Annotated in this window: 52 protein-coding genes and 1 pseudogene (1 of these 53 running past the window's edge); 26 read left to right on the forward strand and 27 right to left on the reverse strand. The window is 72.7% G+C overall.

What is annotated here, in order from left to right:
* Positions 1–145 precede the first annotated feature (145 nt).
* Both IEZ05_RS30455 and IEZ05_RS30460 read right to left on the reverse strand, forming a co-directional pair.
* Positions 146–1084 carry an anti-sigma factor RsbA family regulatory protein gene (locus IEZ05_RS30455; protein WP_189233512.1) on the reverse strand — a complete coding sequence of 313 codons (939 nt, stop codon included), beginning with the start codon at positions 1082–1084 and terminating at the stop codon, positions 146–148.
* Positions 1081–1434, reverse strand: a complete 354-nt coding sequence (locus IEZ05_RS30460; RefSeq protein WP_189233513.1) for an STAS domain-containing protein — start codon at positions 1432–1434, stop codon at positions 1081–1083. Before IEZ05_RS30460 ends, IEZ05_RS30455 begins: the two co-directional genes overlap by 4 nt.
* 236 nt (positions 1435–1670) lie before the next feature.
* Here IEZ05_RS30460 and IEZ05_RS30465 point away from each other — a divergent pair, with 236 nt between their 5' ends.
* Both IEZ05_RS30465 and IEZ05_RS30470 read left to right on the forward strand, forming a co-directional pair.
* Positions 1671–2027 carry a PRC-barrel domain-containing protein gene (locus IEZ05_RS30465; protein ID WP_189233514.1) on the forward strand — a complete coding sequence of 119 codons (357 nt, stop codon included), beginning with the start codon at positions 1671–1673 and terminating at the stop codon, positions 2025–2027.
* A gap of 34 nt (positions 2028–2061) precedes the next feature.
* Entirely contained in the window at positions 2062–2226 is a 165-nt protein-coding gene (locus IEZ05_RS30470; protein ID WP_189233515.1) for a hypothetical protein, read from the forward strand.
* Positions 2227–2276: 50 nt separating this feature from the next.
* Here IEZ05_RS30470 and IEZ05_RS30475 read toward each other — a convergent pair whose 3' ends face one another.
* The 3 genes and pseudogenes from IEZ05_RS30475 to IEZ05_RS36585 form a co-directional block, all read right to left on the reverse strand.
* Positions 2277–2852, reverse strand: coding sequence for a Dps family protein (locus IEZ05_RS30475; protein ID WP_189233516.1), 576 nt, complete (start codon positions 2850–2852; stop codon positions 2277–2279).
* Positions 2853–2967: 115 nt separating this feature from the next.
* A complete protein-coding gene (locus IEZ05_RS30480) occupies positions 2968–3573 on the reverse strand; it encodes a flavodoxin family protein (protein ID WP_189233517.1) in 606 nt (201 codons plus the stop codon).
* A gap of 96 nt (positions 3574–3669) precedes the next feature.
* Positions 3670–3771, reverse strand: a pseudogene (locus IEZ05_RS36585) (thioesterase family protein); the annotation flags it as partial.
* 142 nt (positions 3772–3913) lie between these two features.
* Here IEZ05_RS36585 and IEZ05_RS30485 point away from each other — a divergent pair.
* Together IEZ05_RS30485 and IEZ05_RS30490 are read left to right on the forward strand one after the other, a co-directional pair.
* The gene (locus tag IEZ05_RS30485) at positions 3914–4720 is read left to right on the forward strand and encodes an alpha/beta fold hydrolase (protein ID WP_189233518.1); all 807 of its coding nucleotides are present in this window, start codon (positions 3914–3916) and stop codon (positions 4718–4720) included.
* A 144-nt stretch (positions 4721–4864) separates the two neighbouring features.
* A complete protein-coding gene (locus tag IEZ05_RS30490) occupies positions 4865–5587 on the forward strand; it encodes an FAD binding domain-containing protein (RefSeq protein WP_189233519.1) in 723 nt (240 codons plus the stop codon).
* Positions 5588–5620: 33 nt separating this feature from the next.
* Here IEZ05_RS30490 and IEZ05_RS30495 read toward each other — a convergent pair whose 3' ends face one another.
* The 3 genes from IEZ05_RS30495 to IEZ05_RS30505 form a co-directional block, all read right to left on the reverse strand.
* Positions 5621–6457, reverse strand: coding sequence for a lysozyme (locus tag IEZ05_RS30495; protein WP_189233520.1), 837 nt, complete (start codon positions 6455–6457; stop codon positions 5621–5623).
* A 170-nt stretch (positions 6458–6627) separates the two neighbouring features.
* Entirely contained in the window at positions 6628–7353 is a 726-nt protein-coding gene (gene pepE, locus IEZ05_RS30500) for a dipeptidase PepE (RefSeq protein ID WP_189233521.1), read from the reverse strand.
* Positions 7354–7393: 40 nt separating this feature from the next.
* On the reverse strand, positions 7394–8215 hold the full coding sequence (locus IEZ05_RS30505) for an IclR family transcriptional regulator (protein ID WP_189233522.1): 822 nt from the start codon (positions 8213–8215) through the stop codon (positions 7394–7396).
* A gap of 175 nt (positions 8216–8390) precedes the next feature.
* On the opposite strand from IEZ05_RS30505, the gene IEZ05_RS30510 reads away from it, so the two are divergent.
* From IEZ05_RS30510 to IEZ05_RS30540, 7 genes are all read left to right on the forward strand, one after another.
* Positions 8391–9344, forward strand: a complete 954-nt coding sequence (locus IEZ05_RS30510; RefSeq protein ID WP_189233523.1) for a DUF1177 domain-containing protein — start codon at positions 8391–8393, stop codon at positions 9342–9344.
* A 2-nt stretch (positions 9345–9346) separates the two neighbouring features.
* Entirely contained in the window at positions 9347–10753 is a 1407-nt protein-coding gene (locus tag IEZ05_RS30515) for a cytosine permease (protein ID WP_189233524.1), read from the forward strand.
* Complete coding sequence (locus IEZ05_RS30520; protein ID WP_189233525.1) at positions 10750–12066, forward strand: M20/M25/M40 family metallo-hydrolase; 1317 nt, start codon at positions 10750–10752, stop codon at positions 12064–12066. The genes IEZ05_RS30515 and IEZ05_RS30520 overlap by 4 nt, the downstream gene beginning before the upstream one ends.
* Positions 12067–12326: 260 nt before the next feature.
* Complete coding sequence (locus tag IEZ05_RS30525) at positions 12327–13403, forward strand: polyprenyl synthetase family protein (RefSeq protein ID WP_189233526.1); 1077 nt, start codon at positions 12327–12329, stop codon at positions 13401–13403.
* A gap of 169 nt (positions 13404–13572) precedes the next feature.
* Positions 13573–13857 carry a polyprenyl synthetase gene (locus tag IEZ05_RS30530; protein ID WP_189233527.1) on the forward strand — a complete coding sequence of 95 codons (285 nt, stop codon included), beginning with the start codon at positions 13573–13575 and terminating at the stop codon, positions 13855–13857.
* Positions 13850–14926, forward strand: a complete 1077-nt coding sequence (locus IEZ05_RS30535; RefSeq protein ID WP_189233528.1) for a polyprenyl synthetase family protein — start codon at positions 13850–13852, stop codon at positions 14924–14926. The genes IEZ05_RS30530 and IEZ05_RS30535 overlap by 8 nt, the downstream gene beginning before the upstream one ends.
* Before the next feature lie 81 nt (positions 14927–15007).
* Entirely contained in the window at positions 15008–16165 is a 1158-nt protein-coding gene (locus IEZ05_RS30540) for an oxygenase MpaB family protein (protein WP_189233529.1), read from the forward strand.
* A gap of 12 nt (positions 16166–16177) precedes the next feature.
* On the opposite strand, the gene IEZ05_RS30545 is transcribed toward IEZ05_RS30540, so the two are convergent.
* The gene (locus IEZ05_RS30545; RefSeq protein WP_189233530.1) at positions 16178–16600 is read right to left on the reverse strand and encodes a DUF350 domain-containing protein; all 423 of its coding nucleotides are present in this window, start codon (positions 16598–16600) and stop codon (positions 16178–16180) included.
* A gap of 121 nt (positions 16601–16721) precedes the next feature.
* A complete protein-coding gene (locus tag IEZ05_RS30550) occupies positions 16722–17822 on the reverse strand; it encodes a DUF475 domain-containing protein (RefSeq protein ID WP_189233531.1) in 1101 nt (366 codons plus the stop codon).
* A 301-nt stretch (positions 17823–18123) separates the two neighbouring features.
* Between IEZ05_RS30550 and IEZ05_RS30555 the strand changes: the two genes are divergently transcribed.
* From IEZ05_RS30555 to IEZ05_RS30565, 3 genes are all read left to right on the forward strand, one after another.
* Positions 18124–18570: a Fur family transcriptional regulator gene (locus IEZ05_RS30555; protein WP_189233532.1), complete on the forward strand. Its 447-nt coding sequence runs from the start codon at positions 18124–18126 to the stop codon at positions 18568–18570.
* Between the two features lie 23 nt (positions 18571–18593).
* A complete protein-coding gene (katG, locus tag IEZ05_RS30560) occupies positions 18594–20810 on the forward strand; it encodes a catalase/peroxidase HPI (RefSeq protein ID WP_189233533.1) in 2217 nt (738 codons plus the stop codon).
* An 88-nt stretch (positions 20811–20898) separates the two neighbouring features.
* Positions 20899–21165, forward strand: coding sequence for a hypothetical protein (locus tag IEZ05_RS30565; protein ID WP_189233534.1), 267 nt, complete (start codon positions 20899–20901; stop codon positions 21163–21165).
* A gap of 24 nt (positions 21166–21189) precedes the next feature.
* Here IEZ05_RS30565 and IEZ05_RS30570 read toward each other — a convergent pair whose 3' ends face one another.
* Positions 21190–22137, reverse strand: coding sequence for a helix-turn-helix domain-containing protein (locus IEZ05_RS30570; protein WP_189233535.1), 948 nt, complete (start codon positions 22135–22137; stop codon positions 21190–21192).
* A 91-nt stretch (positions 22138–22228) separates the two neighbouring features.
* Here IEZ05_RS30570 and IEZ05_RS30575 point away from each other — a divergent pair, with 91 nt between their 5' ends.
* Both IEZ05_RS30575 and IEZ05_RS30580 read left to right on the forward strand, forming a co-directional pair.
* A complete protein-coding gene (locus IEZ05_RS30575; protein ID WP_189233536.1) occupies positions 22229–23779 on the forward strand; it encodes an alpha/beta hydrolase in 1551 nt (516 codons plus the stop codon).
* 182 nt (positions 23780–23961) lie between these two features.
* Positions 23962–25629 carry a cellulase family glycosylhydrolase gene (locus IEZ05_RS30580; RefSeq protein WP_189233537.1) on the forward strand — a complete coding sequence of 556 codons (1668 nt, stop codon included), beginning with the start codon at positions 23962–23964 and terminating at the stop codon, positions 25627–25629.
* 67 nt (positions 25630–25696) lie between these two features.
* On the opposite strand, the gene IEZ05_RS36590 is transcribed toward IEZ05_RS30580, so the two are convergent.
* Entirely contained in the window at positions 25697–26272 is a 576-nt protein-coding gene (locus IEZ05_RS36590) for a hypothetical protein (protein WP_229869931.1), read from the reverse strand.
* A 36-nt stretch (positions 26273–26308) separates the two neighbouring features.
* Between IEZ05_RS36590 and IEZ05_RS30590 the strand changes: the two genes are divergently transcribed.
* The gene (locus IEZ05_RS30590; protein WP_189233538.1) at positions 26309–26998 is read left to right on the forward strand and encodes a response regulator transcription factor; all 690 of its coding nucleotides are present in this window, start codon (positions 26309–26311) and stop codon (positions 26996–26998) included.
* A complete protein-coding gene (locus IEZ05_RS30595; protein ID WP_189233539.1) occupies positions 26995–28302 on the forward strand; it encodes a sensor histidine kinase in 1308 nt (435 codons plus the stop codon). Before IEZ05_RS30590 ends, IEZ05_RS30595 begins: the two co-directional genes overlap by 4 nt.
* Positions 28303–28308: 6 nt before the next feature.
* On the opposite strand, the gene IEZ05_RS30600 is transcribed toward IEZ05_RS30595, so the two are convergent.
* Positions 28309–29196, reverse strand: a complete 888-nt coding sequence (locus IEZ05_RS30600; protein ID WP_189233540.1) for a CAP domain-containing protein — start codon at positions 29194–29196, stop codon at positions 28309–28311.
* A gap of 249 nt (positions 29197–29445) precedes the next feature.
* Here IEZ05_RS30600 and IEZ05_RS30605 point away from each other — a divergent pair, with 249 nt between their 5' ends.
* Together IEZ05_RS30605 and IEZ05_RS30610 are read left to right on the forward strand one after the other, a co-directional pair.
* Positions 29446–29763 carry a hypothetical protein gene (locus IEZ05_RS30605; protein WP_189233541.1) on the forward strand — a complete coding sequence of 106 codons (318 nt, stop codon included), beginning with the start codon at positions 29446–29448 and terminating at the stop codon, positions 29761–29763.
* 116 nt (positions 29764–29879) lie between these two features.
* On the forward strand, positions 29880–33254 hold the full coding sequence (locus tag IEZ05_RS30610; RefSeq protein ID WP_189233542.1) for a pyruvate carboxylase: 3375 nt from the start codon (positions 29880–29882) through the stop codon (positions 33252–33254).
* Between the two features lie 90 nt (positions 33255–33344).
* Here IEZ05_RS30610 and IEZ05_RS30615 read toward each other — a convergent pair whose 3' ends face one another.
* From IEZ05_RS30615 to IEZ05_RS30675, 13 genes are all read right to left on the reverse strand, one after another.
* Entirely contained in the window at positions 33345–34079 is a 735-nt protein-coding gene (locus IEZ05_RS30615; RefSeq protein ID WP_189233543.1) for a dienelactone hydrolase family protein, read from the reverse strand.
* Positions 34080–34403: 324 nt separating this feature from the next.
* Positions 34404–34733 carry an antibiotic biosynthesis monooxygenase family protein gene (locus IEZ05_RS30620; protein WP_189233544.1) on the reverse strand — a complete coding sequence of 110 codons (330 nt, stop codon included), beginning with the start codon at positions 34731–34733 and terminating at the stop codon, positions 34404–34406.
* 25 nt (positions 34734–34758) lie between these two features.
* Positions 34759–35568 (reverse strand): endo alpha-1,4 polygalactosaminidase, encoded by an 810-nt coding sequence (locus IEZ05_RS30625; RefSeq protein ID WP_189233545.1) that lies wholly within the window; start codon positions 35566–35568, stop codon positions 34759–34761.
* Complete coding sequence (locus tag IEZ05_RS30630) at positions 35565–36227, reverse strand: spherulation-specific family 4 protein (protein WP_189233546.1); 663 nt, start codon at positions 36225–36227, stop codon at positions 35565–35567. Before IEZ05_RS30630 ends, IEZ05_RS30625 begins: the two co-directional genes overlap by 4 nt.
* Entirely contained in the window at positions 36224–37150 is a 927-nt protein-coding gene (locus IEZ05_RS30635) for an NAD-dependent epimerase/dehydratase family protein (protein WP_189233547.1), read from the reverse strand. The genes IEZ05_RS30630 and IEZ05_RS30635 overlap by 4 nt, the downstream gene beginning before the upstream one ends.
* Before the next feature lie 7 nt (positions 37151–37157).
* Positions 37158–37871, reverse strand: a complete 714-nt coding sequence (locus IEZ05_RS30640; protein ID WP_189233548.1) for a nucleotidyltransferase family protein — start codon at positions 37869–37871, stop codon at positions 37158–37160.
* A 33-nt stretch (positions 37872–37904) separates the two neighbouring features.
* The gene (locus IEZ05_RS30645; protein WP_189233549.1) at positions 37905–38906 is read right to left on the reverse strand and encodes an SDR family NAD(P)-dependent oxidoreductase; all 1002 of its coding nucleotides are present in this window, start codon (positions 38904–38906) and stop codon (positions 37905–37907) included.
* 90 nt (positions 38907–38996) lie between these two features.
* Positions 38997–40403 (reverse strand): hypothetical protein, encoded by a 1407-nt coding sequence (locus tag IEZ05_RS30650; protein ID WP_189233550.1) that lies wholly within the window; start codon positions 40401–40403, stop codon positions 38997–38999.
* Positions 40400–41923, reverse strand: a complete 1524-nt coding sequence (pelF, locus tag IEZ05_RS30655; protein WP_189233551.1) for a GT4 family glycosyltransferase PelF — start codon at positions 41921–41923, stop codon at positions 40400–40402. Before pelF ends, IEZ05_RS30650 begins: the two co-directional genes overlap by 4 nt.
* Positions 41924–41973: 50 nt before the next feature.
* Positions 41974–44112: a hypothetical protein gene (locus IEZ05_RS30660; RefSeq protein ID WP_189233552.1), complete on the reverse strand. Its 2139-nt coding sequence runs from the start codon at positions 44110–44112 to the stop codon at positions 41974–41976.
* Between the two features lie 449 nt (positions 44113–44561).
* Positions 44562–45089, reverse strand: a complete 528-nt coding sequence (locus IEZ05_RS30665) for a COG1361 family protein (protein WP_189233553.1) — start codon at positions 45087–45089, stop codon at positions 44562–44564.
* Between the two features lie 303 nt (positions 45090–45392).
* Positions 45393–47936: a discoidin domain-containing protein gene (locus IEZ05_RS30670; RefSeq protein WP_189233554.1), complete on the reverse strand. Its 2544-nt coding sequence runs from the start codon at positions 47934–47936 to the stop codon at positions 45393–45395.
* A gap of 205 nt (positions 47937–48141) precedes the next feature.
* Positions 48142–48762 (reverse strand): TetR/AcrR family transcriptional regulator, encoded by a 621-nt coding sequence (locus IEZ05_RS30675; protein ID WP_189233555.1) that lies wholly within the window; start codon positions 48760–48762, stop codon positions 48142–48144.
* Positions 48763–48891: 129 nt separating this feature from the next.
* On the opposite strand from IEZ05_RS30675, the gene IEZ05_RS30680 reads away from it, so the two are divergent.
* The 3 genes from IEZ05_RS30680 (at position 48892) to IEZ05_RS30690 (ending at position 52038) form a co-directional block, all read left to right on the forward strand.
* On the forward strand, positions 48892–49962 hold the full coding sequence (locus tag IEZ05_RS30680; RefSeq protein ID WP_189233556.1) for an aldo/keto reductase: 1071 nt from the start codon (positions 48892–48894) through the stop codon (positions 49960–49962).
* 128 nt (positions 49963–50090) lie between these two features.
* Positions 50091–50525 (forward strand): hypothetical protein, encoded by a 435-nt coding sequence (locus tag IEZ05_RS30685; RefSeq protein WP_189233557.1) that lies wholly within the window; start codon positions 50091–50093, stop codon positions 50523–50525.
* Between the two features lie 169 nt (positions 50526–50694).
* Entirely contained in the window at positions 50695–52038 is a 1344-nt protein-coding gene (locus tag IEZ05_RS30690; protein ID WP_229869932.1) for an MFS transporter, read from the forward strand.
* A 92-nt stretch (positions 52039–52130) separates the two neighbouring features.
* Here IEZ05_RS30690 and IEZ05_RS30695 read toward each other — a convergent pair whose 3' ends face one another.
* The gene (locus IEZ05_RS30695; protein ID WP_189233558.1) at positions 52131–52727 is read right to left on the reverse strand and encodes a TetR/AcrR family transcriptional regulator; all 597 of its coding nucleotides are present in this window, start codon (positions 52725–52727) and stop codon (positions 52131–52133) included.
* A gap of 195 nt (positions 52728–52922) precedes the next feature.
* On the opposite strand from IEZ05_RS30695, the gene IEZ05_RS30700 reads away from it, so the two are divergent.
* The 3 genes in view from IEZ05_RS30700 to IEZ05_RS30710 are tightly spaced (at most 49 nt apart) and all read left to right on the forward strand, a layout consistent with a single transcriptional unit that may run on beyond the window.
* Positions 52923–54497, forward strand: a complete 1575-nt coding sequence (locus IEZ05_RS30700; protein ID WP_189233559.1) for a class I adenylate-forming enzyme family protein — start codon at positions 52923–52925, stop codon at positions 54495–54497.
* Between the two features lie 29 nt (positions 54498–54526).
* A complete protein-coding gene (locus IEZ05_RS30705; RefSeq protein ID WP_189233560.1) occupies positions 54527–55702 on the forward strand; it encodes an acyl-CoA dehydrogenase family protein in 1176 nt (391 codons plus the stop codon).
* Between the two features lie 49 nt (positions 55703–55751).
* A protein-coding gene (locus IEZ05_RS30710) for an alkyl/aryl-sulfatase (protein ID WP_189233561.1) crosses the window boundary here: on the forward strand, positions 55752–56441 show its 5' end (the start). Its footprint extends 1191 nt past the window's final position; 690 of the gene's 1881 nt are visible here — the first part of the coding sequence; it begins with the start codon at positions 55752–55754; its stop codon lies beyond the right edge, outside the window.

The following is a 56441-nucleotide window of genomic DNA, read 5'->3' on the forward strand; positions in this document are numbered from 1 at the left end:
TCCGGCACGCCGGTGAGGTGGTGCTCGGTAGCCCGCGCGATCGTGGTCGCCATGATGTGCCCTCCCTGTCGGTCGGCCCTGTCACTGTCCCTTATCGGCCGACGACAGGGCGCATACCCCGGTCCCCGGCTCGCACACCTGCGCCTTACGTGTGCGGCAACCCGAGGTGGAAGCGGACCGCCGTGCCGTCGTCCGTCGTGTGCGTCCGCACCAGATCGGCGACGTAGTGGACGAGCAGCAGTCCGCGTCCGCCGATCTGCCCCCGCTCCGGCGGCCGGCGGCCGGCGAGCGGATCGGTGAGCCGACCCCTGTCACGGACTTCGCACACCACCTGCCCCGCCTCGGCCCAGACGGCGAGAGTCCCGTGGCCGCCGCCGTGCACCACGCTGTTGGTGGTCAGTTCGGCCACGGCCAGCTCCAGGTCCGGCAGCCGCCGCTCGGCCAGCCCCAGCGACGTGGCACGCTCCACGGCGAAGCCGCGGGCGGCGGGCAGCTCCCCGGCGCCGAACGCGAACACGGCGGCATCCGGCGGGGCCGTCAGCGGCTCGTTGTAGCGGGCGACGACCGAGGGCCAGTCGTAGGCCTCGCTGGCCGCCTCACGGCCGTCGGCGATGACCGTCGGATGCGTGCGCAACGCGTCGGCCAGGACGTCCGGGGCCAGCCGGGACTCGTCGTACGGACACAGGATCGTCGCGGAGCGGCCGGTGAAGGCCGCGTTGATCAGCGCCTCGTGCTGGGCGCACGCCGGGTACTCCGCGCTGCTGCGCCCGGCCCAGATCGGCTCGCCGATGATGCGCACCCGTGTCCCCGCGTGCTCGTCGGCGAACGCCCTGAGGACCCTGGGGATGATCCGCCCCGGATTGCGTCCGGCGTCCGTCATGTCCAGAAACAGGACGCTCCGGGCCCGCGTTCCCAGGCCCGCCCTGATCAGCTCCAGGTTGGGTCCGGGAACGGCCACCGCCACCGGTTCGCCGGCTTCCAGCCCCTCGCGGACGAACGACACCGTGTGGTCGGTGTACTCCCGCTCCGAGCGGTAGAAGAGCGCCGGGTGCGCGAACAACTCGTCCGTGGTCACCGTGCTCATCGGGCGGCCACCTCGATCCCGCGCAGCGACGGCCAGAACATCTCCAGCACGCGTGGCAGCTGGGGCGGGGGCTGCTCCACCACGACCCGGCCGCCGGGCAGGTTCATGGCCGTGACGGCGAGCGCCGCCACCCCGGCCACGTCGACGAAGCGCACCCCCGACAGCTCCACGTAGGAGACGTCCGCGTGCCGCCGGGACAGCTCGGCGAGGGCCTCTTCCCAGGACGAGCGGGTGATCACGTTGATCTCTCCGCGGGCGCGGATGCCGGGGCGTCCGGACAACGGTCCCACCTCCAGCACGGCTCCGTCCCTCGACCGGGCGGGACGGCCCCTGTCGTGAGTGCCATCCACACTCGATCTCCTTCGGAAAACCGCCGGGCCCAATTCGCCGCCCCCCTCGACACGGGCCGGAGGGAGGCTCAGACCAGGCAGCCTAGCGCGAGCGGCGACCTGGTCCGGCCGTGCGGGGCCCAGGCCCGGGGCACCGGCGCGCCGGTCGCTACGCCGGAGTGGGGACAAACCATGCGACTGGGGCACGAAGCGGGGAACAAGACAGGGGAGTGTGTCCTGGGAAGGGAAGACGAGCCATGTTCGAGGCTGACAACATTCGTGACTGGCGTGGCCAAGACGTCGTCGACAGCGGCGGCCACAGGATCGGGAGTCTGGAGTCCATCTACGTCGACACCGCCACCGACCGGCCCGCGTTCGCCGCGGTCACCATCGGCCTCCCGACCCGCCGCCGGCTGGTGTTCGTCCCGCTGGAGAAGGCCACGGTCGGTCCGGACTACCTGAAGGTGACCTACGACAAGGGGCTGGTCAAGTCCGCGCCGGGGATCGACCCGGACGGTGAACTGGCGGCAGATGCGGAAAGCGCGGTCTTCGCCCACTACGACCTGCCCTACGAGCAGGGCAGCCGCGGCGAACGCCGGCTGGCCCGGCGCTGAGCCGTCGCGAGAACCCGCCCGAGGGGAGTCGACCGTGAGCCTGTTCCTCCTGCTGTTGCTGGTGGCGCTCGTCCTGGGAGTGATCGGAGTGGCCGCCGAGGGACTGTTCTACTTGTTCGTCATCGGGGTCGCCGTCCTGATCGTCGACCTGATCCTGGTCGGGGTGCGCCTCGGACGCCGGGGCGGGCCCGCACGCTGAGCACCCGGGGCCCGGCCGTGTCTCCACGAGGCGGCCGGGCCCTCGGCGGGTCACCGCCCGCTCTGGCCGAGCTCCGAGCCCCGCGCGGCGCCCTCCGCCTCGGACTCCGCGCCGCCCGTCGCCAGGGTGCCCCCGGCCGTCTCCAGGTGGGCCCGCACGAACCACTGGAACTGCTCCAGGTCGCGCAGCTGCCCGATCAGCAGGTCCTCCGTGGCGGGGTCGATCTCACCGGCCTCCTTGACCGCGGCGCGCACCCCCTCGATCACACCGGTGTACACCACGTCGAGCGCGCCCAGGTGGGCGATGGCGTCCGCCCGGCCGATGGAGTAGTCGTCCCAGTTCCGCTCAGCCACCAGGGCCCCGGGCGTCCCCTGCGCCACGCCGCCGAGCGCGGCGATGCGCTCCGCGACGTCGTCCGCCATCTCGCGCACCTGGTCGACCTGCGGGTCGATCATCTCGTGCACGGCGATGAAGTGCGGACCCACGACGTTCCAGTGGACGTGCTTGAGCGTGAGGTGCAGGTCGTTGAGCGCGTGCAGGCGCAGGCGCAGCACGCCGATCAGCCGCCCGGCGGCCTCGCGCTCGATGCCGGGGACCGTGTACTTCGGGGTCAGGTCGTGCGTCATGGCGGGCTTCAGCTCCTGATCTGTCGTGTACGGCATTGCACCTGCACGAATGCCCCGCTTCGGCGACGGCAGACATAACCGGACGTCTCCCTTCACCGGCTCGCGCGGCGGCCGGTCAGGACGGTGGAGCGGGCAGGGGCGTCGCGGCGAGCGCGCGGGCCGCGTGGACGAGGTTGGACGCCATGGCCCTGCCCGTGGAGGTCGACCAGTCGTGACCGCGATCGTCGTCCAGGTAGTCGGGCCCGGGTCCGGGGCCGAGGTGCCAGTACGTCCAGGCCTGGCCGGGGACGGTGAAGCCGATGTCGCCGAGCGCGCCGTTGATCTCGCTGATGACGTGGTGGGCGCCGTCCTCGTTGCCGGTGACCAGGACACCGGCGACACGGTTGTAGGCGACGGGTCGCCCTTCGGCGTCGGTCTCGCCGAGCATCGCGTCCATGCGCTCGAGGACGCGCTGGGCGACCGAGGAGGGGCGGCCGAGCCACGTCGGCGACGCCATGATCAGGATCTGCGCCGCCAGCAGCTTCTCGTGCACGCCCGGCCAGTCGTCGCCGTCGCCCATGTCGGTCGCCACGCCCGGCTTCAGATGCAGGTCGACGGCCCGCACGACGTCCACCTCCACCCCGTGCCCCTTCAGGGACGCGATGACCGTGGCGGCCAGGGCCTCGGTGTTCGACGGCTGGGGCGACGGCTTGAGGGTGCAGTTGATGACGAGTGCGCGCATGAGTCCCTCCCTTCCCCGGGCGGCGGGGCCGGGCGACGCACCGGCCCGGCCCTTCACCCGCCTGCCCCACCCCGGGGCACCGCCGTGGTGTTCCCCTCAGGTGCCGTCGGCGGCCGGCAGGGGGCGGACGGTGAGGATCTGCTGGGCGTGTCCGACCGGACCCGTGAGGTCGTGCAGCACGGTGCTGGTGATGCCCTGGGGTACGTGCCAGGGCCACCCACCTGGCCGGGGGCTGCCCCGCCGGGGTGTGAGAGGGCGCGGCAGCGACCTGGGTGTGGGGTCGTCACCGGGGCGCCGTAATCGCTTCGTCCGTCTGCGGCACGGGAGTTAGGGTCCCGGCATGAACTCCGCAACCGTGCGCGGCACCACGATCGGCTACGACGACGTCGGTCCCTCGACCGGACTCCCCGTCCTCCTGATCCACGGGCACCCCTTCGACCGCACCCTGTGGGCGCCCCAGGTCACGGCGCTGACGGAGGCGGGTCACCGCGTCGTCACGCCCGACCTCCGCGGCTACGGCCGCAGCGGTGTGACCCCCGGCAAGGTCCTCCTCGCCGACTTCGCCGACGACCTCGCCGCGCTGCTGGACCACCTCGACATCGAGCGGGCGGTCGTCGGCGGCGTCTCCATGGGCGGCCAGATCACCATGGAGTTCCAGCTGCGCCACCCGGAGCGCCTGCGGGCCCTCGTCCTCTCCGACACCTCCGCGCCCGCGGAGACCGCCGAGGGCAGGCTGTTCCGCAACCGGCTGGCCGACAGGCTGCTCGCCGAGGGCATGGACGGCTACGCGCACGAGGTCATCGGCAAGATGCTCGCCGACTACAACGTCACCGCGATGCCGGACGTGGCCGCACGGGTCCTCGAGATGATGTGCGCCACCGATCCACGCGGTGCCGCGGCGGCCCTGCGCGGGCGGGCCGAGCGCCCCGACTACCGGGACGTCCTGGCCGGCGTGGAGGTACCGGTGCTGATCGTCGTCGGCGCGGACGACGTCTACACCCCGGTCGCGGAGGCCGAGGCCATCCGGCGCCTCGTCCCGCACGCCACCCTGGCCGTCATCGAGAAGGCAGGCCATCTCCCCGGCGCCGAGCAGCCCGACCGCTTCAACGCCGTCCTGCTGGACTTCCTCGCCGAGAGGGTGGGCTGACCGGCCGGGCCGCCTTCCCGAGCGGGAGGCGCTCCGGCGCGCGAGAGGCGCACACCGACCGGGCATGAGCCCTGTACGCGCCCCTGTGGCCGTGCGGACAATACGACAGGACCGCCGACTCCCCGGGAAAGCAGGTCGATCGCCGTGCTGTTGCGTCTGCCCACGTCCGTGACCGAGGCACAGGAGTGCATGGCCGACGGGGCGGTGCCCATCGGCGGGGCCACGCTCGTGTGGGCCACCTGGCAACGGGACGGCTTCCCGGACCAGGCCATGTCGCTGCGCAACCTCCCGGAGGCGACCGTGGTCGGGCCCGGGACGCTGGGCGGAGCCGTGGTGCTGCACCAGGTCGACGACCGCGTGCCGGAGGTGCTGCGCCGGGCGGCCGGTTCCGTGGGCACCGGGGCCGTGCGCCGGACGGCCACGGTAGGCGGCAACCTCGTCGGCAGCAGCCTGCGTTGCCTGCTCCCCGCCGCCCTCGTCCTGGACGCACACGCCACCGTGCTGGGCTCCGACGGTGCCTACGAGACCGACCTGAACGAGGTCGTGGCCAAGCGTCATCTGCTGCTCGCCCTGCACTGGCGCGCCCCCGTGGCCAGCGGTTACCACAAGCAGCCCGCCGAAGCCGGCGGACCGCCGCCCCTGGTCGTCGCCACCGCCGTGCACGCCGACGCCGAGGGGCGGCACCACCTGCGGGTGGCCGTCCGCGACGGCTACGAGGTGCTCGGCGGGAGCACCGCGTGCGACGACGGAGCCGACCAGGTCCTCGGCGCCCTGGAGCGAACGGATGTCGGCGCGCTTCCCCCGCAGGCGCGGGAGGTGGTGCGCCGGCAGGTCGCCGGCGTCCTCGCGGACGCGGCCGGCCGTTGACGTCGCGGCTGGCCGGCCGCCCCGCGGCCCGGCTCAGCCGTTGGCGAGCGCCTTGACGCGGTCCAGCGCCCCGTTGAACTTGTCGTGGTCCCCGACGGTCGGCCCGGTCGAGGTGTACTGCCACATGGTGTGGACGTCCCAGCCGGCCGGGAGTTCGCCCACCGACGAGGCGTACCGGGCGATCCAGAGCGGTGTCGTGGAGCCGAAGCCGCTGTAGTTCCCGGTGCACTGCTTCCACCAGTTGGTGGAGGTGTAGATGGCGGCGTCCCGTCCCGTGCGCGCCTTGTACCGGTCGAGGAAGTCCTTGATCCAGCCGACCATCTGACTGGTCGTCCTGCCGTAGCAGGTGGCGCCGTACGGGTTGTACTCGATGTCCAGGACACCCGGCAGTGTCCTGCCGTCCTTGGACCAGGCACCGCCGTGGTCGACGAAGTAGTCGGCCTGGGCGGCGCCGCCGGCGGTGTCCGGCGTCGCGAAGTGGTACGCGCCGCGGACCATGCCGACGTCGTACGAACCGCCGTACTGCTGTGTGTAGTAGGGATTGCGGTAGGACGTGCCCTCGGTGGCCTTCACATAGGCCCACCTCACCCCGCTGCTCCACAGGGTCGACCAGGCGACGTTGCCCTGATGGCTGGAGACGTCCACGCCCTCGGTCTGCGTGGCCCTGGTGTCGGTGGGCCGTCCCTGCTCGCCCTCGTGGGCCAGCACGCCACGGCCCATGTAGGCCGTACCGCGGACGGGTGTTCCGCCGGACGCGTCGGCCGAGGCGGGCACGGCGCACAGGGCGAGGAGGAGGGACGGGGTGGCGAGGGCGACGCCTGACGTGAGCAGGCGTGAGTGGCGGGAAGCCACGGCTATGGGTCTGCGCATGCGTCCCATCCGATCCGTTGTCAGGCCGGACCGCATCTCACACTCACCCGGACGGCGTGGAGGCCGTCGCCGCCGCCCCGCCGCGCCTTGCCGGTCCCCGGCATCGTCGCCGGTGCCGCCTTCGCCGCCGGCAAGGCCGGGGGCGACCGCGTCGTGGCCGCCCTCCGTGGTCAGACGCGGGTGTCGTACTCGGCCCGGACGCGCAGCAGTTCGGACACGTCCGAGCCGGTCGCGAGCTCGCGCGGCGCCGTGCCGCGCCGGAACAGCCGGGCGTCGCGTTCTCCGCCGAGCACGGCCCGGTCGCCCTCGACCCGCAGCCAGGATCCCTCCCGCAGGCCCAGTACCGGCACGTCGTTCTCCTCCAGGAACTCCGTCAGCCGCTCCTCACGGGTCTCGCCCTTGTGCGTAGAGGCCGGGTCCGGGTCGAGGTAGTGCGGGTTGATCTGGAACGGGACCAGGCCGAGTGCCTCGAAGGACGGGGGCTCGACGATCGGCATGTCGTTGGTGGTCCGCAGCGACGGCGCCGCCATGTTGGTGCCCGCGCTGGCCCCCATGTACGGCAGCCCGTCCGTCACCGCCCTGATCAGCGCCTTTCGCAGACCCGTGCGGTACAGCGCGCTCAGCAGCCGGAAGGAGTTGCCCCCGCCGACGAACACCGCGTCCGCCTCGCCCAGCCGCGCGACCGGGTCGCCGCCCTCGTGCACGCCCCGCACGTCGATGCCCGCACCGGCCAGCGCGCCCCGCACCTTGGCGGTGTAGGCGTCGTGGTCGGCGAGGGCGTAGGGCACGAACGCCAGCCGGGCCCCGGTGGGCAGGAAGCCGGTGACGGTGTCGAGGGCGTGTTCCAGGTAGCCGCGGCCGTACTGGGTGGAGTTGGACAGGAGCAGCAGATTCACGGGGTCGACCTCTTCGGGGGTGGTTCGGTGGATCGGTGGGTCAGGCGGTGCGGGACCGCGGGCGGCGGTGCGGCTGCGGCGGATGCGTCAGACGCCGCTCCAGCAGCCGTGCGGCCCGGCGCAGCGCGTCGAGCCGGTCCTCGGGCCCCTCGGGGAAGCGCTCCTTCGCGGCGCCGAGGCTCAGGCTGCCGTACGGCTCGGAGCCGAGGAAGACCGGGACGGCGACGGTTCCGATACCCGCGTCGTACTCCCCGACCGTCCAGGCGTAACCCTGCGCGCGCACCTGGCGGAACTCGCGTTCCAGCTGGTCGGGGTCGGTGACCGTGCGCTCGGTGAAGCGCGCCATGGGGCGCCCGCGGAACAGCCGGTGGCGCTGGTCGTCGGCGAGGAAGGCGTAGAACGACTTGCTGGTGGCGCCGGCGTGCGCCGGATACAGCTCGCCGACCAGCGGGTAGTAGCGCAACGGCCCCTCCTCGCCCTCGACGGCCGCCACACAGCGCATGTGGAAGCTGTCGGGCAGGCAGAACAGCACCGTGTCGCCCGTCGCGGCCCGCAGCTCCTGGAGCACCGGTTCCGCGAGCAGTTCCAGGGACCCCGAGCGCTCCCACAGCCGGCCCAGGCGCAGCGCGGCCGGGCCGATCCGGTACCGCCGGGTCGCCGGGTCGGAGACCAGGAAGCCGCGTCCCGCGAGCGTGGAGAGCAGCCGCTGGGCCACCGAGGTGTCCCAGCCGAACTCGGTGGCGATCTCCGTGACGCCCCAGTCGGGCCGCGAGCGCTCGAACGCCAGCAGCACCAGCAGGGCGCGGTCGACGGTCTGCAGGGCCCCGGCCGGAGTCTTCCGGTCGTCGGGCTGACCCGTCACGGCAGCTCCTCTCACTCGCTCGCCGGCTCCGCAGCCTCCCGGCTGCTCGTCCGGCCCGCCCCATCTCGCCATTCAGACAGCGATTGCAGATAGCGGGAAACAGTTGCGGAGAACGTTAGTGGATCCGGAACCTTCTGTCAGCACCGCCCCCGGGTGCGGATCAGGAGAACTGCCCATGTTGAAGTACGTCCTGGACCTCGTGGACCTGCTGGACGATCCCGCCGTCGACGGCAAGCGCGTCGCCGCCCACCTCGACTCCGTCGCGGGTCCCGAGGGTTCCGGCGCCGAGGTCACCACCGTCACCGGCGAGCGCGGCTCGACGGACTTCGTGCTCGTCCGGATCCCGGGCCGCGCCGGCCGCACCCACGGCGGCCCGGCCCGCACCCTCGGCGTGGTGGGCAGGCTCGGCGGCGTCGGGGCGCGGCCAGAGACGACCGGCCTGGTCTCCGACGCCGACGGCGCCGTCGCGGCCCTGGCCACCGCCGCCAAGCTGCTCGACATGCGCCGCCGCGGCGACGTCCTCGACGGCGACGTGATCGTCGCGACGCACATCTGCCCGAACGCCCCGACCGCGCCGCACGACCCGGTGCCCTTCATGGACTCGCCGGTCGACATCGCGACCATGAACCGGCACGAGGTCACCGGCGAGATGGAGGCGGTGCTCTCCATCGACACCACCAAGGGCAACCGGATCATCAACCACCGGGGCCTCGCCCTGTCGCCCACCGTCAAGGAGGGCTGGGTGCTCAAGGTGAGCGAGAAGCTCGGCGAGCTGCTGGCGGTGGTGAGCGGTGAGCCGTTGGTCACGTACCCGGTGACCACCCAGGACATCACCCCGTACGGTAACGGTGTACATCACATCAATTCCATCCTGCAGCCGGCCACGGCGACGCCCGCTCCGGTCGTCGGCCTCGCCATCACCTCCGCGGCCGCGGTGCCCGGCTGCCAGACGGGCGCCAGCCACGAGACCGACATCGCGGCGGCGGCCCGGTTCGCCGTCGAGACCGCGAAGGCCTACGGCGGCGGACGCCTGGACTTCCACGACGACGTGGAGTTCGCCTCGCTGGTGTCCCGCTACGGCTCACTGGCCCACCTGCAGACCTTCGGCCGCGTCCCCAAGGAGTCCTGACCATGGCCGCGCACAAGAACACCGCCGCGGCCCCGGAGACGGGCGGCGCCAGAGCCGTCGGCAGCGACGACTACGCCCTGTCCCGCGTCCCGCGCGACAAGCGCCTCGGCTTCTGGACGATGCTGCTCCAGTGGCTCGCCCAGTCGGGCTCCATCTCGCAGTTCACCCTCGGCGCCACCATCGGCGTCGGCATGTCCTTCGGCGACGCGTTCTGGGCCTTCACCCTCGGCGCGGTCATCCTCGAAGTGGTGATCTTCGCGATCGGCCTGGCCGGCATGCGCGAGGGACTGGCGACGCCCCTGCTGACCCGCTGGGCGGGCTTCGGCCGCAACGGCTCCGCGCTGGTCAGCCTGGTCATCTCGGTCAGTCTCGTCGGCTGGTTCGGCGTCCAGAACACCATCTTCGGCGACAGCGTCTCCTCGCTCGTCGGCGGCCCGTCCTGGCTGTGGTGCCTGGTCGCGGGCGCCGGCATCACCGTCCTGGTGATCTTCGGATTCCGGTACATGGCCGTCTTCGCGAAGATCGTCACCCCGCTGTTCTTCGCCATGGTCGCCTGGTCGGTCACCGACGCGCTGAGCGAGCACTCGCTGTCCGAGCTGATCCACTCCCCGGCGCCCGGCCAGTCCATCCCGCTCGCCGTCGCCGCGACCGCCATCGCTGGCGGCTTCATGACCGGCGCGATCGTCTCCCCGGAGATGACCCGCTACAACCGCAAGGGCGGCCACGTCTTCCTGCAGAGCGCCGCGTCGATGATCCTCTCCGAGTACATCGTCGGCCTGACCGGCGTCCTGCTCGGCCACCTGGTCGGCAGCGGCCAGGTCTCCCAGATCGTGCTCTCCACCTCCGGCGTCTTCGGCGTGCTCGTCGTCCTGATGTCCACCGCGAAGATCAACGACTGGAACCTCTACGGCTCCTCCCTCGGCGTCGTCAACTTCTTCCAGGTCGTCTTCGGCAAGCGCCTGCACCGCGGCGCGGTCACCATCGCCCTCGGCATCGCCGGCACCGTCCTGTCCGCCGTCGGCATCATGACCCACTTCACCGACTTCCTGTCCGTGCTGGGCGTGGCCATCCCGCCGGTGGGCGGCATCATCGTCGCCGAGTACTGGGTGGTGCGCCGCATGCGCGCGCCCCTGGACGCCACCCGCGAGGCCGAGACCCTGCCCGCCACCTCGCCGACCTGGGTACCCATGTCCCTGGTCATCTGGGCGGCCGCGTTCTGCGTCGGCAAGTTCTACGACGGCGGCATCCCCGCCCTGAACTCCCTGCTCACCGCGTTCGTCCTCTACTGCGTCCTCGGCCTCGCCGGCTGGATCAGGACGTACGGCACCACCACCCTGGACGATCACCCCGCAGACCCCACCGAGCCGTCCGCGGCCACCTCCGGCACGGCCCCCGTAGGAGCACCATGAGCACCCCCGTCCCGGCTTCCGGTGAAGCAGAGCGCGAGGTCGTCGACCTGTGCGCGGAGCTGATCCGGTTCGACACCTCCAACCCGACCAGCGACGAGCGCGCCTGCGCCGAGTGGGTCGTGGCCCGGCTCGCCGAGGCGGGCATCGACTCCCAGCTGGTGGAGAGCGCCCCCGGCCGTGCCAACGTCGTCGCCCGCATCCCCGGCGCCGACCCCGAGCGCGGTGCCCTGCTGGTCCACGGCCACCTCGACGTCGTCCCCGCCGACGCGGCCGAGTGGCAGGTGCCCCCGTTCTCCGGCGAGATCCGCGACGGCTACCTGTGGGGGCGCGGCGCGATCGACATGAAGGACACGGTGGCCGTCATGCTGGCCACCGCCCGCCACTTCGCCCGCACCGGCATCCGTCCCGCCCGCGAGATCGTCCTCGCGTTCCTCGCCGACGAGGAGGCCGGCGGCCGGTTCGGCGCCCACTGGCTGGTCGAGCACCGGCCCGAGCTGTTCGCCGGGGTCACCGAGGCGATCGGCGAGGGCGGCGGCTTCAGCTACGCGCTGGACGACACCCGGCGCCTGTACCCGATCGAGAACGCCCAGCGCGGCATGGCCTGGATGGAGCTGACGGCCACCGGCCGCGCGGGGCACGGTTCCTCCCCGAACGACGAGAACGCCGTCACCGACCTCGCCGAGTCCCTCACCCGCATCGGCCGCCACACCTTCCCGGTCCGCCTGATCGAGCCGGTGCGCGCGCTGCTCGCCGAGGCCGCCCGCCTCCAGGGCGTCGACATCGACTTCGGCGCGGAGGACCTGGACGCGGAGCTGGCCAAGCTGGGCCACGTGGCCGACTTCATGCAGGTCGTGCTCCGCAACTCGGCCAACCCGACCATGTTCACCGCCGGCTACCAGACCAACGTCATCCCGGGCCGGGCGACGGCCCGCGTCGACGGCCGCTTCCTGCCGGGGCACGAGCAGGAGCTGATCGACACGATCGACGCGCTGCTGCTGCCCTCGGTGTCCCGGGAGTGGGTCAACCACGACATCGCGATGGAGACCGGCTTCGACGGCCCCCTCGTCGACGCCATGTGCGCCGCGGTCCGCGCCGAGGATCCCGACGGCCACCCGGTCCCGTACTGCAATCCGGGCGGCACCGACGCCAAGGCCTTCACCAAGCTCGGCATCCGCTGCTTCGGCTTCAAGGGCCTCAAGCTGCCGGCCGACCTCGACTACGGCCGTCTCTTCCACGGCGTCGACGAGCGGGTGCCGCTGGAGGGACTGCGCTTCGGCGTGCGGGTGATGACCCGCCTGTGGCAGGACTGCTGACCGCCTCCCCCCTCGACACCAGGCCCGGCCCCGCGACCAGCGGGGCCGGGCCGTCCCGCGTCCCGGCCCGTCGGCGCGTCGGCGGTGATCAGTCCGCGACGTCGACGCCGTAGCTCCGGGCGGGCGCGCCCGGCCCGTGGTCGTGGCGCCGCCGCGCCGGCGCCGGCCCGGAGGTGATGGGCGGGCTCCGGGTGGCTGACCGGAGCCTGCTGACAGACTTGCCGGCGTGTCACCCGCCCCGCCGTCAGGAGGACTTCGCCATGACCGAGCAGTTGCTGGACCGTGTCGCCCGGTGCGAGCGCCGGTTCAACAGGCTCTTCGCGGAGTACTTCGACAGGGTGGGCGCGACGCTGGAGGCGCCGTCGTTCAGCCGATTCACGCCGGACTGCCTGGAGTTGCTGCGCGACCTGTCCCTGCGCGGCGGCAAGCGGATGCGGGTCGTCCTGCTGCACGAGGCCGCGCGTCTGGTGCGGGAAGACGCGCCCGCCGAGGCGCTGGACGCCGCTGCGCTGAGCATCGAACTGCTCCAGACCCACGGCCTGGTGCACGACGACCTCATCGACGACAGCGCCACCCGCCGCGGCGGGCCCACCACCTACTACGCCTACCGCGAGAGGTTCCCCCGCCATCCGCGGGCCGCCCTCGGGTTCACCGTCCTCGCCGGCGACCTCGCGCTCGCCCTCTCCCTGCGGGTGCTCCTCGACGCCGGGCTTCCGGTCGAGCTGCGGCAGGCCATGACCGAGGTCCAGGCGCGGGCCGCGGCCGACACCTTCGTGGGCCAGATCGCCGACCTGGAGCGCGACTTCGGCCCCGCGGTCACCGACGACGACGTCCTGCACGACGTCGCCGACCACAAGTCGGCCCGCTACTCGGTCCTCGCCCCCCTGTGTCTCGGCCTCCTGGCCGCCGGTGAGCAACCGGCGCACCACGAGCCGGAGTTGCGTCGCTACGCGCGACTGGTGGGCATCTGCGGCCAGATGCGCGACGACTACCTCGACCTGTTCGGCGACGCGGACGCGATGGGCAAGCCGACCGGCACCGACATCCGCGAGGGAAAGCGCAGTTACACCGTCGCCCGCCTGCTGTCCGCCGTGAGCGGCCACGAGCGCGCGCTCGTCGAGAAGGCCCTCGGGGACCCGGCCTGCACGCCGGACACCGTCGCCGCGATCCGCGAGATCGGCGAGCGTCGTGGCGTGGCCGACCTGATGCGGGCGGACATGCGGCGGTACGCCGGGCAGGCCGCACGGGTGGCGGCGGGCTGGCGTCCGCGGTGGCGCGAAGAGGCGGTCACCTTCTTCGAACGACTGCCGCTGTGGAGCGTCGAGCGGGACGGCTGACCGGCCCGGGCACCGGCCGGCCCGGCTCGTACCCCTCCCGCCTCTGACAGGTGTTCCCCGTGTCCCTCAAAGGGGGATTCGGGGACCTCCGGCCCGGGGAACGCCGTCATGATCGAACCGGATGCGCCGCCGGACGCGTCCGTGACGACGCCACCCCTGGGGGAGAAGCATGACGCACTCGACGCCGCGCGGCCCGGGCAGGGACGACCAGGCCGTGCTGCTGGTCGCCGGAATCGCGGACCTGGCCGTGAGCACGGTGGGTTCGGCGGTGGGCACCCTGCGGGGGCTGCTGCGCCGCTCCGACACCGTCGACCTGGTGCGCGAGGCGGACCAGGACCTGCGGGCGCGGGGCAGGCTGGCCCTGGACCGGTACACCGGCGTGCCGCCGGCCCACCTCGAAGTGCTCGCCCAGCACGTGCTGGCGCGGCGGGCGGCCGACGGCCACGATGTCTGAGCGCTGGGACCCGGCCGCCTTCAGGACACGCGTCGACGGCGTCCTGCGGAGCTACCTCGCCGAGGAGGCCGACGAGCTCGTGGCCATCGACGAGGCCCTCACTCCCGTGGCCGAACAACTGCGTGTCGCGGCCGGACACGGCAAACGCCTGCGCGCGGCCTTCTGCTACTGGGGCTGGCGGGCGGCCGGTCAGCCCGACAGCGACGCCCTGGTGAGGGCGGCGGCCTCCATGGAACTGGTGCACGCCGCGGCGATCGTCCACGACGACCTCATCGACGACAGCGCCCTGCGCCACGGCCGGCCCACGGCCCACATCGCGCTGGAGGCGGCCCTGGACGCCACCCGGCGAGGAGCGGGGGACAGCCGCCCCCGAGTCCGCGCGGCCGCCCGCTCCCTGGCCCTGCTCGTCGGTGACCACCTGATGGCGCTCGCGGGCCGGCTGTTCACCGACAGCGGCCTGCCCGCCGCCTACCTCGCCCGCGCCCGGGGCCTGTGGGCCGAACTCGCCCGCGAACTCATCGCCGGTGAATGCCTGGAGATCCTGCACACCGGTGGCCGGCCGGACACCGGCACCTCCTTGAAGGTCGTCCGGTACAAGACCGCCAAGTACACCGTCGAACACCCGCTGCTCCTCGGCGGACTGCTCGCCGGTGCCGCCCCGGCACTGCGCGACGGCTACTCCGCCTACGGTCTGCCGCTCGGCGAGGCCTTCCAGCTCCGCGACGACCTGCTGGGCCTGTTCGGCGACCCGGAGCGCACCGGCAAGGCGGCCCTGGACGACCTGCGCACCCACCGGCCCACCGCGCTGCTCGCCGAGACCTGGCGGACCGCCGACACCGCCCAGCGGGAACGGCTGCTCGGCGTGCTGGGCCGGCGCGACCTGGACGGCACCCACCTGGAGGACGTACGCGACCTCATGCGGGAACTGGAGGCACCGCAGCGGGTCGAGCGGATGATCCTCACCCGGGTGGAGCTGGCCACCCGCGCCCTGGACGACGTCGACGTGCCACCCGGGGCACGGCGTGCCCTGCACGCGCTCGCACGCCAGGCGACCGACCGCGTCCACTGAACCGCCCCTCCACCGACTCCGCTGTCCGTCACCCCCTGCCACCGCCGAGCGAGCCGAGCGAGCCAAGCCGAGGAGACCGTGATGACCCACACCGAGACGTCGATGGACGCCCTGCGCCGCCACGGCGACGAACTGGCGGACGCCGTCGTCGCCACCCTGTTCGAGCGCGGCGAGGCCGGCAAGTTCAACTCGCTGATGCGCTACGTCTCCACCGCCGGCCAGGAACTCCCCGCCGGGCTCCCCGGAGTGGCCCGGGAGTACCTGCGGGCCACCGGCACCCCGCCGGACTGGGTGGACTGGGCCGAGATGGAGAAGGCCCGGCTGTTCTTCATCGACAACAACGTGCACATCTCCACCGCCCTGTCCTTCGCCTCCATGCCCGCCTGCTACGTCGTCCCGCACGTGGCCCGGCTGCTGTCGGCCACCCATGGACTGAGCTACCCCTCCAAACGGATGGCGGAGACCGGCCAGTTCACCGTCTACCTGATGCAGCCCGACGCGTTCGAGGCCGGCGGCCGCTTCCTCCCGGCCGCCCAGAAAGTCCGGCTGCTGCACGCCGCGATCCGCCACCACCTGAAGCGGGAGAACCGCTGGGACACCGACACCCTCGGTGTGCCGATCTGCCAGGAGGACATGATCGGCGGGCAGATGTTCTTCTCCCTGACCGTCCTCGACAGCCTGCACCGGCTCGGCATCCACATGTCCGAGGAAGGAGCCGACGCCTACTTCTACGCCTGGCGGGTGGTCGGTGCCATCCTCGGCGTCGACCAGGACGCCGTGCCACGCACCCTCGAGGAGGCACGGCAGTTCCTCGACCTGTACATGCTGCGACACATGGGGCCCTCCGAGGAGGGCGCGCACCTGACCCGGCAACTCATCGACCTCTACGAGGAAGTCGTCCCCGGCACCCTCTTCGACCCGGTCGTCTCCGCCCTGATCCGCTACCTCGTCGGCGACACCTGCGCCGACTGGCTCGACGTGCCCCGCACTCCGTGGGACACCGTCGTCAAGGCCGCCCCGCACCTCCTGGGCGTCCTGGAGACGATCGAGGACCGCTCACCGCTCGGCGCCTGGGCCCTGGACCGGCTCGGCCACCTCACCACGGCCCTCGAACTGTCCTCCCTCACCCGCGGACGCGTCATGCACTACGCGATCCCCGAGCAGCTGAAGAAGGCGTACGGCGTCCCCGACGCGCCCCGCACCCACCGCTGGACCCCGCCGCCCGCCACCGTCTCCTGAGCGGGGCGGGCGTCAGGCGATGGAGGCCGAGACGATGGCCGACACCGCCAGGTTGCAGCACGCCGTCACCCAGACCGCCGGGTGCGGCTCCGGCTCGACCAGCGTCGCGCCCAGACGCCCCGGAGTGATCACGTCGACCACCAGGAACGCCAGGGCCATCATCACCAGCCCCAGCAGACCGAACGCCGCGGTCGACACCAGGCCCTTGCCGAAGTCCTCGTACGTCGTCCAGATCGACGTGAACACGATGCCGCCGACACCGAGCAGCGCCGAGCTGAGCACCAGCGCGGCGTTGCGGTTGCGCTGCTCCCAGATCTGCCGGCCGAGCTTCCCGGGCGTCAGCACGTCCACCAGGATGATGCCGAGGACCAACAGGACCAGGCCCAGGGCCCCGTAGGCGGTAGCACGGCCGAGTCCGTTGACGATATCGCTCATGGGATTGCCGGCTCCGTAGCGTGAGTGATCGTGAGTGATCGCGGTCAAGGCGATGCAAAATGTAGCGCACCTGTTCGGTGCCACGAGCGCTGCAGGGCGGCGATCCACTCCGGACGGGACGTCAGCCGGTGTTCGCGAGCGCCTTGTTGCGGCGTACCGAGGACCAGAAGGACCAGGCGATCAGGACCACGCCGATGAGACCGGTGACGATCTCGCTGATCTGGTACTGGATGGTGACGAGCAGGATGATCGCGAGGGCGCCGATGGCGTAGTGGGCGCCGTGCTCCAGGTAGACGTAGTCGTCGAGGGTTCCCTGGCGGACCAGGTAGACGGTCAGGGACCGGACGTACATGGCGCCGATGCCGAGGCCGAGGGCCATCAGGACGATGTCGTTGGTGATGGCGAAGGCGCCGATGACGCCGTCGAAGGAGAACGACGCGTCCAGAACCTCCAGGTAGAGGAACATGAAGAAGGCGGCCTTGCCGGTCAGGGCGGCCGCCGAGCGGGGCCCGCCGGAACGTCCGGTCTCCTCCTGGGCCTCGTGCTCGCGCTCCTCCTCCGCTTCGAGCCGGTTCTCGAAGAACGCGGAGAGACCGTGGACGACCATGTAGGTGATCAGGCCGGCGATCCCGGAGACCAACACCGTCTGCGCCTTGTCGGCATGGTGGCCGCCGTGCTGATGGGCGTGCGCGGCGAAGGTCATCGAGGAGACGAGCAGCACGATCAGGGCGACGCAGACCGAGAGCATGTCGACCCTGCCGAGCTTCGCCAGCGGCCGTTCGACCGCACCCAGCCACTTGATGTCCCGGTCCTCCAGCATGAAGTCCAGGAAGATCATCAGCAGGAACATGCCACCGAAGGCGGCGATCGACGGGTGGGCGTCGGTCACCAGCTCCTGGTAGCGGTCCTTGTCGGTGAGCGCCAGGTGGACGGCGCTCCAAGGACTCAGCCGGGCGCTGATCGCGACGATGACGACCGGGAAGACCAGGCGCATGCCGAAGACCGCGATCAGGATGCCCACCGTGAGGAAGATCTTCTGCCAGAAGGCGCTCATCTTCTTCAGGATCCCGGCGTTGATCACCGCGTTGTCGAAGGACAACGAGATCTCCAGGACGGCCAGGATGGCCACCAGACCGAGAGCGGTCCAGCCGTCGTAGAGCACCCCCGCGGCGAGGCCGAGGGCGGTGACGGCGAACGCCCAGCGGAACGTCTTCAAAAGCACGGGCTACCCATTCCTGTCGTCGCGCTGTGCCGGTTGCGGCATGTCCTTGCCAGTGCCCACCACCCACGTTGTCTACCACGATCGTCCGCCGACACGGCGGATGCGTGGACGGGCGGCCCGGGGGTACCCGAGCCCACGGGATGGTGCGGTGCATGGCGGCGCGGCAAGGGACGGCCGCGCCGCCACCCGCGGTCCCTTCTCCCCTTTCCGGCGGTCCGCCTCCCGGCCCGTGCGGCCCTCCGCAGACTGGATTCGTTCGTTTCCTTGAGCTGCTCCGGTTCACCGGAGTAGGTTCGCCGCCATGACCGCCTCCCGGAGCACGGCCACAGCAGAGGAACTGCGCGGGGCAGGGCTGCGCGTGACCGCCGCCCGTATCGCGCTGCTCGACACCGTCCGGGCGGGCGATCACCTCGGCGTGGAGGCGATAGCCTCCGGAGTGCGCGACCGGGTGGGCCACGTGTCCCTCCAGGCCGTGTACGAATCCCTGCACGCGCTCACCGCGGCAGGTCTCGTACGCCGCATCCAGCCGCCCGGCGGCCCGGCCCGGTTCGAAGGGCGCGTCGGGGACAACCACCACCACGTCCTGTGCCGGTCGTGCGGTGCCCTCGCCGACGTCGACTGCGCCGTCGGTGAGGCACCCTGTCTGACCGCTTCCGACGACCACGGCTTCGCGATCGACGAGGCCGAGGTCATCTACCGGGGCCTGTGCCCCGACTGCTCCGGTCCCAGTACGTCCCCCGCACCGTGAACCGCCCCGTTCGGAAGGATCCCATGTCAGAGAACCACGACGCCATCGTGACCGACGCGAAGACCGAGGAGGCGGGCGGCTGCCCGGTCGCCCACACTCGCGCCCTCCACCCGACCCAGGGCGGTGGAAACCGTCAGTGGTGGCCGGAGCGGCTCAATCTGAAGATCCTCGCGAAGAACCCCGCCGTGGCCAACCCGCTGGGCGAGGAGTTCGACTACGCCGAGGCGTTCGCGTCCCTCGACCTGGCGGCCGTCAAGCGCGACATCGCCGAGGTGCTGACCACCTCGCAGGACTGGTGGCCCGCCGACTTCGGCAACTACGGCCCGCTGATGATCCGTATGGCCTGGCACAGCGCGGGCACCTACCGCATCAGCGACGGACGCGGTGGCGCCGGGGCCGGCCAGCAGCGCTTCGCCCCGCTCAACAGCTGGCCCGACAACGGCAACCTGGACAAGGCCCGCCGCCTGCTGTGGCCGGTCAAGAAGAAGTACGGCCAGAGCATCTCCTGGGCCGACCTGCTGGTCCTCACCGGCAACGTCGCCCTGGAGCAGATGGGCTTCGAGACCTTCGGATTCGCCGGCGGCCGCGCCGACGTCTGGGAGGCCGAGGAGGACGTCTACTGGGGCCCCGAGACCACCTGGCTCGACGACCGCCGCTACACCGGCGACCGCGAGCTGGAGAACCCGCTCGGCGCCGTCCAGATGGGCCTGATCTACGTCAACCCGGAGGGCCCGAACGGCAACCCGGACCCGATCGCCGCCGCCCGCGACATCCGTGAGACCTTCCGCCGCATGGCGATGAACGACGAGGAGACCGTCGCGCTGATCGCCGGCGGCCACACCTTCGGCAAGACCCACGGTGCCGGCCCGGCCGACCACGTCGGCGACGACCCCGAGGCCGCCTCCATGGAGGAGCAGGGCCTCGGCTGGCGGAGCACCTACGGCACCGGCAAGGGCGCGGACGCCATCACCTCCGGCCTGGAGGTCACCTGGACCACGACCCCGACGCAGTGGAGCAACGGGTTCTTCAAGAACCTCTTCGAGTTCGAGTACGAGCTCGAGCAGAGCCCGGCCGGCGCCCACCAGTGGGTGGCGAAGGACGCCCCGGAGATCGTCCCGGACGCGCACGACCCGTCGAAGAAGCACCGCCCCAAGATGCTCACCACCGACCTGTCGCTGCGCTTCGACCCGATCTACGAGCCGATCTCCCGCCGGTTCTACGAGAACCCCGAGGAGTTCGCGGACGCCTTCGCCCGCGCCTGGTACAAGCTGACCCACCGCGACATGGGTCCGAAGTCCCTGTACCTCGGCCCGGAGGTCCCGGAGGAGACCCTGCTGTGGCAGGACCCGCTGCCCGAGGCCGAGGGTGAGGCCATCGACGCCGAGGACGTCGCCACCCTCAAGACGAAGCTCCTCGAGTCCGGCCTGTCCGTCTCGCAGTTGGTGTCCACCGCGTGGGCCTCGGCGTCCACCTTCCGCGGCAGCGACAAGCGCGGCGGTGCCAACGGTGCCCGCATCCGCCTGGAGCCGCAGCGCGGCTGGGAGGTCAACGAGCCCGACGAGCTGGCGCAGGTCCTGCGGGTCCTGGAGGGAATCCAGCAGGAGTTCAACTCCGGCGCGAAGAAGGTCTCCCTGGCCGACCTGATCGTCCTCGGTGGCTCCGCCGCCGTCGAGAAGGCCGCCAAGGAGGCCGGCTTCCAGGTGGAGGTGCCGTTCGCCGCGGGCCGCGTGGACGCGACGGAGGAGCACACCGACGCCGAGTCGTTCGAGGCACTCGAGCCGACCGCGGACGGGTTCCGCAACTACCTCGGCAAGGGCAACCGCCTGCCGGCCGAGTTCCTCCTGCTCGACCGGGCGAACCTGCTCACCCTGAGCGCCCCCGAGATGACCGTCCTGGTCGGCGGCCTGCGGGTGCTGGGCGCCAACTACCAGCAGTCCCAGCTCGGCGCCTTCACCAGGACGCCCGGCTCGCTCACCAACGACTTCTTCGTCAACCTGCTCGACCTGGGCATCACGTGGAAGTCGACGTCCGAGGACCAGACCACGTTCGAGGGCCGTGACGCCGCCACCGGCGAGGTCAAGTGGGCCGGTTCCCGCGCCGACCTGGTCTTCGGCTCGAACTCCGAGCTGCGCGCCCTCGCGGAGGTCTACGCCTCCGACGACGCGAAGGAGAAGTTCGTGCACGACTTCGTCGCCGCCTGGGTCAAGGTCATGAACCTCGACCGCTTCGACCTGGTCTGACGACCGTGAGGCCCGGCCCGGGCCGGTACGGGTACCGGCCCGGGCTCGTCCGTCCGCGTTGTCAGTGGCGGATGCGAGGCTGCCTGGCATGGATGAGGTGGAGTTCATGCGAGGCCGGGTCTACGGCGCCGACCACGACAACCCCGGGCCGCGGGCGGGACGCGCGTACGCGCAGCTGGTCGGCGGCCCGCTGGACGGCCTGCTGCTGGACGTCACGGACCTCGCCGAGGACGAACGCGGCCGGGGCGTGACACTGGCGACGGAGATAGGCCGCTACGGACCGGGCGGCCGGTCCGTCTACGGGCCGCGGTCCGGCGACGCCCGCCGCTTCGACTGGCGGGGCGACGTGCCCTGACCGGGCCCCGCCCGGGCGGCCGGCTCAGGCCGCCGTGGTCGCCGTCTGCGCCTCCAGCGCGGCGAACAGCCAGTCGTGCGCCGCACCGGGCGTCGGCTCCGGCCGGGCGCCCGGCGGGGTGATCACCTCGGCCACCAGCTCCCAGTAGCGGTCGATCCGCGGATCGGCCGCGAGCTGCCGGACCAGCAGACGGCGGAACTCCGGAGTGTCGCGGACGCCGTACGCGCCCGTGTAGGCGCTCACGAAGCAGTCCAGGGCGTCACCCGCGTGCGGGTCCACGCCCCGGCGCAACGGCACACCCGCCAGCTCGTACGCCTCGGCCAGCCCCGCGTACAGCACCGCGGCACCGCGCGCCCCGGCCGCCCGGTGCGCCTCGGGCTGCGGCTGAGCGGTGCCCGGACACGGGGCGAGCGTGAGGGCGTTGAGCCGGGCGAAGGCGAGCACCTGGGCGGGGGCCGGGTCGTCGGGCGGCCGGGGCACCGCCACCTCCAGGAACGCGGCGGTGGAGCGCGCCGGCATCCGCGGCGGCAGCCAGCCGCGCCAGAACCGGACCAGCGGCGCCGTGCTCGGCGGCGCGGCCACCGCGCCGACCAGCCGCAGCCGGTCCGCCCGCTCCCCGGGCGGACACTCCTGCACCAGCCGCAGTGCCGCCTCCCGCCAGCGCAACGCCCTGAGCTCGGAGCCGACTTCGCGCAGCTGTCCGGCGACGGCGTCCTCCAGCACGCCGCCCGCCCCGTCCTCCTCGTCGAGCACGCGGCGTACCTCGGACACCGCCAGCCCGAGGGCACGCAGGGAACGGATCAGACGCAGCCGGCCGAGCGCCTCCGGGCCGTACCGACGGTGCCCGCCGGCGCTGCGGAAGGCCTCCGGCAGCAGACCGCGGTCGGAGTAGAAGCGCACGGTCTTGACGGTGACGCCCGCCCGCTCGGCAAGCTCGCCGATCCCGCACAACCCGTCGCTCGACATGAACACTTGAACCTCCCTCAGGGGGAGTTCCTACCGTACCGGCGAGCGCGGACGGGCGACCGGACCGGTCCGCGCCCTCGCGTACGGAGGAGAGACCATGACCGCCTTCATCCTGGTGCCGGGCATGTTCACCGGCACACACGTGTGGGAGAACACCGCGGCGCGCCTGGCCGCCGCGGGCGCAGAGGCGTACCCGGTGGCCCTCACCGGGCTCGACGGGCCGAGCGGCACCGCGCCGGCCGGCACCGACCTGGAGACACACATCGCGGACGTGCTCGCGGCGATCGACGCGGTCGGCGCGGTCGGCGCGGAGGACGGCGGGCGGATCGTGCTGGTCGGTCACGACTACGGCATCCACCCCGCACTCGGCGCCGCCGACCGGCGGGCGGAGCGGATCGACCGGATCGTGTACCTCGACTCGGCGATGCCGCGCGACGGCGTCCCGGCCCTGGCCGCCGTCCCCGACCAGTCGCTGCGCGAGCGGCTGGCCGAGCGTGCCGGGGCCGGCGGGGGAGCGGGCACCGAGGGCGAACTGCCGCCCCCGGCCCACGACGAATGGCAGCGCTGGGGCAGCACGGCGGGCCTCGCCGACGCCGCGCTGGACCGGCTCACTGCCCTCGCCGCCCCGCAGCCGCTCGGCACCCTGCTCCAGCCGCTCCGGCTGACCGGCGCGGTGGCCGGGGTGCCCACCACCGGCGTGCTGTGCACCGCCAACGGCTCGAGCATCGAGATGGTCCAGATGCTGGTCGGATTCGGTGACCCCGCCCTGCGCGCCCTCGTCGACCCCCGGGTGTCCTTCTTCGAACTCCCCACCGGGCACTGGCCGATGCTGTCCTGCCCGGACGACCTGGCGGACGTCCTGCTGCGGGCCGCCGCCGGCGAGGGACACCGGCTGGATCCCACCGACGCGGCCGAACCGCCTGCCCAGCTGCGGCCGTTCCTGCTGGACGTGCCCGAACTCCCGCGGGAGCGGACGCAGAACGTCGACCTCTACCTGCCCGACGCCGACGACGCCGCCGACGATCCGCGACCGGCGGTGGTGTTCGTGCACGGCGGCCCGGTACCGGCCGACGCCCGGCCGGAGCCGAGGGACTGGCCCACGCTGACCGGGTACGCCAGGTACGCGGCCGGAAACGGCGTGGTGGGCGCGGTCGTCGCCCACCGGCTGCACGACCTCGCCGACTACGAGCGGGCCGCCGCGGACGTGGCCGACGCGGTGGAGCGGATCCGGGCCGACCCCCGGGTGGACGCGGACCGCGTCGCGCTGTGGTTCTTCTCGGGCGGCGGGCTGATCACCGCCGACTGGCTGGGCGCGCCCCCGCCGTGGCTGCGCTGCCTGGCGGCCACCTATCCGGTGCTGGCGCCCCTGCCTAACTGGGGGATGTCCGGCACCCGGTTCCACCCGGTGCGCGCGGTGGCGAAGGCCGGCGACCTGCCCGTGGTCCTCACCCGGGTGGGCCTGGAGATGCCCGAGATCGCCGCCGGTGTCGAGGAGTTCCTGGCCGCGGCCGAGGAGTGCGGGACCGCCGTCGAGGTGGTCGACGTACCGAACGGCCACCACGGCTTCGAGACCCGCGACGTGACCGACGAGTCGCGCGACGCGGTGCGCCGGGCGATGCGCGCGGTGCTGAAGCACCTGCGGCGGTGAAGTACCGTGCCACGGCGCCGCGGACGGGGACGGCCCCGTCCGCGGGACCGTGGCACGTCCCGCGGACGGAGGAACCGGACGGAGCGCGGCACGTCGGCCATCTTGACGTGTACGCGACGTAGTGCGTTTCATGGGAGCGCTCCCATTCGCCGCTCGCTCACCCCTCACGCCCTGGAGTCGCCGTGCGAAGAACAAGAGCCGCCACCCGCAGGAACCCCGTGCCCCGCCTCTGGGCGGCCCTGGCGGCACTGCTCGGCACCGCCGTCGTCGGTGCCCTGTGCCCCGCCGCCGCGCGGGCCGCCCAGCCGCCGGCCCCCGCCGTCGCCGTCGCCGGCCTGCACATCAGCGACGGCCGGCTGCTCGAGGCCGACGGAAGCGACTTCGTCATGCGCGGGGTCAACCACGCCCACACCTGGTACCCGGGCGAGACCCGGTCGCTGGCCGACATCAAGGCGCTCGGCGCCAACACCGTCCGGGTCGTCCTGTCCGACGGCCACCGCTGGAGCGAGAACAGCCCGGCGGACGTGGCAGCCGTCATCGGCCGGTGCAAGGCCAACCGGCTGATCTGCGTCCTGGAGGTGCACGACACCACCGGCTACGGCGAGGACGCGGCGGCCGGCACGCTCGATCACGCGGCCGACTACTGGATCGGCCTGAAGGACGTGCTCGCCGGCGAGGAGGGCCACGTCGTCGTCAACATCGGCAACGAGCCCTGGGGCAACACGAATCCGGCCGGCTGGACCGAGCCCACGATCGCGGCCGTCCAGAAGCTGCGCGCCGCCGGTCTCCAGCACACGATCATGGTGGACGCGCCCAACTGGGGCCAGGACTGGCAAGGCGTCATGCGGGACAACGCCCGGACCGTCCAGGACGCCGACCCCACCGGCAACCTGATCTTCTCCATCCACATGTACAGCGTCTTCGACACCGCCCAGGAGGTCACCGACTACCTGCACACCTTCGCCGACGCCGGACTGCCCCTCCTCATCGGCGAGTTCGGCGGCCCCGCCGACCAGTACGGCGACCCCGACGAGGACACCATGATGGCCACCGCCGAGCAGCTGGGCCTCGGGTACCTCGCCTGGTCCTGGAGCGGCAACACCGACCCGGCCCTCGACCTCACGATCGACTTCGACCCCAGCCGTCTCAGCGCCTGGGGCGAGCGCGTCTTCCACGGCGCCGACGGCATCGCGGAGACCGCGAAGGAGGCCACCGTCTACGACGACGGCGCCCCGGAAGACACCCAGGCCCCCACCGCACCCGGCACCCCGGCCGCGTCCGGGGTGACGGACACGTCGGTCACCCTCGCCTGGACCGCGGCCACCGACGACGTGGGCGTCACCGGCTACGACATCGTCCGTGTCGACGGCGGCACCGAGACGACGGTCGCCACGAGCACCACCGGCCGCGCCACCGTGACCGGCCTCACCCCGGGCACCGCCTACGCCTTCGCCGTCCGCGCCCGCGACGCGGCGGGCAACCGGTCGGCCCGCTCCGCGACAGTGAGTGTCACGACCGGGAAGGGTGCCGGCACCTGCTCGGTCGGTTACCGCGTCGTGGGGGAGTGGCCGGGCGGCTTCCAGGGCGAGATCACCGTCCGCAACACCGGTGCCACGCCCCTCGGCACCTGGACCCTCGCCTTCGCCTTCGCCGACGGCCAGACCATCACGAACATGTGGGGAGGCACCGCCGCGCAGCACGCCGGCGCGGTGAGCGTCGCCCCCGCCTCCTACACCTCCACCGTCCCCGCCGGCGGCTCGGTCACCCTCGGGTTCACCGCCGGGAAGGGCGCCACGAACACCGCCCCGACCGCGTTCAGCCTGAACGGCGCGGCCTGCGCCACCACCTGACCGGGCCCGCCCGCCGGCCGTTCGGACGTCACCCTCCGGACGGCCGGTACCGGGCGCGCAGCGGGCGTCAGAACGAGACCTCGCGCACACTGGCCTGGCTGCGCGGCTCGGTCGTCGCGGTGATCTCCGACCGGTGGCGGCTCGCCGAGAAGGTCACCGTCAGCGTCTCGGCCGCGCTCTGGCTCGTACTCACCGTGAAACCCTGCTCCGGCACCGCCGACACCAGGCACACCCCGCCGCTGCCGAACCGCACGGTCGCCCTGCCGCCCTCCGACGGCACCGTGTAGACGCCCGAACCGCCCTCCTCGCACCCCCGCTCGCCCCCGCCCGCGGGAGGCTGCCGGGTGGTGGCGCGGGCGGTCGGCGTCGTCGGCGCCGGGCTCGGCTCGCGCGGCTTCTCACGGGTACGGGAAGGCGTGGGCCGGGGCTTCTCGCTGGTGGGCGAAGGACCGGGGGAGGAGGGCCTCACGCTCGGCGACGGCGCGGGCCGCGGCGACACCGGGAGCTCCTGCGGCGCCGACTGCGCGACCGGCGCGGTGGGCCGGGTCGAGCCCACCACGAAGTGGATCGTGAGGATGACGGCCGTGATGCTGGCGGCCGTGCAGGACAGCCAGATGATCAGGTAGCGCAGGAGGCGGGACACGACACCATAGTGACGGACCGGCTAACGTGCCTGCCCATGGCCTGTGTACTTGTCGTCGAGGACGACCCCGTGATCCGGGCCGCGCTGATCGAGGTCCTGACCGGACACGGCTACGCGGTCAAGACCGCTCACCAGGGTTTCGAGGCGCTGCGTGAGATCACCCAGAGCCCGCCGGACATCGTGGTGCTCGATCTGGGACTGCCCGATCTCGACGGGCTCGACGTGCTCCGCATGATCCGGGGCATCTCCCGCCTTCCGGTGCTGGTCGCGACCGCGCGGGACGACGAGACGGAGATCATCCGGCTGCTCAACGCCGGTGCCGACGACTACCTGGTCAAGCCGTTCTCGGGCGGTCAGCTCGCGGCCCGCCTCGCCGCCGTGCTGCGCCGGTCCGCGCCCGCCGACACCCGCGCCGCGCAGCCGCCGGTCCTGCGGGTCGCCGACCTGCGCATCGACCCCACCGCCCGCACCGCCCACCTGGCCGATCGCGAACTGGCCCTGACTCGCCGCGAGTTCGACCTGCTCGCCTATCTGGCCGCCCACGCCGACCAGGTCATATCGAGGCAGCGGATCCTCACCGAGGTGTGGCAGCAGCCGTATCTGGAGGACCAGACGGTCGACGTCCACCTCTCCGCACTCCGCCGCAAAATGGGCGAGAAGGCGCGCAAGCCCCGCTACCTGCAGACCGTGCGCGGCATCGGCATCAAGCTGGTCAGCTCACCATGAGACGCGCCCTCGCCGGGATCGCCCTCGCCGTCACCTCGATGGTGGCCCTGTCGTTCCTCGTCCCGCTCGCCCTCCTCGTCCGCGAGCAGGCCCGCGACCGCGTCACCACGGCCGCCGAGCAGCGGGCCGCCGCCCTCTCCCCGGTGCTCGCCCTCACCACCCGGCGCTCCGACGTGCAGCAGGCCGTCACCGAGCTGGACTCCTCCGACCAGCTGGTGGTGCGGCTGCCCGACGGCGGTTTCGTCGGCACCCCGCACGCGCCCGAGGCCGCGCTCGACCGGGCCGTGCGCGGCCGCGAGACGCTCGCCGTGGACACCGCCGACGGCTGGGTCTACCTCCAGCCCGTCGTCCTGCGCGGCGACCGGGTCGCCGTCGTGGAGGCCCACGTACCGGCGGCGGACCTCACCCGTGGGGTGGCCGCCTCGTGGGGCGTGATGGCACTGCTCGCGCTCGGTCTGGTCGGCGGCTCGGTGCTGGTCGCCGACCGGCTCGGCGCCCGCGTCGTCCGGTCCTCCCGGAGCCTGAAGCGCGCCTCGCTGGCCCTCGGCTCCGGCGACCTCGACGTACGCGTGGAACCGGACGGTCCGCCCGAGCTCCAGGAGGCCGGCGTGGCGTTCAACACCATGGCCGACCGGGTCGTCGACCTGCTCGCCGTCGAACGCGAACTGGTCGCCGACCTCTCCCACCGGCTGCGCACCCCGCTGACCGCCCTCTATCTGGAGGCCGACCGGATGGGCGCGACGCCGAGCGCCCGCCGGGTCACCGAGGCGGCCGGCCAGCTGGAGAGCGAACTCGACTCGATCATCGCCGCCGCCCGTACGCCGCTGGCCGCCGCGCAGCCCGGCGGGGGCACCGGGACGGCGAAGCCGTGCGACGCGGCCGAGGTGGTCGCCATGCGCCTGGACTTCTGGTCGGTCCTCGCCACCCAGCAGGGCCGCCCCTACGAGCGTTCCCTCACCCCGCGCCCCACGCCGGTCGCCTTCCCCGAGGACGACCTGGCGGCGGTCGTCGACGCCCTGATCGGCAACGTCTTCCGGCACACCCCCGAGGGCACCGGCTTCGCCGTCCGCGTGGAACGGGCCGACCCGTACGTGGTCCTCACCGTGGACGACGCCGGTCCGGGCGTCGCGGATCCCGAGGCCGCGCTCACCCGGGGCGTCAGCGTCGGCGGTTCCACCGGACTGGGCCTGGACATCGTGGCCCGGGCGGCCCGCGCGGCCGACGGCGAGCTGACGATCACGCGCGCACCGCTGGGCGGCGCCAGGGTGCGGGTGTCGTTCGTGCTCGCCGACGGGGGACGCTGACCGGCGTCAGCGGCTCGCGCCGAAGTCCTGCGTCCACCAGGGACCGCCGTCGCCGAAGTGCACGCCGACGCCCAGTTCCTTGAAGGAGCAGTTGAGGATGTTCGCCCGGTGCCCGGGACTGTTCATCCAGGACTCCATCACCGAGGCGGCGTCGGACTGCCCGCGGGCTATGTTCTCGCCCAGCGTCGACCACTCGTAGCCGGCGGCCTCGACGCGGCTCGTCATGGTGGAGCCGTCCGGACCCGTGTGGGACATCACTCCGCTCGCGGCCATGACGTCGCTGTAGTCGTCGGCGGCCCGGGTCAGCCGGTCGTTCGCCGTGACCGGCGAGCAGCCGGCCGAGGCCCGCTCCTTGTTGACGAGCGCGAGGACCTGCGCCTCGGCCCCGCTCGCCCCGCCGGAACCCGAACCCACTGCCGAACCCGAACCCGAACCCGATCCGGAGCCGGAGTCCGACCCGCTGCCGGAACCCGTGCCGCCGCCACCCGCCGCGGACCGGTCCGAGCCGCTCTTCACTGTTGTCCTCGCGGGAGCCGTGGACGCGGGCCGGGTCTTCTTCACCTGCCCGGCGGACGGGCTCGCCGTCCTCGACGGAGAGGCGCTGGGCTTCGCGCTCACCCGGGGCGAGGCGCTCGCCGAGACACTCGGGCTCGCCGACGGAGATACCGGCGCCGCCGCACCTCCCGCCACCACCTCCGCGTTCGGGCCCTCACCGGCGGCACTCGTCGTGACCCGGTCGGCGGGAGCGCCGTCCTCGCCGCCGGAGACGGCCAGCGTGATGCCGACGCCCGCCGTGACGGCGACGCCGAGCACCAGCACGGTGCCGCGCGTCCTCAGTCCGCGGTGGGGGCGGGCGTGGGAACGGGACGGTCGAGCGGCTCGGCGGGAACCCATGCAGGACACCTCGGTCTGTCGGTCGGCTGGCTCGGCCCCGGACCCGGTGGACGCGATCGCGCCCACCGGGACTGTGGGGGGTGTCCGAGAGCCTAGGACCCGCTCGGTGCGGAAACGGCTGTTCGAAGGTCATCTTCAAGAAGCCTTAAGACAGCCGCCAAAGTGCGCTGAGGAATGCGTCGGCGCCGCCCCCGGCGGGGTCCCTGGGCGGTTTCGGGGTAGGCGGAGGGGATCCGAAGGAGGAGTGCCATGACGACGTACGTCATCTCGGTGCCGGGAACGTTCACCGGCGCGGTCCCGGACGCCACCAAGGACGAGCTCGCCCGCGCACTGCGCCCCGCCGACCCGCACCGCACCCAGCTGGGGGACGAGGAGGACCTCGACGCCCTCTCGGTCAACGACGACGGCACCTTCACCATCCGACTCACCGTCGAGGCGGACACCGCCGCCCACGCGGAGGGCCGCGCCCGGGAGGTCGCGGGATCCGCCCTGCGCGCGGCCGGCCTGGACGGGAGCAGTGCGCCGCTCGGTCCCTCGGCGGTGACCGGCATCGACTCCGACGTCTGACCCGAGCGCGACGGCACACGGCCGGGGCCGGGCCGTGAGTGGCCCGGCTCACATGGCGTACCGGAGGCGGCGCCGACACCATGGTCTCGTCACCCGGCAGGCTGAAGGGATCAAGAATGTTCCGCAAGGTGCTGGTCGCCAACCGCGGTGAGATCGCGATCCGCGCGTTCCGTGCGGGCTACGAGCTCGGCGCGCGCACGGTCGCCGTCTTCCCGCACGAGGACCGCAACTCGCTGCACCGGCTGAAGGCCGACGAGGCCTACGAGATCGGGGAGCCGGGGCACCCGGTGCGCGCGTACCTCTCCGTCGAGGAGATCGTCCGCGCGGCCCGCCGTGCGGGAGCCGACGCCGTCTACCCGGGCTACGGATTCCTCTCCGAGAACCCGGAACTGGCCCGCGCCTGCGAAGAGGCCGGCATCACGTTCGTCGGACCGAGCGCGCAGATCCTCGAACTGACCGGCAACAAGGCCCGCGCCGTGGCCGCCGCCCGCGAGGCCGGCGTGCCCGTCCTGGGATCCTCCGCCCCCTCCACCGACGTCGACGAACTCGTCCGCGCCGCCGACGACATCGGCTTCCCCGTGTTCGTCAAGGCCGTCGCGGGCGGCGGCGGACGCGGCATGCGCCGGGTCGAGGAACCCGCGCAGCTGCGCGAGGCCATCGAGGCGGCCTCCCGCGAGGCCGCGTCCGCGTTCGGCGACTCCACGGTCTTCCTGGAGAAGGCGGTCGTCGAACCCCGTCACATCGAGGTGCAGATCCTCGCCGACGGACAGGGCGGGGTCATCCACCTCTTCGAGCGGGACTGCTCGGTGCAGCGCCGCCACCAGAAGGTGATCGAGCTGGCGCCCGCCCCCAACCTCGACCCGCAGCTGCGCGAGCGGATCTGCGCCGACGCCGTGAACTTCGCCCGGAAGATCGGCTACCGCAACGCCGGCACCGTGGAGTTCCTCGTCGACCGCGACGGCAACCACGTCTTCATCGAGATGAACCCGCGCATCCAGGTCGAGCACACGGTCACCGAGGAGGTCACCGACGTCGACCTCGTGCAGTCCCAGCTGCGCATCGCCGCCGGCGAGACCCTGGCCGACCTCGGACTCGCCCAGGAGAACATCACCCTGCGCGGCGCGGCCCTCCAGTGCCGCATCACCACCGAGGACCCGGCCAACGGCTTCCGCCCGGACACCGGCACCATCAGCGCCTACCGTTCCCCCGGCGGCTCGGGTATCCGCCTCGACGGCGGCACCACCCACGCCGGTACGGAGATCAGCGCGCACTTCGACTCGATGCTGGTCAAGCTCTCCTGCCGGGGCCGCGACTTCGCCACCGCCGTGAACCGCGCCCGGCGTGCCGTGGCCGAGTTCCGCATCCGCGGTGTCGCCACCAACATCCCGTTCCTCCAGGCGGTGCTGGACGACCCGGATTTCCAGGCCGGGCAGGTCACCACGTCGTTCATCGAGCAGCGCCCGCACCTGCTCACCGCCCGGCACTCCGCGGACCGCGGCACGAAGCTGCTGACCTACCTCGCCGACGTCACGGTGAACAAGCCGCACGGCGAACGCCCCGAACTGGCCGATCCGCTGACCAAGCTGCCGCCGCTGCCCGCCGGTGAACCCCCGGCCGGTTCCCGGCAGCGGCTCGCCGAGCTCGGCCCCGAGGGCTTCGCCCGCTGGCTGCGCGAGTCACCCTCCATCGGCGTCACCGACACCACGTTCCGCGACGCCCACCAGTCGCTGCTCGCCACCCGAGTGCGTACCAAGGACATGCTCGCCGTCGCCCCCGTGGTCGCCCGCACCCTGCCCGGGCTGCTGTCCCTGGAGTGCTGGGGCGGCGCCACCTACGACGTCGCGCTGCGCTTCCTCGCCGAGGACCCGTGGGAGCGGCTGGCCGCCCTGCGCGAGGCCGTGCCCAACATCTGCCTCCAGATGCTGCTGCGCGGCCGCAACACCGTGGGCTACACCCCGTACCCGACCGAGGTCACCGACGCCTTCGTGCAGGAGGCCGCGGCCACCGGCATCGACGTCTTCCGCATCTTCGACGCCCTCAACGACGTCGACCAGATGCGCCCGGCCATCGACGCCGTACGCGAGACCGGCACGTCGATCGCGGAGGTGGCCCTGTGCTACACCGCCGACCTGTCCGACCCGTCGGAGCGGCTCTACACCCTCGACTACTACCTGCGGCTCGCCGAGAAGATCGTGAACGCGGGCGCCCACGTGCTGGCCGTCAAGGACATGGCCGGTCTGCTGCGCGCCCCGGCCGCCGCGACCCTCGTCTCCGCGCTGCGCCGCGAGTTCGACCTGCCGGTGCACCTGCACACCCACGACACCACCGGCGGCCAGCTGGCCACCTACCTCGCCGCGGTCCAGGCCGGCGCGGACGCGGTCGACGGCGCGGTGGCGTCCATGGCGGGCACCACCTCGCAGCCGTCGCTGTCGGCGATCGTCGCGGCCACCGACCACACCGAGCGGCCCACCGGCCTCGACCTCCAGGCCGTCGGCGACCTGGAGCCGTACTGGGAGAGCGTCCGCAAGGTGTACGCGCCCTTCGAGGCGGGCCTCGCCTCGCCGACCGGTCGCGTCTACCACCACGAGATCCCCGGCGGCCAGCTCTCCAACCTGCGCACCCAGGCCATCGCGCTGGGCCTCGGCGACCGCTTCGAGGACATCGAGGCGATGTATGCCGCCGCCGACCGCATGCTGGGCCGCCTGGTGAAGGTCACGCCCTCCTCCAAGGTGGTCGGCGACCTGGCCCTCCACCTGGTGGGCGCCGGTGTCTCCCCGGCGGACTTCGAGGCGGACCCCGACCGGTTCGACATCCCCGACTCCGTCATCGGCTTCCTGCGCGGCGAGCTGGGCACCCCGCCCGGTGGCTGGCCCGAGCCGTTCCGCAGCAAGGCCCTGCGGGGCCGCGCCGAGGCCAAGCCGGTGGCGGAGCTGAGCGCCGACGACCGCACCGGGCTGGCCAAGGACCGCAGGGCCACGCTCAACCGGCTGCTGTTCCCCGGCCCGGCGCGCGAGTTCGACACCCACCGCGGCACCTACGGCGACACCAGCGTCCTGGACAGCAAGGACTTCTTCTACGGGCTGCGCCCGGGCAAGGAGTACACGGTCGACCTCGACCCCGGTGTGCGGCTGCTCATCGAGCTCCAGGCGGTCGGTGACGCCGACGAACGCGGCATGCGCACCGTGATGTCCACGCTCAACGGCCAGCTGCGGCCCATCCAGGTCCGCGACCGCAAGGCGGCCTCCGACGTCCCGGTCACCGAGAAGGCCGACCGGGCCAACCCCGGCCATGTCGCGGCGCCGTTCGCCGGCGTGGTGACCCTCGCCGTCGCCGAGGGCGACGCGGTGGAGGCCGGGGCCACCGTGGCCACCATCGAGGCGATGAAGATGGAGGCCACCATCACCGCACCCAAGTCCGGCACGGTCGGCAGGCTCGCCATCAACCGCATCCAGCAGGTGGAGGGCGGCGACCTCCTCGTCGAGCTGAGCTGAGCCGAGCCGACGCGACGGCGGTGGCGCCCAGGACCGGCTCTGGTCCGGGCGCCACCGCCGCGTTTTCCTCGTGGTCTTTGGGCCGGAGTCTCAGTCGTCGGCCAGGGCGCCGGCGAGGAGGGGCAGCAGGCGCTCCCAGTGCAGCCGCAGGGCGGCGGGGTCGAAGGCGTCGGTGTCGGCCATGGTGAAGCCGTGGGCGGTGCCGGGGTAGATCTCGGAGGTGTGGTCGACCTTCGCGGCGTCCAGGGCCTGGTTGAGCTCGCGCAGCGCCTCGGGCGTCAGGTCGGTCTCGGCGTGGCCGAAGTGGACCCGGGCGGTGATCCCGGCGAGAGCGTCGGGCCCGTCCGCGCCCACGGGACCGTGGAACGCGGCGACGGCGGCCACCCGGCCGGGGTGGGCCGCGGCGGTGCGTGTCGCCAGGAGGCCCCCGATGCAGTAGCCGGTCACCGCGACCGGTCCGGCGCCGACCTCGGGCCGGGCGGTGAGAAACCCGAGGTAGGCGTCGGCGTCCCGCAGGACACGGTCGGCGGTGTGCGCCTCGATCAGGGGCATCAGCCGGGCGAATACCGCGGTCCGGGCCTCTTCCCCGATGTACTCGGGAAGCTCGATCACCGGCGCCGGGCCGTGCCGGTAGAAGACGTTGGGGACGAGTACGTAGTACCCGTGCCCGGCCAGCTCGCGGGCCATCTCCCGCAGCACGGGCCGGATGCCGAAGCCGTCCGGGTACATCAGCACCCCTGGGTGCCGCTCGCCATGCTCGGGGAAGGCGGCGAAGGCATCGGCCTGGCCGTCCGGGGTGGGGATCTGCAGTGTCTTGATGGGCATGAGTACTCCAGTCGTGGTCGATGTGCCGAGCCTCGGATCAACACGACGGAGGCGGAGCCCGCGCAGCAGCGCGGGATCCACGGTCGAACAGCGGGACCGTGCCGGCCCGTACGGCGCTCAGAAGAGCACCGGGTCACCGATCCGTGAGTGGCGCGATGCCGTCCCGGTAGTCATGTCTGCAACATAGCCGACCGAACGACGCCGCCGCCAACACCTCTGAATCACAGTGAGGTTGACGAAGGAGACGGGCGCGGGGGAAGGAGACGGGCGCGGGGCGGGCCGGCGGCCGACGTCGTCGAGCGCCGAGCCCGCCCCTTTCGAGGGCTACTCGCCCTTGGGAGCCGCCTGCTGCACCACCTCGAACGACCAGAGCGTGGATCCGCTCGCCGCCGGCTTGGGACGCTCGCCGCCCTGCGCGCCGCCGCCCTGGTGCGCGGTCTTCATGGGGCCCTCCATCCAGGCCTGGAAGGACTCCTCGTCGCGCCACCGCGTGTAGACGAGGTAGGTGTCGGTGCCCTCGACGGGGCGCAGAAGCTCGAACCACTCGAAGCCGTCGGAGTTCTCCACCGCGTGGGCCCGCGAGGCGAAGCGCTTCTCCAGCGTCTCGCGCTGCTCGGCCGGCACGGTCAGTACGTTGATCTTGACTACGCTCATGGCCCCATCCTGCCGTACCCCGCGGTCAACAGGCCCGGCGCCAGACCCCGAGCTCCGGTTTCTTCAGCATCGAGGACAGTCCCAGCCGGCGCGACTGCGGGCAGAAACGGCCGGTCGGCTCGGCGTACTCGACGTGGAAGACCGCCTTGCCGGCCTCGACGAACGGCGTGAGCCGCTCGCACTCGCCGTACTGCGCGCACTCCTCGTTGACCGCGAAGTCGAAGTCGTCCACCAGCTGCGGGATCTGCGGCAGGTCGTTCTTGAGACCCACGGACAGGCCGCGCTCGTGGGCGATCTCCGCGATCATGCGGTTGTACGTCAGCTGGTCCCGCGCGGTGAGCGGGAAGCCGGTCTCGTTGCCGAAGCCCTCCACCAGATCGGGCTCCACCGCGTCGAACCCCTTGTCCCGGCACATGTCGAACCGCCGCTCCATGATCGGCCGCAGCACGGAGACGCGGCGGATGTCGAGCCACCGCTCGCCCTGCCAGCCGTTGGGCGCGCCCAGCACCGCCCGGGGGAAGTCGTCCTTGTCCGGGCGGAAGCTCTCCCAGGCGCCCACGTTGACGTAGCAGATGACCTTGCGGCCGGCGCGGTGGAGCCGGGCCACGTCCGCCGCGCTGTTCTCGAAGCCGTCGATGTCGTAGACCGGGACGTCGGCCGACGGATCCACCCTGCCGTCGAGTTGCCACTGCCAGGCCAGCCCGGGGCGCGGCTGCCACAGCTCCCGGCGGGGCGTGGGCTCCGGCCCGCGGTCCTCACCGCCCCCGCCTCCCGAACAGCCGGTCACCACCGCCAGGAGCAGCGCGGTCACCAGGGCGGCCGGCCCCCTTCTCATCGCCGCGCCCCCGTCAGGACGGGCGTCAGGCGGGCCCACGGGTTGGGTGGCTCTCCCGGCACGGGCCCGCTGACCGCCGCGCCCCGCTCGCGGGCCGTGCGCACGGCGAGCGGGGCGAGGGCCTCGGGCACGCCGTACACCAGGTGGCAGAACCGCTCGGGCGGGTGCCGACGCGTCCAGTCGGGCCGGCTGAACGCCGAGACATAGGTGGACCAGTGCCCCTCGAAGGTGACGACCAGGTCGGCGAGCCGGGCGTAGCCGGGCGCCGGGTGGACGCCCGGGTTCAGCACGACGCACGTGGTGCCCTGCCGCCGCAGGACGCGCACCAGCGCCTTGTGGGCGGACAGCTCACTCCTGGCCGCACTCACCCGGTCCAGGAAGCACCCGTCGGCCGCGTACCACTCCCGGTGCCGCCGGGCGTCCTCGACGACGTCGGCCGCGGGCCGGGTGCCGTAGTCCGTGTCGACGTAGCCGAGCAGACGCGCGCCCGCCGCGCGCAGCGCCCCGGCCACCGCGGTGAACGCCGGATCGGGTGACTCGCCCGGCCCGTTCGCGGGGTTGAGGACGACTCCGTACGTGCGGTCGGCCGACGTGATCAGCCGGTGCCAGGCGCCCGGGTCCTCGGCGGGGTGGACGTACAGCGGGATCAGCAGGCTCACGACGGGACGTCACTTTCGGAGCGGGAGGACGGTGACGGCGCGCCGGCCGACCACAGTGCGGACAGGGACTCGCGGAGCGTGTACGACGGCTCCCAGGCGAGCGCGGCCCGCGCGGCGGAGATGTCGGAGCACTGCCAGGACACCTCCCCGGAACGGACCGACCCGGCGCCCCGCTCCTCGATCCGGCCCCGGAAGCCGGCGGTCTCGGCCAGCGTCCGTACCAGGTCGCGCACCGGCACCGCGTCCCCGCCACCGACGTTGAGCACCCCGGGCAACGGGCCGGGCACGGTCACCGCCCGCTCGACCGCCCCCGCGACGTCGCGGACGTCGACGAAGTCCCGGTACGCCGACAGGTCGCCGAGCCGGAGCACCGCGTCCGGGTCCGTGCCCGCCTCGCGCAGCAGGGCGGTGACCCGGCCGGGCAGTCCGGCGGGCGGGGCGCCGGGCCCCACCGGGTTGCCGACCCGCAGGACCACCGCGTCCAGACCGGACGTGCCGACCGTGACCGTCCCGGCCAGCTTGGTGGCGCCGTAGGCGGTGAGGGGACGGGTGGGCGCCGACTCCGCCACCTTGCCGTGCGGCGCGCCCGGCCCGTACTCGGCGGCCGAACCGAGGTGGACCAGGCGGGCCGCGGGGCGCACCCGGCGCAGCGCCGCGCACAGGGCGGCGGGGCCGCGGGCGTTGAGCTCGGCGAGCGTCACCGCGTCGCCGCCCGTGGCGCCCGCGCAGTTGACGACGGCGTCGGGAGCCGCCGACGCCAGCGTCTCGGCGAGCCGGTCGACCGGGTCCGCGGCGAGGTCGACCGGCACGTCGGCGCCGGGTGAGCGGCCGGCGCCGAGGACCCGCGTGCCCGGCAGGGCACGGAGCCGCTCGGCGACATGGGCGCCCAGATAGCCGGTGAAGCCCACAACGAGGATGCGCATGCGGTGCTCAGGCTCCCTTGAGAAGCAGGGACTTGCGGCTGGTGAACTCCGCGTTCGCCCGGTCGTAGTCGTCCGGACGGCCGATGTCGAGCCAGTAGCCGTCGAACTCGTAGGCGTGCGGCGGGTCGCCGGCCCGCAGCAGGTCCAGCACCAACTCGTCGAATCCGAGCGGCAGTCCGGCGGTGTAGCCGTCGAGGGTCGCCCGGGACAGCCCGTACACGCCCATGGAGACGCGGTAGTCCATGCTGGGCTTCTCGGTGAACGCGACGACCCTGCTGGCGTCGGTGGTCAGCACCCCGAAGTCGATGTTCACCTTGCGGGCGTACGTGGCGATCGTCAGCGGGGCACCGGAGCCGCTGTGCCGGCGCAGGACGTCGGCGTAGTCGAGATCGGTGAGGATGTCGCCGTTCATCACCAGGAAGTGCTCCGGCAGCCGCTCGCGCATCGTCAGCAGCGGCCCCATCGTGCCCAGCGGGCTCTCCTCCGTGGAGTAGTCCACGGTCAGGCCCCACTGGGAGCCGTCGCCGACATAGGCGCGGATGATCTCACCGAGGTGGCCTATGGCGATGGTGCAGCCGGTGAACCCGGCCGACGCGAGCTGGCGCAGGACGATCTCGAGGATCGCGTGCTGGTCGCCGATGGGCACGAGCGGCTTGGGCAGCGCGGTGGTGTAGGGCCGCAGCCGGACGCCCTTGCCTCCGGCCAGGATCACTGCGTGCATGAGGTTCCCCCTCGGTCAACGTGCCGGTCGTGGTCAGATGTTGTAGATGCCGGTCTTGTAGCGGGCCAGGTTGCCCGGGTCGCGGAAGAACTCCACCGTGTGCGCGAGACCCTGCTCCAGGTCGTGCGCCGGCGCCCAGCCGGTCGCCTCCCGCAGCCGGGTCGCGTCCGCGACCAGCCGCATCACCTCGGAGTTCGCGGGCCGCAGCCGCTGGGCGTCCTCCCGCACGTCGAGCGCGCTGTCCATCACCTTGCCGATCAGCGCCACCAGGTCGCCGACGGAGATCTCCCCGCCGGTACCGGCGTTGAAGGTCCGGCCGACGACCCGCTCGGCGGGCGCGGTGCCCACCGCGACGAACGCCTGCGCGGTGTCCTTGACGAAGGTGAAGTCCCGGGTGGGACGGAGGTCCCCGAGGGTGATGGTCCGCTCCCCGGCCGCCACCTGGCCGATGACGGTGGGGATCACCGCTCGCATGGACTGCCGGGGACCGTAGGTGTTGAAGGGCCGCAGCGTCACCACCGGGGTGTCGAAGCTGGCGTGGTAGCTGTCGGCCAGCCGGTCCCCGCCCGCCTTCGAAGCGGCGTACGGCGACTGGGTGTTGATCGGGTGCTCCTCCGTGATCGGCACGGTCTGCGCGGTGCCGTACGTCTCGCTGGTGGAGGTGTGCACCAGCCGGGGCGTGCCCTGGGCGCGTACCGCCTCCAGCACGTTCAGGGTGCCGGTGACATTGGTGTCCACGTAACTGTGCGGCGCCCGGTAGGAGTACGGGATCGCGATGAGGGCGGCCAGGTGGTACACGCAGTCGGCGCCCTCCACCAGGTGCCGGACGGAGCCGGGGTCCCGGACGTCGCCGAGGACGATCTCGACCTGGTCGAGGACGTCGGGGGAGAGGGTCTCCAGCCAGCCGTAGGAGGAGAAGGAGTTGTACTGCGCCATGGCCCTCACCCGGTGCCCGGAGGCGACGAGTGCCTCGGTGAGGTGGGAGCCGATGAATCCCTCGGCTCCGGTGACGGCGGCGAGCGGTGTGGAGGTCACGCGGGGTCCTTCCGGTCGGTGGATGGGTCGGTGGCGAGGCGGGACGACGAGCCCCGGGGACACGGTGGCGCGGCGTCGGACGAAAGGGCGTCAGGCATGGGCGGCCGGCCGGCCCAGCAGCCGCAGCACGCAACCGGTGAGACAGAGGGCGGCGATCCCGCAGCACAACGGCAGCGCCGACGTACCGGGTGGGAGGCCGTACACCACGACCGCGCCGGCGCCCGCGGCCGCCGCCAGACACAGGGCGGCGGGTGGCCAGGCCACGCCGAAGGCCTGGAGGAGCAGCGCGGTCCACAGGACCACCGCCAGCAGCGCCGTGGCCACCGGGTCGGCGTCCACCAGCAGGGCCGCCGGCACCAGCGGCCCGGCGTAGGCCAGCAGGCAGCCGGCGAGCACGGCGGCCGAACGCAGCCGGAACCCGGCCGGGGTGGCGGTGGCCCGCAGCGCCGCCACCGACAGACCGCGGTAGCGGTACAGCAGCCACTCCGCCGGGCCCATGCTCACGGTCAGTACCACCACCGCCCACGGCTGCTCCCGGCCCGCCAGGAACACCAGCACCCCGGCGGCCAGTCCGAACAGGCCGTACGGCAGCGACCGTGACGGCCGCGGGCGTACGGCTCCCGGGACCGGCGCGGCCGCCAGGGTGCCGCGCAGCGCCCAGCCGGCCGCGGCCACCGCACCGCACAGCGACAGCGACGGCAGGACGGCCCGCAGCAGGTCCCCGGGTTCCCACCAGGGGAGCACCGCCGCGCCGGCGACCACCGGCACGAGCGCGGCCAGCAGCGGCCGCTCCCGGCCCAGCACCAGCAGCACGCCGGCCGCGGCGAGGTACGCCGACTGGACCCCCACGGCCGCCACCGCCGCACCGGACCCGGCGAGCGGGGCGCCGGCGGCGGTCGCGGCGACGGCACCCAGCGGCGCCCCCTTCAGCAGCGTGCGGCCGGCTTCCCGGCGCCCGGTCGCCAGGCGCAGGTACGCCCGGTGGCCCAGCGCCTGGTTCCACGCCCAGGACACCAGCCCCGCCACCACCAGCGCCGTCACGGTGCCGCCGTGCGGCAGCAGGCGTCCGGCGAGCGCGTAGCCGAGGCCCGGCAGCGCGAACAGGGCGCCGCGCAGCGCGCAGCGCACATGGTCGGGCCGCCAGGGATCGGCGGGCCGCGGCGGCTGCGGAAAGGTGCGCGGGACACGCTCGTACAACGCCGTGGCCAGGGAGAAGAGGTCGCGGTGACCGTACTGGTCCGCGATCACCTCGCCGGTCAGCCCCTCCGACTCCAGCAGGGCGGCCACCTCGTAGGGATGGACGGCCGGGGCGATGCGGTCGGCGAGTTCGGCGGCCAGCCGGTCGACCGCCGCCTGCCGCGCGCCGTGCCCGGGCAGGACCAGGGCGAGCGTGTGGTGGTCGCCCGCGCGCGGGGCGGGCGCGCGGGCGTCGGCGAGGCGCAGCGCCAGCGTGTCCTGCTCCGCGCCGCCGGGCTCCAGCGCCATGGGTCCGCTCATCCGGTCGCACTCCTCACCGGTGCCGCGCCGACCGCCGCGAAGGGCTCGTCGTCGGCCGCCGCGGGCGTGGCCGCGGAGCCGAGGGCCGACAGCTGCAGATAGATGGACCGGAAGGTGTCGATGGTCTGCCGCAGCGTGAACTGCTCGATCACCCGCAGCCGCGCCGCCTCGCCCATCGCCCGGCGCCGTCCCGCGTCACCCAGCAGTTCCAGGGCGGCGGCGGCCATGGCGGCCGGGTCACGCGGCGGTACGACGAGACCGGCGTCGCCGACGGCCTCCCGGACGCCGCCCACGTCCGTGGAGACGGTCGCCCGGCCGCAGGACATGGCTTCTATCAGGGTGAAGGGGAAGCCCTCGCTGATGCTGGAGAGCATCACCACGTTCCCGGCGGCGTACGCGTCCTTGATGTCCTCGACCCGGCCCTCGAAGGTGACGGCGTCCCCATGGCCGAGCTGCGCCGCCAGCGCCTCGCAGCGCTCCCGGTAGGCCTCTCCGCCGCGCGGCGTGCCGCCGAACAACCGCAGGCGTGCCGCGGGCAGTTCGGCCCGCACCAGCGCGAAGGCGCGGATCAGGGTCTCCAGGTCCTTGATCGGGTCGACCCGGCCGGCCCAGCTGAGCACGGGTTCCGCGGGCTCCGGTCCGGCGGGCGGGAACGCGGCCGGATCGACGCCGTTGTAGACCGTGCGTATGGACTCCGGGGCGGCGCCGCCCTGTTCCTCCCACAGCCGGTTGTAGCGGTTGCCCGGGGTGATCAGGGCGGCCCTGCGGTACGTCTCCTCGGCCAGCAGCCGGAAGAAGCCCAGGACGAGTGCCTTGACCGGCCACCGGTAGGGGGCGGTGCGGTAACCGAGGTACCGCTCGCGCAGATAGACGCCGTGCTCCGTCAGCAGCAGGGGCACCCCGTGCCGTTCCAGCGCGGCCAGCCCCGGCAGCACCGCTACGCCGCCGCTGACCGCGTGCGCCACGCCCTGTTCCGGACACGGGGCGGCCAGCGGACGCAGGGCGTGCTCCAGCAGGGCGGTCGCCGTCACCGCGTCGTGCAGGGTGGGCCGGGCCTCGCGGACGGCGAGCCCCGGCCGGTTCCAGACGGCGGTCAGGATGCCGATCGCCCGGTCCCCGCGCAGGAACGGGCTCAGCCGGCCGTCCGCGGCGGCCCGCGCCAGCCGGTACAGGGCGGGACCGAACCCGTCCTCGGCCCGCGGGTCGAGCAGCGCGGCCACGAACCGCTCGTAGGCGGCCTCGAGCCGGTTGCGCTCACGCCCGCGCGGGAGGCGCCCCTGCGGGGCGGGCCCCCACATGGGGACGGAGATGACCCGGGTGACATGCCGGGGGATGTCCCAGACGACTGGTTCGCGCCCGGTGCCGGTGACGGCGACGACGTCGAAGTCCAGGTCGGGCATGCCGGTGACGAGTTGGTCGCACCAGACGCTCACCCCGCCGTGACTGTGCGGGTAGGTGCCTTCGGTGAGCAGGGTGACGCGCGGCGCGCCGGGGCGCCGCGCGCCGTGGGGAACGTGCATTCATGTGCTCCACGGCCGGGGTGTGGGGTGGCAGGACCTGCGGTGGGCGCTCAGCGCTCCGTGCCGTAGGGCACCGGCTCGCTCACGCCGGCCGGTACCCGGGTGGGCGGAGCGGCCGGCGTCGCGGCGGCCGTGTCGCCGGGGCCGGTGACCGCCGGGGAAGCGGTCGCCGACGACGGCAGGGTGAGGGCGAGGGAGTCTCCGGCCGCCGGTGTGGTCCAGCCGGACAGCGCACCGGCGTAGGCGTCGCCGAAGCCCGTGCCCGCGCGCAGGGTGCCGGCGGGCATGGTCGCCGGCACCGCGACGCCGTCGGGTGCCTCGACGGTCACGGCGGCGCCGACGCGGTAGGCGGTGACGTGGCCGGCGTCGACGGCCGCCTGCCAGGCCGCGCGGCGCTGCAGTTCGACGCCGATGGCCTCCATGCGCAGATTCACCACGGGGGTGTTGTCGGCGAACAGCCCGGCGTAGCCGTCCAGGACACCGTCGAGGACCGGGTAGGCGATGCGGTCCTCGGCCAGGTTCGACTGGTGGATGAAGTGCGGCTTGGGATCGTTGGCGAGGACGTGCCCGAGTGCGATGCGCGTCTCCAGCGGCACGATGTGGCCGGTGTAGCCGGTGGCGGTGTCCAGCGGTGCGGCCAGGCACGTGGAGGTGGCCGGGTTGTCCTCGCAGATGCCGCTGCCGCCCTGGGCGCGGCTGGTGTAGATCCAGTTGTACTCGGAGACCTGCTCGGCCGCCCGCCCGGCGTTGTAGAAGATGTTCATCGGGTAGCGGGAGACCGTGGTGGCGCTGCCCACCCGGCGCTGCACGGGGTCGCGCGAGTTGTCCGAGCCGAGCCAGGCGACGCCGTTGTCCGTGAGGGCGGGGTCCAGGTTCGGGTTGTCCTCGGGCTGCTGCGGGGTCACCTTCAGGCCGGAGTGCTCACCGGTCACCAACTCGTCGTCGTCCAGCGGCAGTCCGGCCGTCCGGCCCCAGACGCGGTTGGTGGCGATCTCGTCCGCGATCTCGTTGCGGGAGACCCACCGGGTGCTGCCGTCGGCGTTCGTGGCGCACTTCCACGGCACGACGCTGACATCCTGGACGCAGCCGAGGAAGGCGTGCGTGTACGTGTGGTTGATCCAGCGGAACGCACCGCGGTCGGCGATCAGCTTGTCGGCGAGCGGGTCGGCGCCGTTGTTGTCCTGGCGGTGGTCGACGCTGCCGGAACCGTTGTAGGCCAGGTCGAGGGTGAAGTTCCTGCTGTCCTGCCAGGCGGTGGCGTGGTCGACGTCGGCGGGGACCATGCGGATCGGGTTCGGGGTGCCCTCGCCGGGTGCGCAGTCCACGTCGCCGGGCGTGCAGTTGAGCCGGGTGTCCCAGCGGTCGTCGGCGGCGAACACGTCGTCGACGTGCACCGCGAAGTAGTTGCGGTCGGCGCCCAGGTGGACCCCGCCGGTCATCCACTCCACGATGCCCCGGGCCAGTAGCCGGAACTGCTGCTGGTACTGGTTGTAGACGAAGGTGACGACCAGTTCGCGCCGCCCGTCGTGCCGGTACTCGCCCACCAGCGATCCCTTGGTCGCCCGCCCGGGTATCGCCGCCTGGACGTAGGGGACGAAGTCCGCGCCCGGCGCGGGCGACGACAGGTAGGCGTAGGACTCGCCCACGGTGGGGGAGTTGTCCTCGAACGGCACGGCTTTGTCCAGATAGCCGAAGGGACCCGCCAGACCGGCCTGCGTCACCTCGGCCCGTACGCCGTCCAGACTGCCGGCGTACCCGGTGCCGACCGCGTACTGGAGCCCGACCTCGGGGCGCGCGTAGGTGTACGCGTCGACCTGCGGGATTCCGTACGCCTTCTCGTAGGCGGCCAGGGCCGCCATCTCGCCCGAGCCCGCCGGGAAGGGATTGTCGTTGGGCATCACCACGGCCTGGAACTTGGCGCGGGGCCGTCCGTCCACGGTGTCCGCGAGGAAGCCGGCGTCGATCGCGGGCCGGTCCGTGTCCCCGAGATCGACCTCCGTGTACGGCGTTCCCGCGGTCCTCAGCTCGGCGGCGATGGCGTCGGTGGCCGGTCCTCCGTCGCTCACGACCAGCACGCGCAGGTCGACGCGCGGTGCCGGGGCGTCCGCCCGGGCCGTGCCGGCCGGTAGAGCCAGCGACGCGATCAGCGCGCCCACTGTGAGCGCCGTCGTGCGAATGGTCCGCTTCATGCGGTGAGATTCCCTCCCCCGGGCAGGGGCCGGCCGCCCCTCTCGGAGCCCCCACCCCATGACAACGCCGCCGCTCCCCTGAGACGCCGGTCGTCAACGCATCCGTCGCGTCACATAGTGAGGTCTGTGTGGAGCTTTTGTGTGCCTGCTGCGGAACTTGACGGAAAAGCACATGTGTCCATTCGGTCCTCACCGGCACGCCCCCCGGTCGTCGATGAGCGCCGCATCCTGGCAGGTCGAAGGCGCCGCAGGGCCCGTGTACTGCTGCGAAGCGGAATCGGGCGGCCACGGAACGTCATGTTCCGCTGGCTCTCGGCGCCAGAGGTCTCCACCAGCGCGCCGACCGGCCCTGGCGCGAGATCAGGTCACGCGTGATCCGCAGGCCGGCGGCGGCCGGCCCGTCGCGGGGCCGGCCGCCGCCGGTGCTCAGTGCGCGGAGAGCGGTGCGGTCAGGCGCACAGGACGCGGGTCTCCGGCGTGTAGACCGGGCCGCCGTTGACGCTCGTGCTGTCGCTGAACTCGGCGTAGTAGTACGAGTAGAAGCCGATGTTGCCGTTGCAGCCGGAGTCGGCGGCGACCTGCAGCGTCAGCGTGACGGTGCGGCTCTGGCCGGGCGGGATGGTGGCGCCGTAGTTCGCGCCCAGGTTGGCGGGCCCGGTCCCGCTGCACGGGACGGCTCCGTTCTCCGCCGCCAGCGTGCAGCCGGTGAAGCTGTACTTGAGGTCGGGGCGCTGGGTGGTCAGCCAGGTCGGGTCGATCGTCTGGTAGACGAACCAGATGTCGTACGTCTTGTTGTTCTTGATCGTCATCGACAGGTTCACCGTGCCGCCCGGCTGCGTGGTCGCCGCGTCGGTGCTGAACGTCAGCTCGGCCGGGCCGGGTTCGGCCGCGCTCGCGGAGGGCGCCAGGCCGAACAGGGCGAGGGCGAGGGCGATGATGGTGGCGAGACCGAAGCGTCTCGTTCGTGTGGATCGCATGGCCCGGGAGACTAGGCACGGCCCCCGCGCACCGTCTGCACCGCCCGGAACAGCGGGAACACGGCTCGGCTGGAAGTGTGCGTTCGGTGAAGGACGTGTGACGGTGCCGTCACAAGGGGTGCCGGCCGGTGTTCGCGCACCACAGCGCCGTGCGCGCACCGGTCCCGCCGGAAGCCGTGCCGGGCCGCTTTTCCGCCCCGGTCCACCGGCGGCAATGGCGGATTCCGCGTGCCTGCCGAAGGCGGCCCGTGCGCCCCGGGACCTGGGGTCCCCGGGCGCACGGACACCTGGTTCACCCGCCCGTCACGGGAACTGGGTGACCTTGGACGGCACGGTGTCCGTCCCCGACGTGGGCCCGCCGGTGTCGTTGATCACGTGCGCGTACTGGCCCTTTCCGCCCAGCGAGATCACCATCAGGTGGCGCATCCTGACGCCCGGCTTGACCGGCACCTGGAACCCGTGGTGCTGGACGATCGTGTCGTCGGACGTGTAGTTGCAGTAACTGCCCAGCGCCACGGCCTCGTGCTCGTTCACCGTGTCGGCGACCTTGTAGGCGGCGTAGCCGACGATGCCGTCGTGGGTGATGGCGGCCGCGTTCGGGGCGTCGTACGCCTTCTCGTTCTGGAAGAAGATCGTCCGGCCGCGCTCCCCGCTCCAGTACACGTCGTACTTGTTGAAGTGCTCCACGAACAATCCCGTGGCGAGGACGTCGTCGCCGTTGACGCGCAGCCCGTAGTCGGCCCGGTTGGTCTCCCAGCCGACACCCGCACCGTGGTCGGCGCGCCAGATCCAGGTGTGGTCGACGAGCACGTCGTCGCTGTTGATCACGACGGAGTCGGTGGCCAGCCCCGGGCCCGCGCCGCCGACGCGGATGAACACGTCCTGCATGGTGGTGGAGTTGGCGGAGTGGTCGGCGCTCGCGTCCGGCGTCCCGATCCGCAGCAGTGTGTCGGACCGCACCGGACCGGCGTCGATCAGGAAGCCGGCGAGCCGCACACCGTCGACGTCGGCCACGTGCATGGCGTCGACGCCGCCGTCGGGGACGATGGTGGCGAGCCCCAGGCCCAGCACGACCGTGTTGGCCCGGTTCACCTCGATGGTCCGGTCGAGGTGGTAGACACCGGGCGTGAACAGCAGGTTGAGTCCCTGCGCGAGGGCGGCGTTGATGGTCGAGGCCGTCGCGCCGGGCTTGACGACGTAGAACTGGCTGAGCGGCAGGGAGGTGCCGCCGGCGTTGGCGGGCCAGGACACGCCGCGGGCGTTGGTGCGCTTGCCGGGCACGAACACCTTGTACTCGTTGCCGTCCAGATAGAGGAACGGCTTCTCGCGCGAGACCGGTGTGGTGTCGAGCGTGGTGTACGGACCGGTCTCGAAGTTGCTCGCCGGCGCGCCCTCGACACCGGTGAAGGTCATGTTCCAGACGCCGTTGGTCCAGCCGCCGACCGAGCTGTCCCGGGTGTACCACTGCTGCTGCGAGTAGGGACCGACCGTGCCGTCGATCTTCGAGTCGGCGATGTAACCGCCGGAGGCCCAGCCGTAGCCGTTGGGGGCGAGGTTGAGGCCGCCCTTGACGTGGATGCGCCGGAACGGGGCGGCCTGGGCGACGGCCCAGCGGTCGGTGCCGTTGGACGGCGTGATGGCCAGGTTCTCGGCCGAACGCCAGAAGTTCTGCGTTGCGTTGCCGTTGAACCAGCCCGCGTCCACGGTGATGTCACCGTTGATCTGCGTGTCGTCCGGGTTGAGGCCGAGCCCGGAGATGGAGGTGTAGAAGCCGAGTTGGGCGTTGATGCCGTTGTAGGTGCCCGGCTTCAACAGGAACTGGTAGCGCCCGCTGCCGAACTGGTTCGATTCCTGCTGGGCGAAGACCTGGTCGAACTTCTGCTGGAGGCCCGGCGTGGAGGGGTCCACGACGATGACGTTCGGCCCCAGGTCACCGCCGCCCTCGACCGGGGGAGTGCCGGTCGTGCCGGTGTGGACGGCGACCTCCCACAAGGAGTAGCCGTAGCCGGTCGCGCGGACCGTGCCCTGGACGCGGACGTAACGGCCCGAGCCGCTGACGTCGTAGGAGGCCTTGCCGCCGGTGGCTCCCGTGACGCTCTTCAGCGTCTGCCAGTTCTGCCCGTCCGAGGAGGCCTCGATCCGGAACTCCTTGGCGTAGGCGGCCTCCCAGCTCAGGTCCACCTTGCACAGGTCCCGCACCGAGCCCAGGTCGACCTGGACCCACTGCGGGTCGGAGGCCTGGCTGGACCAGCGGGTGCCGGCGTCGCCGTCGAAGGCGGCGGAGGCGGGGGTCCCGGCGTTCTCCACGGAGGAGGCCGAGGCGGGCCTGCCGCGGGCGGCGTTGTCCGTGCCGCACGAGCCGGGTGTGGTGCCCCCGGTGGTGCCGAAGACCTGGAACTCCCACAGGGAGTAACCCCAGGGGGTGGCCCGGTGGACGCCCTGCATCCGGACGTAGCGGCCCTGCCCCGAGACGTCCAGGGTGTCGGTGCCGCCGTCGCCGCCGGTCACCGTCTTCACGTCGGTCCAGGTGCTGCCGTCCGGCGAGAGCTGGATCCGGTAGTCCTTGCCGTACGCGGCCTCCCACTGGAGGACGACCCGGGTGACGGAGGCCGTCGCACCGAGGTCGACCTGGAGCCACTGGCCGTCGCTCGCGGCCGACGACCACCTCGTGCCCGAGTCGCCGTCGACGGCGTTGCCCGGGGCCGTCCCGGCGTTCTCGGTGGACGAGGCCGTGACCGTGCGGCCCTGGGACAGAGGGGTGTCGGCCGCGGAGGCCGTCACCTGCGTGGGGAGGGTGACGAGCGCCGCCGTGGCGACGAGCGCGACACCCAGGGATCTGAGTCTCATGCGTGAGCTTTCTGCGGGTGCGGACAGGGAAGGGGGGAGCGGCCTTCCCGGCCGGGATGCCGGGAGCGGCTGTCGGGACGAACGGCTTTGCTGTGCCGCTTAGTTCAAGCTGTGATTTAAGTGGTGAGGCTTCGATCGGGCAAGGCTTTGGACGAGACAAAAAAGTCCGGCGGCCGCCTCGGCCCCCCCTGGGGCCCGGCCCTCCTCAGTGTCCGGTCGTCGCGAAGACGCCCGCCCGTGCCGCCGCGGCCGCGGCTTCCGCGGCGCGGTCCGCCGTCGCCTCGTCGAGCGGCTCGCCGGTGGTCAGCAGGCGGTAGTACAGGGGGGCGGAGACCGCGCGGATCACCTCGTGGGTGTCGGTGCCCTCGGGCAGCTCACCGCGCTCGACGGCCTGCCGTACGCAGGGTTCCCACTCCGAGACGCGGGTGTCGTAGAACCGGCGGAGGGCGGCTGCCGCCTGTGCGTCACAGGTCGCGGCGGCGATCACCGCCTTGAACAGCGCGCCCTGTCGCGCGTCGGCCAGGGTGCGCTGCACGAGCCGGGCGTTGGCGCGCAGGTCGTCGGTCAGGCTGCCCGTGTCCGTGCGGGGGAGTGACTGCTCGGCCATGTCCGTCAGCAGGTCGGCCACCAAGTTGGCCGGGGTTCCCCAGCGGCGGTAGACCGTGGTCCTGCCGACCTCGGCGCGCCGGGCCACGTCGGCGAGGTCCAGGCCGGCCAGGCCGTGCTCGGCCAGTGCGTCGCCGGCGGCCCGCAGTACGGCGGACCGCACCCGGGCCGTGCGGCCTCCCGGGCGGACGGTGCCGGGCTCCACGCTGTCGGACGTCATAACGGTACTCCAGTTCCATTAGGCGCTCATTGCTGCTAACCTGTGGACATCTTAACGGAACGAACGTCCCGTTAAAGGGTGTCGTCGCGTCGCTCGGCCGACGCGGCGACCGGACGAGGGGATGCGGTTGTGGAATACAGGAGACTGGGCGAGTCCGGCCTCATGGTCCCGGCACTGAGCTTCGGCGCGGGTACCTTCGGCGGGCGCGGAGAGCTCTTCGGCGCCTGGGGCGACACGGACGAGGCACAGGCGCGCCGACTGGTCGACATCTGCCTGGAGGCGGGGGTGACCATGTTCGACACCGCCGACGTCTACTCCGGCGGCGCGTCGGAGGAAGTGCTCGGCGCGGCCGTCAAGGGGCGCCGTGACCAGGTGATTCTCTCCACGAAGGCCGGCCTGCCGACGGGCGACGGACCGGCGGACGCGGGAACCTCGCGGGCGCGGCTGATCAAGGCGGTCGACCAGGCGCTGCGCCGGCTGGGCACCGACTACATCGACCTCTTCCAGTTGCACGCCTACGACGCGCGGACCCCGGTCCACGAGGTGCTGTCCACCCTCGACGACCTCGTACGGGCCGGAAAGCTCCGCTACACCGGCGTCTCGAACTTCAGCGGGTGGCAGCTGATGAAGTCGCTGGCCGACGCGGACCGGCACGGGTACCAACGGTACGCGGCGCACCAGGTCTACTACTCCCTCGTCGGCCGGGACTACGAGTGGGAGCTCATGCCGCTGGGGCTCGACGAGGGTGTCGGAGCCGTCGTCTGGAGCCCGCTGGGGTGGGGACGGCTGACGGGCCGCATCCGCCGCGGCCGGCCGCTGCCCGCCGGCAGCCGGCTGCACGCCACGGCCGACTACGGCCCTCCCGTGGAGGACGACCACCTCTACCGCGTGGTGGACGCCCTCGACGCCGTCGCCGAGGAGACGGGCAGGACCGTCCCCCAGATCGCCATCAACTGGCTGCTGCGGCGCCCGACCGTCTCCTCGGTCCTCATCGGCGCCCGCAACGAGGAGCAGCTCCGGCAGAACCTGGGCGCCGTCGGCTGGTCCCTGACCGAGGATCAGGTGGCCCGCCTGGACGCCGCGAGTGCCAAGGCCGCCCCCTACCCCTACTTCCCCTACGAGCGACAGGAGGGCTTCGCCCGTCTCAACCCCCACCCCCTCGCGAGGGCGGGCGCGGACACGGCCCCGTCACAGGGCTGAGACGCCGCCACCGGCGCGGGCGGCGCGGAATTGTCAGTGCCGTACTGAAGAATGCGGCGCAAGCGAGATCAACACCGGCCGTACCGGGTAGGCGGTCTCGAGTCACTGACCTGGAAAGGCCACAGCCGATGCCGCCCACCGCCCTGCTCCCGCAGACCGTCGCCTCCCGCGCGACCGGCCGCCCCGCCCGGCTCGGTGCCGTCCCTCCCGTCGGCGCCGTTCCCGCCCCGGGGCGCCCACGGTCCCGCCCGTGCGGCCCCCTCAGCCCCGCGGAGTCCGACATCCTGCGGATCGTCTCCGATACGCGTACCCCCGTCTTCGTCACCGTGCGGAGTGGCGGACGGCGCAGATACAGCTATTGGCGACCGCTGGACTCCGCCACGGGCAAGGGGGGTTGCTACGTCGCCCTGCCGACCGCCGAGTGCGACGCGCTGCACGCCGCCGGCCGGATCACGCTCGGCGATCCCCTGACCGACCCGGCCAGGACGACCTACCGGGTCAGGGCCACCCACACCCCCGCCGCACCACTGCGCACGGTACGGGACCGTATGCGCGCGGCCTGACACACCGAGCCCGACCGGCCGGCCACCGTCTCGACGGGGCCGGCCGTTTCTTTTGTCCGCAGAGCTGTCGCGACCGTTGACCCGGGGGGAGACGGGAAGTACGTTGCCGGACTATAAGAAGGTTAATGGACAGGTAGTTCAGTAACGAGTAGCAAGCCATGGAGCCGCTGTGGTCGTCCGTCCCCTCCCGTCCCGACGCTCCTCGCCCGAACAGGCCCTGGAGCCACCGCCGTTCGACCGGCCGCGCGCCTGGCTGATCCTCGTGATGGTCGTCGTCTTCATGATGGTCAACTACGCGGACAAGTCCGTCCTGGGTCTCGCAGCCGTACCCCTCATGGACGAACTGGGCATGGACAAGAGCACCTACGGGCTCGTCTCCAGCGCGTTCTACGTGCTGTTCAGCGTGTCCGGCCTGGTGGTCGGCCTCCTGTCGGCCCGGTGGTCGACGCGCACCCTGCTGCTCGCCATGGCCGCCCTGTGGGCCGTCGCCCAGTTGCCGGTCCTGGTCGCGACCGTGCCGGCGCTGATCGCGGGACGGCTGCTGCTGGGGGCCGCGGAAGGGCCGGCCGCCTCGATGTCGATGCACGCCCTCTACGCGTGGTTCCCGCCGGACAGGCGCGGGATGCCCTCGGCCCTGCAGATCGGCGGCGCGGCCCTCGGCACGGCCGTCTCGGCTCCCGTACTGACGTGGTTCATCGTGCACCTGGGCTGGCGCTCGGCCTTCATCGCCCTGGCGATCACCAGTGCCACCTGGTGCGTCGTCTGGTACGCCGTCGGCAAGGACGGTCCCTACGGCGGGGCGGCGCCGGAGCCGCGGTCGGCCCCGAAGCCCTCCGCCACGGACGACGCCCGGCCCCCGGCGGCGGCCCCGCCCCCGCTGTGGCGGCTGCTGCTCAGCGGCACCGTCGTGGGCGGTGTCCTCAGTGCCTTCGGCTCGCACTGGGCGCTCGCGCTGTCCAACGCCTGGCTGCCGGTCTACCTCCAGACCGAGCTCGGCTTCGGCGCGACGGGCGCGTCGGCCGCCATCAGTGCCGTGTCGGTGCTGAGCCTGCTCCTGCTGCTGACCGTGCCGGCGCTCGTCGACCGGCGCAAGCGGCGGGGCCGCGCGGGGCGGGCCACCGACGGTCTCGCCCAGGGCCTGGCGGTGCTGGTCTCCGGCGCGGCGCTCGTCCTGCTGCCCCTCGCGGACCAGCGACCGCTGCAACTGGCCCTGATCGCCGTGGCGTTCGGCTGCCACTCGGTCGCGCTGCCCCTGCACTACGTCACCACGGCGGCCGTCGTGCCCGCCGCCAGGCGCGGTGCGGTCTTCGGGGTGGTCGCGGCGACCGGCACCCTGCCCGGCATGTTCGTGCCCTTCCTCACCGGCCGCATGGTGGACGGCGCGGCCTCCGAGACCGCGGGGTATTCGGCGGCCTTCCTGCTGACCGCGGCCGTGCTGACCGCGTGCGGTGTGGCGGCCATGGCGATGATCCGCCCGGCACGGGACGCGCGGGCCTTCGGCGGGGAGGGCTGAGCGGGCGGCGGCGAGGAGGCCTGACGGTGCCGGGCCGGAGCCGCCTCAGGCCGCCCCCGCCCAGGCCGCCCCCGTCTCGGGCCGCCCCCGTCTCAGGCCGGCCGGTCGAAGCCCGTGGCCCAGTAGCGGCCGCGCAGGGCGAGGTCGAGGAGCATGCGGACGACCTCCTCGGCCGGCATCGGGGGGGCCTCGTGCTCGACCCACCACTGGAGCACCGACACCTGCTCGCCGACCCAGACCCGGGCCAGCAGTTCCGCGTCGATGCGCGGCTTGACGTCGTTGCGCTCGGACCGCCCGCGGAACTCCTCGGCGGCGACCCGCGCGCACGCCTCCGTGAACATCCGCAGCGGCTTGCCGTCCCCCTCGCCCCGCAGCACGATCCGGTACAGGTCGCGCTCCTGCCGGGCGTGGCGCAGCATCTCCAGCACCGGCTTGCCGGTGAAGCCCACGGCGTTCTCCGTCACCACCGGCCGCAGCCGTTCGTCGAGTTCGTCGAGCAGATCGCGGGTGACCCGGGCGAACAACTCGTCCTTGTCGCGGAAGTGGCTGTAGAAGGTCGCGCGCGCCACGTCCGCGCGCTGGGTGATGTCCTCGACGCTCAGCGCCGTGAAGCCCCTCTCCAGCACGAGATGCACCAGGGCGTCGCGCAGTGCCCTGCGTGTCTTGCGGATGCGTCTGTCCTCGGCCATCCCCGTCGTCCGTCTCCCTAGCCGGTCCCGTGCGGCCCGGCGGCACGTGTCCGCCCGGGCGGCAGTCAGTCTACGGACTCTTGACAGGCGATGCGTTAACGAACAATCTGTCTGGAAACATTCAACTCGTTCAGAGGGTGAGGCGTCGACCCGCCCCAGGGCCGCCCATCGCCCCCACCCGCACAGGAGTCGTCGGTGAATCTCGGCATCTACCTCGCCCGCAGCGCCCGTCACTGGCCCGAACACCCCGCACTCGTCTGCCAGGACCGGACCTGGACCTACGCCCACCTGGAGGAGCGCGCCAACCGACTGGCCTCCGCGCTCGTCCGGCGCGGACTGGGCCCCGACGACGCCGTGGCCTGCCTCGCCTGGAACCGGGGCGAGCTCGTCGAGGTCGAGTTCGCCCTGTACAAGGCCGGACTCATCCGGGTCCCGGTCAACGCCCGCCTCGGCCGGGGCGAGATCGAGCACATCCTCCGCGACGCCCCCGTACGCGTCCTGGTCTTCGACGAGGCCCACCGAGAGGACGCCCTGGCGGCCCTGGCGGCAGCGGGCACCGACTGCGTGCCGGTCGCGCTGGACGCCGAGAAGGGGGCGGGCGGGACCGACGGCGACCCCCTGCCCTACGAAGACCTGCTCGCCGAGGGCGACGCCGGGCCCGTGGCCGTCGACGTCACCGAGGACGCGCCCGCCGTCCTCAACTTCACCTCCGGATCGACGGGTTCGCTCAAGGCGGCGGTGCAGACCTTCGGCAACCGGCTCGCCAACATGCGCAAGACCCTCATGAACGACGAGTCGCGCCCTCGCCCCGACACCCGCTACCTGGCCTGCGGCCCCATCACGCACGCCACCGGCATGGTTCTGCTGGCCGGCGTCTTCGGCGGCTCCACCACGCACGTGCTGCCGAGCTGGAGCCCGCAGGCGTTCCTCGACACCGTGGAGCGCGAACGCATCACCGCGACCTTCCTGGTCCCGGCGATGCTCAACACGGTGCTCGCCCACCCCGGCGCCGGCGACCGCGACCTGTCCAGCCTCACCAGCGTGCGCGTCGGCGGAGCACCCGTCTCCCCGCAGCGCCTGCGCGACGCCGTCGCCCTGTTCGGCCCCGTCGTCGCCCAGGGCTACGGCCTGGCCGAGACCACCAGCGTGGTCGCCGGCCTGTCCGGCGCCGACATCGCCCGAGCGGTCACCGAGGACCCCGAACTCCTCCAGTCCTGCGGCCGGGCCGCCTACGACACCGAGGTCAGGATTGTCGACGAGCAGGGCAGCCCCCTCCCGCCCCGCGAGATCGGCGAGATCGTCGTGCGCGGACCCGACTGCGTCAGCCGGTACTGGCGAGCACCGGAACTCTCCGCCCAGACCTTCCGCGACGGCTGGGTGCACACCGGCGACCTCGCATGGATGCGCGAGGACGGCTATCTGTTCCTCGTCGACCGCAAGAAGGACATGATCATCTCCGGTGGCTTCAACATCTACAGCACCGAGGTCGAGACCGTCCTGTACGAGCACCCCGCCGTCCAGGAGGCCTGCGTGGTCGGCGTCCCGGACGATAAGTGGGGCGAGGCGGTCAAGGCCGTCGTCGTGACCCGCCCCGGCACCCAGGTCACCGCCGACGAACTGGCCGACTTCTGCGGCCGGCGGCTGGACCGCTTCAAGAAGCCGCGCTCCGTCGACTTCGTCGGCGAACTTCCGCACAACCGCAACGGCAAGCTCGACCGCAAGGCCGTCCGCGAACCGTACTGGGCGCACGCCACCCGCCGCGTGCACTGAACCGAACCGAAGACCCGGAGCACCCCGCCATGACCTTCTCCTTCCGCCCCGTCCCCGACGAACCCCGGCTCGCCGACCTCGTCACCCGCCTGCGCGCCTACCTGGACGACGAACTCGCTCAGTACGAAGAGGACAACGGCATCACCCGCACCTCCCGCCTCACCCGCTCCGACCTGGAACCGGTGTGGAAACGTTGCCGGGAACTCGGCTTCTACGGCATCCACCTCCCCGAGGAGTACGGCGGCCAGGCCCTGACCTACACCGAACTGGCCGTCCTCAAGGAGGAAGTCGCGGCCAGTGGCCGCGTCCTCGGCCACAGCGTCCTCGGCGACATGGGCGGCCCGCTGCGCGCCGGTGACATCCTCCGCCACGCCACTCCCCACCAGCTCGACACCTACCTGCTGCCGCTGGTCCGCGGCGAACGCGCCTGCTGCTTCTCCCTCACCGAGGCGGACGCCGGGTCCGACGTGCGCGCCATGCGCACCACCGCCGTCCGCGACGGCGACGGCTACCGGCTCACCGGGCACAAGGTGTTCAGCTCCGCCGGGCCCTTCGCCGACTTCGCCATCGTCGTGGCGCGCATGGCGGACACCGAGGAGTCCTACTCCGCCTTCCTCGTCGACCTCGACAGTCCCGGCTGCACGGTCACCGAGGGCGCCACCCCCATGTCGGGCGAGCACATCGAGAGCGACATCGTCCTCGACGACTGCCGGGTGCCCGTCGCCAACCTGCTGGGGGAGGAGGGCAGGGGCCTGCGCATCGCCCTGGGCCGTGTGACCGTCAACCGCCTCCTGCACTGCCCGTCGGCCATCGGCGCCGCCCGCCGCGCACTCCAGCTCACCCGGGACCGCACCCTCACCCGCACCGTGAACGGCAAGCCGCTGCTCGCCCTCCAGGCCATCCAGCACAAGCTCGCCGACATGGCCGCCGACCTCTACGCGGCACGCTCCATGACCTACGCCGCGCTGGCCGCCCTCGACCGCGGCGACGACGTGCGCACCGAGGCGTTCATGTGCAAGCTCTTCGTCGCCGAGTCGGTCTTCCGGCTCCTCGACGAGGCGGTGCAGATCCACGGCAAGGACGGCCTCACCCAGGGCCACGAGATCGAGTACCTCTTCCGCAAGATGCGCATGTTCCGGGTGCTGACCGGCACGTCGGAGATCCAGCGCAACGGCATCGCCAAGGGACTGGCGACCCTCGCCTGACCCGCCCCGCCCGCCGCCCGCCCCGCACCCCCGACCCGAGGAAGACCGCATGCCCGGCACCACACCCGTCCACCACCCGGCCGACGACGACCAGGACCTCGCCGACGCCGACCGCGGGTTCGTCGCCCGGCTGCGGCCGGGCGTGGTGCGGGACGCGGCCGGCCACACCGTCTGGGACGCGGACGCCTACGCGTTCCTCGACGGCGACTGCCCGCCCACTGCGAACCCGTCGCTGTGGCGGCAGAGCCGCCTGACCGCCCGCCAGGGCCTGTACGAGGTGGTGCCCGGCGTCTACCAGGTCCGCGGCCTCGACCTGTCGAACATCACCTTCGTCGAGGGCGACCGGGGCGTCCTGGTGATCGACCCGTTGATCAGCGCCGAGGTCGCGGCCGCGGCCCTCGCCCTGTACCGGGAGCACCGCGGCGACCGCCCGGTCACCGCCGTCCTCTACACCCACTCGCACATCGACCACTTCGGCGGCGTCCTCGGCGTCGCCGACCCCGCGGACGCCGCCGCAGGACGTCTCCCGGTGATCGCACCCGCCGGGTTCCTCGAGCACGCGGCCGGCGAGAACGTCATCACCGGCCCCGCGATGGCCCGCCGCTCCGTCTACATGTACGGCGCCGCCCTGCCCAAGGGCCCCGAGGGCCAGATCGGCTGCGGACTCGGCCAGACCACCTCCCTGGGGAGCGTCGGCCTCATCGCCCCCACCCTCGACGTGCACCGCACCGGGCAGAGC

Origin of the sequence: Streptomyces flaveolus (assembly GCF_014648815.1) — a bacterium.
In the GTDB taxonomy this organism is placed as follows: Bacteria; Actinomycetota; Actinomycetes; order Streptomycetales; family Streptomycetaceae; genus Streptomyces; species Streptomyces flaveolus.

Coding starts and splice junctions, on each gene's coding strand:
- IEZ05_RS30455 (WP_189233512.1), bottom strand. CDS start 1,084: ATGAGCACGGTGACCACGGACGAGTTGTTCGCGCACCCGGCGCTCTTC.
- IEZ05_RS30465 (WP_189233514.1), top strand. CDS start 1,671: ATGTTCGAGGCTGACAACATTCGTGACTGGCGTGGCCAAGACGTCGTC.
- IEZ05_RS30475 (WP_189233516.1), bottom strand. CDS start 2,852: ATGACGCACGACCTGACCCCGAAGTACACGGTCCCCGGCATCGAGCGC.
- IEZ05_RS30480 (WP_189233517.1), bottom strand. CDS start 3,573: ATGCGCGCACTCGTCATCAACTGCACCCTCAAGCCGTCGCCCCAGCCG.
- IEZ05_RS30485 (WP_189233518.1), top strand. CDS start 3,914: ATGAACTCCGCAACCGTGCGCGGCACCACGATCGGCTACGACGACGTC.
- IEZ05_RS30495 (WP_189233520.1), bottom strand. CDS start 6,457: ATGCGCAGACCCATAGCCGTGGCTTCCCGCCACTCACGCCTGCTCACG.
- IEZ05_RS30510 (WP_189233523.1), top strand. CDS start 8,391: ATGTTGAAGTACGTCCTGGACCTCGTGGACCTGCTGGACGATCCCGCC.
- IEZ05_RS30515 (WP_189233524.1), top strand. CDS start 9,347: ATGGCCGCGCACAAGAACACCGCCGCGGCCCCGGAGACGGGCGGCGCC.
- IEZ05_RS30520 (WP_189233525.1), top strand. CDS start 10,750: ATGAGCACCCCCGTCCCGGCTTCCGGTGAAGCAGAGCGCGAGGTCGTC.
- IEZ05_RS30525 (WP_189233526.1), top strand. CDS start 12,327: ATGACCGAGCAGTTGCTGGACCGTGTCGCCCGGTGCGAGCGCCGGTTC.
- IEZ05_RS30530 (WP_189233527.1), top strand. CDS start 13,573: ATGACGCACTCGACGCCGCGCGGCCCGGGCAGGGACGACCAGGCCGTG.
- IEZ05_RS30535 (WP_189233528.1), top strand. CDS start 13,850: ATGTCTGAGCGCTGGGACCCGGCCGCCTTCAGGACACGCGTCGACGGC.
- IEZ05_RS30540 (WP_189233529.1), top strand. CDS start 15,008: ATGACCCACACCGAGACGTCGATGGACGCCCTGCGCCGCCACGGCGAC.
- IEZ05_RS30545 (WP_189233530.1), bottom strand. CDS start 16,600: ATGAGCGATATCGTCAACGGACTCGGCCGTGCTACCGCCTACGGGGCC.
- IEZ05_RS30555 (WP_189233532.1), top strand. CDS start 18,124: ATGACCGCCTCCCGGAGCACGGCCACAGCAGAGGAACTGCGCGGGGCA.
- katG (WP_189233533.1), top strand. CDS start 18,594: ATGTCAGAGAACCACGACGCCATCGTGACCGACGCGAAGACCGAGGAG.
- IEZ05_RS30565 (WP_189233534.1), top strand. CDS start 20,899: ATGGATGAGGTGGAGTTCATGCGAGGCCGGGTCTACGGCGCCGACCAC.
- IEZ05_RS30575 (WP_189233536.1), top strand. CDS start 22,229: ATGACCGCCTTCATCCTGGTGCCGGGCATGTTCACCGGCACACACGTG.
- IEZ05_RS30590 (WP_189233538.1), top strand. CDS start 26,309: ATGGCCTGTGTACTTGTCGTCGAGGACGACCCCGTGATCCGGGCCGCG.
- IEZ05_RS30595 (WP_189233539.1), top strand. CDS start 26,995: ATGAGACGCGCCCTCGCCGGGATCGCCCTCGCCGTCACCTCGATGGTG.
- IEZ05_RS30600 (WP_189233540.1), bottom strand. CDS start 29,196: ATGGGTTCCCGCCGAGCCGCTCGACCGTCCCGTTCCCACGCCCGCCCC.
- IEZ05_RS30605 (WP_189233541.1), top strand. CDS start 29,446: ATGACGACGTACGTCATCTCGGTGCCGGGAACGTTCACCGGCGCGGTC.
- IEZ05_RS30610 (WP_189233542.1), top strand. CDS start 29,880: ATGTTCCGCAAGGTGCTGGTCGCCAACCGCGGTGAGATCGCGATCCGC.
- IEZ05_RS30615 (WP_189233543.1), bottom strand. CDS start 34,079: ATGCCCATCAAGACACTGCAGATCCCCACCCCGGACGGCCAGGCCGAT.
- IEZ05_RS30620 (WP_189233544.1), bottom strand. CDS start 34,733: ATGAGCGTAGTCAAGATCAACGTACTGACCGTGCCGGCCGAGCAGCGC.
- IEZ05_RS30625 (WP_189233545.1), bottom strand. CDS start 35,568: ATGAGAAGGGGGCCGGCCGCCCTGGTGACCGCGCTGCTCCTGGCGGTG.
- IEZ05_RS30635 (WP_189233547.1), bottom strand. CDS start 37,150: ATGCGCATCCTCGTTGTGGGCTTCACCGGCTATCTGGGCGCCCATGTC.
- IEZ05_RS30640 (WP_189233548.1), bottom strand. CDS start 37,871: ATGCACGCAGTGATCCTGGCCGGAGGCAAGGGCGTCCGGCTGCGGCCC.
- IEZ05_RS30650 (WP_189233550.1), bottom strand. CDS start 40,403: ATGAGCGGACCCATGGCGCTGGAGCCCGGCGGCGCGGAGCAGGACACG.
- pelF (WP_189233551.1), bottom strand. CDS start 41,923: ATGCACGTTCCCCACGGCGCGCGGCGCCCCGGCGCGCCGCGCGTCACC.
- IEZ05_RS30660 (WP_189233552.1), bottom strand. CDS start 44,112: ATGAAGCGGACCATTCGCACGACGGCGCTCACAGTGGGCGCGCTGATC.
- IEZ05_RS30665 (WP_189233553.1), bottom strand. CDS start 45,089: ATGCGATCCACACGAACGAGACGCTTCGGTCTCGCCACCATCATCGCC.
- IEZ05_RS30670 (WP_189233554.1), bottom strand. CDS start 47,936: ATGAGACTCAGATCCCTGGGTGTCGCGCTCGTCGCCACGGCGGCGCTC.
- IEZ05_RS30675 (WP_189233555.1), bottom strand. CDS start 48,762: ATGACGTCCGACAGCGTGGAGCCCGGCACCGTCCGCCCGGGAGGCCGC.
- IEZ05_RS30685 (WP_189233557.1), top strand. CDS start 50,091: ATGCCGCCCACCGCCCTGCTCCCGCAGACCGTCGCCTCCCGCGCGACC.
- IEZ05_RS30695 (WP_189233558.1), bottom strand. CDS start 52,727: ATGGCCGAGGACAGACGCATCCGCAAGACACGCAGGGCACTGCGCGAC.
- IEZ05_RS30705 (WP_189233560.1), top strand. CDS start 54,527: ATGACCTTCTCCTTCCGCCCCGTCCCCGACGAACCCCGGCTCGCCGAC.